Origin of the sequence: Leisingera sp. ANG-S5, from assembly GCF_000813925.1 — a bacterium.
Classification (GTDB): Bacteria; Pseudomonadota; Alphaproteobacteria; order Rhodobacterales; family Rhodobacteraceae; genus Leisingera.
In genome coordinates, this window is the sequence record NZ_JWLH01000019.1 from 1 (window position 1) to 56,788 (window position 56,788).

A 56,788-nucleotide genomic window follows, 5' to 3' on the forward strand; every position below is an offset into this window, starting at 1 on the left:
CTGAACTCCGGCAACGTCATCGATGCGCTGAGCGACCTGTTCATCCTGCGCGGCGTGCCTTCGTTTATTCGGTCTGACAATGGCCCGGAGTTCGTTGCGCAGGCCGTGCAGGACTGGATCAAAGCCGTCGGTGCAAGGACGGCTTACATCGAACCCGGCTCACCCTGGGAGAACGGATACTGTGAAAGCTTCAACGCCCGGTTCAGGGATGAGTTCTTGAATGGCGAAATCTTCTACAGCCTGCGAGAAGCTCAAACCCTGATCGAAGAATGGAGGAAACACTACAACACGAAACGCCCACATAGTGCTCTGGGCTACCGCCCTCCGGCCCCGGAAACCATCGTCCAGATGGACCAAAGGCCGGTCATGCACTAACAATCAAATTGGACCACTCAAGTGGGGCTGATCAACGTGACCTAGCGAGCCCTGCGTAAGCTAAGAAAAGGTGAGGGTCTGCTTCGTCCGGCGGTGTGCGAGTTCGTGATCCGCGTGGCAAGTGGCGGCTGAAGATCTTGATAGCTGCTTTCCTCCTGCCCCTCCTGTCAAATTTAGAATGTGATCGCGGACGAGACCGCGATCGCTTGCACAGAAGTCAGCCGCGCTTCCGCTCCGCTCTAGCGCGCCTGGCATTTTCTGTTTGATTGGTCCGCCTGCCATCCGGCCGGCAATCTGAACACGGGTTCTGATGCCGCTGCGCGTCAGCCTCCACGGAGAAATCCGGTTCCTCCCGCGCCAAGCGCGGCCCCTCCCAATTTCACCGCTCCGGCCCCGTCTGTCAGATCACCGTCCGGCCGCAGTCCGGGCTGCGCCCACCCTGCTTTGCCCTCCGGAAGACACGAGGTCTTCCGAAGTGAAAATCAAGGAAGGCTTCGCCACTGGCGGAACAGGAGGCGCGAGCGGGGAAGTTGGAGACACGAAAAAGGAAAGGTTCTGTCGCAAATGGCAAAACTATGTGTCGCCCGACAATTTGTGTCGGGCGACACATAGTTTTTCCTTTTTGGAGAACTTGGCAGATTGATTTCAAAGGGAAATATTTTCAGCCGACGCAGCAGAGTTACCTTTTGCGACTCATAGGTTTTCCACCGGCGGAAGCAGACATTCGTGCCGCGCGCGGCAAAACCGAGCTCCGAGCCCATTTTTAACCTAGCGAGCAGCTGCAGCACTTCGCAACTGCAGCGAGATTGCTCGCGAAAGACTGACTGACACCGGCCCGTACTATCTATACTGGATGCTGTACAGCTCGCGGCCGAAGGAGACATTGGTCAACTCCGTAAATTGAGACAGCGCCAAGGAGGGGGTAGCAGAGCGCAGACCACCGCAGGTGCAGCTCTGCTTTCCTTGCAGCAGCTGATTGCAAAGGGCCGGTTCAGTCTTGCCGCCTCTCTGGAGATGCGTCTGACAGGCTGCCCTTGCACAGTTGTGCGGCAAGGTATTGCTGGAAGTACCAAACCGTGCGCTCCTTCGGCGACAGCCTCCCGGGTGCCGCGGCCAGCGCCTTGGCGTTCTGTGCGATGCCGCCGATGATCGGCTTGTCCTCTTCGTTGATGCGGTCGAATCCTGTCTTCAGCTCTGCGGCATAGGCCGCGCGCTCCTCCGGATCTTCCGGCACCGCGCCGGGGTAGTAATCTGCCCCCCAGAATACCTTGACCCTATCGGTGCCATAGGGTTGCAGCGACAGCCAGAAGGTGCGCTCAGCCACAACCGACATCACATGGCAGGGGAATATCGCCGACAGTACCGCTTTTTCGCGCTCCTCACCGGTCAGCAGCGGATTGTCCACCTGCATATCCGAATTGCGTTCATAGGATTTGCCGGGCACCCTGCCCTGCTCATAAAGGCTGTAGGCCGCGCCGCCATGCATCGCATTGGCCAGCCGGGTCGGCATCGCCGGTTCGATGGTCTGGGCGTGGGCCACAAACAGGTGATAGCCCTCCGTGAAATTCTGCACCAGGATCTTCCAGTTGGTGTCCCAGATCTCCTCAGCCCGGAACAGGGTGCGGTACTTCGGCAGCTGGTAATTCTCCAGTCGCTTGGTCAGGCCAGCCAGCCGCGGCCCCAGAGGCGCGGCATCGGGATCAAGCGAGACATAGACCCAGCCTTGCCAGACCTCGACCTGGAACTGCGGCAGGCAGACCTCCTTCTTGTTGAAATTGTCGCGCATATGGGCGGCGCCGATCAACTGGCCATCAAGGTTGTAGGTCCAGGCGTGGTAAGGGCAGCTGATCCGGCCGCGTATATTGCCCGCACCCTCCAACAGCGTCGCCATCCGGTGGCGGCAGACATTGGACATCGCTCGCAGCACCCCGTCGCGGTCCCGCAGCACCACTACCGGATCGCGCCCGATGGTGGTGGCGCGGTAATCGCCGGGGTTTTCGTATTCGTCCACCCGGCCGACGCAGAACCATTCGTGATTGAAGATCTCGTCCAGTTCCAGTTCCAGGAACTCCGGCGAGGTATAGACCTGCGGCGGCGTCGCCTCGGCCAGCTCATCCGGCAGCGCGGCATTGCGCGCCACCGCATCCAACAGCTCATCAACAGACATGCGGGGGGTCATTCCAGCTCTCCTTCTGCAGGAATAAAGGGGGTTTCGCGCGTTTTCAGCCCGTATTGCAGGGCGCTGCCCTCCAGCAACTCCCGCAGCGAGGCGGCAAAGCTGCTCGGCAGTGCCAGGGTAAAGCCCGCATTGGTGCGCCACAGGGTGACGCCAACGTGGTGAAAGGCGGTGGAGGTGGCGCAGCCAGCAGGAAAGGCAGAGGGGCGCAGATCCAGCGGCAGAAAATGGTTGAGCAGCTTGCCCGCCTGCGGGCCGGACACCCGCACTAGGGTCCGGGCACTGGACAGATCCAGAACGGCGCAGGCGCGGCTGCCTTGCACTGGTGCATGTGTTTGGCCCGCGCGCTGCAGCAGCCACCATTTCAACGGCTCGGCCCGCAACAGCATGCCGCCCGTGCCCTGCTCCACACGGCCCGGCCCCGGCGCTGCGCCGCAACCTGCGGCGGCAGAAGCCAACGCACCGGCCTCTGCCAGCGTTTCCGGCCAGGCGGCGATCTGGGTCAGTCTGAAGCCCGTCAGCAGGCTCAGCGTGACACCCGCAGGCCCCGGCTTGCCGCCGCGCCCCGGCGCCAGCTGCGCCTGAAGTGTATTTATCTGGTCATCCATGCATCCGTTCTCCTTCCGGATCGAACATGTGAGGGGAAACAACCTCGACCTCGACCGGGCCGCCGCGCACCGGGTCGCTGGCCATCAGCGTCCGCCCGGTCCAGGCCTCGTGGCCGCCCGCGACATAGCCCAGCCCGATCCAGTGGCCGAGCGCCGGCGAATGCGTCACCGCAGTGACCCAGCCTTCACCGAACCCCTCGCCCTCATCTGGCCTGCACAGCAGCGCCCCGCCATTGAAGGTCTGGCTGCGATCCTTCGGGAAAATCCCCGCCAGCTGCGGCCGGTCCGCGCGCTGCAGCTCCGGGCGGTCCTGCAGCACCTTGCCGATATAAGGTTTCTTCGCAGACGCCATCTTGCCCAGCCCGGCATCGAGGATCGTGACCCGCCCGTCCAGCTCTGCGCCGGTGACATGGCCCTTCTCGATCCGTAGCGTCCCCAGCGCCTCCAGCCCGTACAGACAGCCGCCCAGGCGGGAGGTTTCCCCCCACAGCTGGTTCATCATCGCTTCGCCGTGACCGGCAGGAACATACAGCTCATAGGCCAATTCGCCCGAAAAGCTGATCCGCGCGATCAGCGCCTCAGTCCCGTCCTGCAGCTGCGTCCGGGCAACGCCCATGAACGGCAGCGCCTGTGCAGATACTGCCGCCGGATCCGCCAGGCAGGCAGCCAGCGCCTTGCGCGACTTCGGCCCGGCAATCGAAACACCCGCCCATTGATCGGAAACCGAGGTCAGATGCACCCGCAGCTCCGGCCAGCGGGTCTGCAGCAGCTCCTCCAGCCAGACCATGACCTTGCCAGCCCCGGTGGTGGTGGTGGTCATCAGAAAGTCATCTTCCGCCAGCCGCCAGGTGGTGCCGTCGTCCATCACCATGCCGTCGTCGCGCAGCATGATACCGTAACGCGCCTTGCCCACCGCCAGCTTGGCAAAGCCATTGGTATAGACGCGGTTCAGAAACTCCGCCGCATCCGGCCCCTGCACCGCGATCTTGCCCAGCGAACTGACGTCGCAGATACCAAGAGTTTCGCGCACCGTTGCGGCCTCGCGCACATAGACCTCAGCAATGGTTTCGCCGTCTTTGGCAAAATACCAGGGCCGGTGCCACAGGCCCGCGTCGGTCATGGTGGCGCCGTGGCGCAGGTTCCAATCATGCAGCGGTGTGCGGCGCAGGGCTTTGAAATGGCCATGCACGTTGCGCCCCGCCAGCGCGCCGATGGCAACCGGCGTGTAAGGCGGGCGGAAGCGGGTGGTGCCCACCGCCGGGATCTCCTTGCCCAGAGCCTCTGCCATAAGCGCCAGGCCAACGACATTGCCCATCTTGCCCTGATCGGTGGCCATGCCCAGCGTGGTGTAGCGTTTCAGATGCTCGACAGAGACAAACCCTTCCTGATGCGCCAGCCGCACGTCTTCGCCGGTGACATCATGCTGCGGATCGACAAATGCCTTGGGTTTGCTGCCCGACAGCCGTACTTCGTAAAGCGGCGCGATGGGCGCACCCCAGCCGCCCGGCGCAGGGCCGGCAGCCTCAATCCCCATGGCGCGTTTCGCCGCCGCTTCGCCGGAGGCTTCGCAGGCCCCGCGGTCCCAGATGCCGGCCGCCGCGCCTGCCATGAACAGCGGCTCTGCGCAGTCTCCGCCCAGAAAACAGGCCAGCTCCGCATTCCATTCGGGTTTGACGCCGCGGTGCGATGCCAGGTTCACCACCGGCGACCAGCCGCCCGAAACCAGCAGCAGATCGCAATACTCACTGCCCGCCGCCTGCCAGCCGGACTCGGTGCGCCGCGCAAATTGCACGGATTTGACGCCTGAACGGCCCTTTGCCTCCAGCGGCGCCAGTCCGCCGCGCAGCCTGACCCCGGAGGGGACGTCAAGGCTAGTCCGCTGGCGCGCATCCGCCAGCACCACTTCTGCCCCGGCAGCCGCCAGTTCACCAGCGGTCCGGTAAGCGCTGTCGTTGCAGGTCGCGACCACCACCCGCTGCCCCGGCAGGACGCCGAAACGGTTCAGATAAGCCCGCCCCGCTGCTGCCGTCATCACCCCCGGACGGTCATTGCCACCAAAGGCGATAGAGCGTTCCAGCGCGCCGGCTGCCAGCACCGTGGCGCCTGCCCGCACTGTCCAGAAGCGCTGCCGCGGCAGGTAGGGCGCAGGCTCCGCCAGGTGGTCCGCGACACGCTCCACCATCCCTGCAGTGCCGTTGTCATAAAGCCCGAAAACCGTGGTTCGCGGCATCACCCGCACACCCGCGCGGCCAACCGCCTCGATCAAGGCCAGACGGTCCGGTTCGGCGGAGGGATCATTCAGCAGATCCCCGCCCAATTCAAAATCCTGTTCCGCCAGGATCACGTCGCGGCCCACCTCCGCCGCGGTCAGCGCCGCGCGCAGGCCCGCAGGCCCCGCCCCAACAACCAGCACATCGCAATAGGCATGCACGTGGTCATAGCAATCCGGATCTGCCTCGCGAGAGGCAGCCCCCATGCCCGCCGCCTTGCGGATCAGCGCCTCGTATTTCATCCAGAGCCCGGTGCCCTGCCCCCATTCAAACGGCGGCAGCCCCATGAAGGTCTTGTAATAGAACCCGGCCGAGAAGAACCGGCCAGAGAGCCCGTTCACCGCGCCTGCATCAAAGCGCACATTGGGCCAGGCGTTCTGGCCCTGCGCCTCCAGCCCCTGAAACAGCTCCTGCATGGTAGCCTTGACGTTCGGCTCTGCTCTCGCACCGCTGCCAACGGTGACGATGGCCCCGGACTCCTCCACCCCCGCCGACATGATCCCGCGGGGGCGGTGATACTTGAAGGACCGCCCCAGGACCCGCTCACCATTGGCCATCAGCGCCGAGGCCAACGTATCTCCCGCATAACCCTGCAACGCTTTGCCGTCCCAATGGAACGACAGCGGCTTGCTCCGGTCGATCCGCCCGCCGCGGTCCAGCCGCCGCGCGGTCATTGCCCGCTCTCCAGCGCCGCCGCCAGTCCCGGATGGGCGGGCGCCACACTGCGGATTTCATGGGTCATCGTGTCCCGCTCCACCTTTATCCACATGCGGCAGCCATGCACATGCTGCCAGGTCTCCAACTGCAGGCCGCAGATGTTTTCGCGCAGGAAAACCGCGTCGTGCCAGTCCTGCACCGGCGCATCAAGCGCCGGGTATTCGATAGAGCCGTCACCGCCATAGCTGAATTCGGCATGGTCGCGAGGACCGCAAAAGGGACAGGATATCCGGATCATGGCTTACCTCCTTATCCGTGCAGCTTGGGATCGGGGCCGGCGCCGCGCTCGTCGATCTGCAGCCCGCGCTCAAAGCGTTTCAGGTCGAAATCGGCGATCATCGGCGCGGGGCGTTCATTGGCGATCAGATCGGCAAACCACCAGCCCGCGGCAGGTGTCGCCTTGAAGCCGCCGTAGTTCCAGCCGGTGTTCAGATAGAGATTGTCCAAGGGCGTCGGGCAAATGAAGTGGCTGCCGTCCATCGACATATCGACCACCCCGGCCCAATGGCGCAGCAGCTTGACCCGGCCCAGGCAGGGCATCACCGACATCGCCGCCTCTGCCACGTCCTGCACAATCGGCAGGTTGCCGCGCTGCGCATAGGATTTGTACCAGTCCAGATCACCGCCAAAGACCATGCCGCCCTTGTCCGACTGCGAGATATAGAAATGCGCGCCGCCCATGCCGAAGACCACAACCTGGTCCAGCAGGGGCTTCAGCGGCTCCGACACAAAGGCCTGCAGCTTGTGGGATTCAATCGGCAGCCGCCCCAGCCCCGCCATCGACCACAGCCGCGACGTATTGCCCGCCACCGCAAAGCCCACCTTGCCCGCGGTGATCCGGCCCCGAGTGGTCTCCAGCGCGGTGATCCGGGCGCCGTCGCGCTCCACGCCTGTCAGCGCGCAGTTCTGGATGATATCCACCCCCAGCATGTCAGCCGCCCGGGCATAGCCCCAGACCACCGCGTCATGGCGGGCGGTTCCCGCGCGTTTCTGCACCGCGGCGCCCATCACCGGGAAGCGGGCGCCCTCGGCATAGTTCAGATGCGGCACCGCCTGCTTCAGCTGCTCCAGGCCCCAGATCTCTGCATCAGGCGTGCCGGTGCGGCGCAGGGTGTTGTAGTTGCGCGCCGCTGCGTCGATGGCCCCGGGGCTGTGCAGCAGCGCGATATGCGAGCGCTGGCTGAACATCACGTTGTAGTTCAGCTCATGGCTCAGCTCCTCCCACAGCTTCAGCGAATGCGCATAGAACTGGCGGTTTCCCGGACGCGCATAGTTGGAGCGCACGATGGTGGTGTTGCGCCCGGCGTTGCCGCCTCCGATCCAGCCCTTCTCCAGCACCGCAACATTGCGCAGCCCGTGGTTCTTGGCCAGGTAATAGGCGGTGGCCAGCCCATGCAGGCCGCCGCCGACGATGATTACGTCGTAATGGCTCTTGAGTTCAGGGTCGCGCCACTGACGGCTCCACCCCTTCTGGCCGGTGATACCCTGCCAGAGCACATTCCATGCGGAAAAACGGGTCATTTTTTTGGTCTTTCAGGGGCCTTAGACGGTGGGTTTCAGCACCCGCCCCGGGTGTTTGAAGATCTGGCCGAAGCCTTCCAGTTCATCCATGATCCCGGCGCGGCGCAGGCAGGACCAGAATTGCGCCTGGTTCGAGGTGATGACTGGCTTGCCGGTGATCTGCTCGATTTCCTCGACCGCTGGAAGCGAACGCACGCCACCGCAGCTGAGGAAGATCGCATCAGCGTCGGGCCGGTCGATTTCCAGCGCGAATTTCTTCCAGTACTCCGGCGTCACCAGCCCCATGTCCCAGCCGCTGGCGATGTTGAGCCCCTGAATGTCCAGCACGTCAAAGCCGCGCTCGACCAGGAACTCCGCCTCGGCGGTGTTGATGTCATCCAGATAAGGGGTGCCGACCACCAGCTTCTTGGCACCCAGCTCGTTCAGCGCATCCAGAACGCCCTGGACCAGGCACATCGGCTGCGCCCAGGGTGCGCCTTTTTTAATCTCGGCCATCACCCGCTGTTCGCCGATCACGATAGACCCGGACGTGCAGCTGTAGCTGACCACATCGGGCTTCGCCTCCGGCTGAATGCGCGCCGCAGCATCGGCCATGTGCTCGATATGCTTGGCCAGCGTTTCGGTCGTGGTGTGGTCGTCGGTCTTCAGCCGGGTGACATAAACCGCCACGCCCTTTGGCGCCATGTCCCAAAAATCCCCCTCGGCAGAGGGGTCGGTGGACATCAGGATAAAGCCCAGCTTGGCGCGGTGGAAACGCCCGGCATCCATCTCCGGGGTGCGCGGCTTGGACTGGATGGTTTGGCCTGGCTGAAACATCAGAGGATGACCTCCTCAACAGATTTCGGATGCTGGGTCAGCTGTTCCCAGCCATCCTCGGTGATGATGAAACTGTCGCCGACCTGGGCGCGGAAGGTGTCGACAGAGACCGACCCGTCCACCGCCAGCACCATGCCGGGCTGGATGATGGTGGTGTCGCCGGTGACCAGCTGCGGCGCCTCCAGGAAGCTGAAACCGGTGGCCCGGCCGCAGCGGAAGGGGTATTCATACCCCGCTCCCTGGATCACCTCGGCATAGGCCGCATGCACGCTTTCCGCAGTGACGCCAGGGCGCAGCGCCTCCAGCGCCGCCTTCTGGCTGGCCACGGCAACTTCATAGACCTTTACCTGCGCCGGGTCTGGCTCACCGATCCAGAAGGTGCGGTCAAAGCCCAGCTTGAAGCGGTGAAAATTGGTCATCCCGCAGAAGCACAGGAACACAGGCTCGCCGCGCCGCATGATCCGGGTCGAGGCCCGGTGGTGGGTTTTAATGATATCCTTGCCCGAGGCCATGATCTGCAGAAAATGCGTATTGGGCGACATGTCGCCATCGTCGTAGTGCGCCGCCAACAGCTCTGCCGCCTTGCGGGTGCCTGCCTGGCTGGTGGCAATCGCCACCTCGAACTCTGCCACGCCGTCTCCGATCGCGGCCCGGCCCGCATTCATCATCGCAGTTGCGACCTCGCCAGCATGGCGGGCCAGCTGCAGCTCCTGCGGTGATTTGATCATCCGCATCTGGTTCAGGATCGGCGTTGCGCTGGTGATCTTCTCTGCGGCGACCAGGTCGTTCACATAGGCGCGCACCGGCGGCGGCATGTGGCCGGGCTCGATGCCCACCGCCCCGGCCTTGCGGACCGCCGCAGGCAGCTCCTCGCGCCACTCGTTGCCCATGCCGTCATTCCAGGCCGCGATCCGGTCCACCCGCGCGGCCGCTTCAGCGCTGTTGAGGTCGATGGTCGGGGTGATCAGCAGCGTCTCGCCGTCCTTGGGCACCACCAGAATGGTCGGCCGGCCAAACTCCATATGAAGGTAATCGTAATAGCCGGTCAGGTAATAGACGTTGTCGTCATCGGTGATCAGCGCCACATCAATGCCGGCATCGGCAAGTTTTTCCTGGAAACGGGACAGTCGCTCGGTGAACATCGGATTTCCCTGTAAGTTATGGAGAGCCGGGCGGCACAGCCCTGCCGCACCTTGGGCCTTGAACCAAATGCTATGGCTAAAACCCCGTTTTCCAAAGTGACATTCGGTCCGGAATTGTGATAACCGGTGGTTATGAAAAACTACCGCCGCGCGCTGCCACCCCTCGACTATCTCCTGTTCTTCGAAGCTGTTGCCAGACACGGCAATTTCACCCGTGCCGCGGAAGAGCTGAATGTCAGCCAAGCCGCTGTCAGCAAGCGAATCAAAGTGCTGGAGGACTGGCTGGGCATGACCCTGGTGAACCGCCGCGGCCGCAGCCTGTCGCTGACCCGCAACGGCAAGATCCTGGCGGCCAATTCCGGCGAGGCGCTGGATTACCTGCACTCATGCCTGCAGCAGCTGCGCCGCGCTAGCGCCAGCACAAGGCTGTCGCTGGCGGCCAATGTCGCCGTGTCGCAATACTGGCTGACGCCCAGGATCAATGAATACCTGCTCAGCAGCGATGCCGCACCGGTCACTCTCACCGCCTCGGACAAGGACGCCGACCTGTTCGCGCTGGAGGCGGATGCGATGATCTACTATGGCCAGGACATCCCGGCCGGCTGGGACGGCGCGCTCCTGTTCGAGGAGCGCTGGATGCCGGTCACCTCCCCCGCCAAGGCGCAGCGTGAAGGCGGCCTGGCCGCGGCGACCCTGCTCGATTTTGACAAGCTGACACCGAAGTGGGTGAACTGGGGCGATTTCGCCGAACTGACCGGCAACCCGGACATTGCCCGGGCCACCAAGGTCAACCTGGGCTCATACGGCAGCACCCTGGATACCGCGGTGCGCGGCCGCGGGGTAGCGCTCGGCTGCCCCGATGTGCTGCGGTTCGAAATCGACGCCGGCCGACTGGTGCCGCTGGAGAAGTACCAGCTGCTGACCGGGCGCAGCTACTTCGTGATCTGGCGCACGGGCCTGCTCACCGGGCAGACCCGCAGCCTTCTGAATGATGTGGGCATCCCGCTCTGAGGCGGTTACACCGCCTCCCGGACCGCGCTCAGGAACTGCTGCGTCCGCTCCCGCTGCGGGTTGCCGAACAGCTCGGCCGGCGGGCCCTGCTCCTCGATCCTGCCGCCATAGAAGAAACACACCCGGTCCGAGATATCGCGGGCAAAGCCCATCTGATGGGTCACCATCAGCATGGTCAGGTTATGCTCTGACACCAGCTTGCGGATCACGTTGGTCACCTCACCGATCACCTCCGGGTCCAGGGCGGATGTCACCTCGTCAAACAGCATCACCTTGGGCCGCATCGCCAGCGCCCGGGCAATCGCCACCCGCTGCTGCTGGCCGCCGGACAGGCGCGACGGGTGCTGGTCCTTCTTGGAGATCATGCCAACCATCTCCAAAAGCTCCTCCGAGCGGTCGCGCGCCTCCGCCTTCGACAGGCCCAGCACCTGCACCGGCCCCTCCATGCAGTTTTCCAGCGCGGTCATATGCGGGAACAGGTTGAAGTGCTGGAAACACATGCCGATGTCAGCCCGGCGGCTGCGCAGGTGCCGTTCGTTGGCGGGCACCAGATGGCCGCCCTTGGGCATATGGGTCAGCGGTTTGCCATCCACATAGATCACCCCGCCATTGATCCGCTCCAGCGTCATCAGCATCCGCAGCACGGTGGTCTTGCCCGACCCGGACGGGCCGATGATCGACACCATCTCACCGGCGGCGACATCCAGATCCAGATCATCCAGCACGGTCAGCGCGCCATAGGATTTGTTCACCTTGCGGAAGCTCACCATCGGCGTGTCTTCACCGGTCATCTCAAGCGGAAAGCCAGTCTTGTCCAGCATCGTTACAGTCCCAGTTTGCGGCGCACATACCCTTCGAACAGGCGGATCAGACCCGCTGCCGGCAGGGAGATTGCCAGAAAGATTATGCCCACCATCGTATAGGGTTCCAGGAACCGGTAGTTCTCAGACCCGATGGCATTGGCGGTATGGATAAGCTCGGCCACCCCGATCACCGACAGCATCGGCGTATCCTTGAAGATGCCGACCAGATAGTTGCCCATGCCGGCCAGCGCCGGCGGGATCGCCTGCGGGATGATCACCCGGCGGTATTTCTGCGCGGTGGTCATGTTGAGCGCAATAGCGGCCTCCCACTGGCCTTTCGGCACGCTCTCGATGCCGCCGCGGTAGACTTCTGACAGGTAGCAGGCATAGTGCAGGCCGATCGCGATCATCCCGGACATCCAGGGGCTGAGCCGGACGCCGAACTGCGGCCCCACATAGAAAACAAAGAAGATCTGCAGGATCAGCGGAGTGGAGCGAATGAACTCCACGAATTCGCGCACGGTGAAGGTCAGGGCCCTTGACGGCGTACGCTGCGCCAGCGCCAGCATCAGCCCTAATACCACAGCTATGACGTACCCTGCGCCGGCTGCAATCAGTGTGTTGCCAGTGGCGTAGACCAGCCGCGGCAGGATTTCCCAGGTAAACTCCCATTTCCAGTCAAACATGGCTCAGGCCCTCCCCAGCTTGCGCGCCATATGGCGTTCCAGCCAGCGCATGAACGGCGTCACCAGAAAGCGGGCCAGCAAATAATAGATCACCAGCGCCGCGCCGAAGACCTGCGCCGACAGGAAGGTGGAGGAATTGATCTGCCGTGACTCGAACATCAGGTCGGCGACTGAGATCAGCGACACCAGCGCGGTGCCTTTCAGCAGCTCGATCATCAGGTTGCCCCAAGGCGGCAGCATGTTGACCAGCGCCTGCGGCAGTATGATCCGCCGCATCCGCTGCGCCGGGCTCATATTGATGGCCAGCGCCGCCTCCCACTGCCCCTTGGGCACCGACAGGATGCCGCCGCGCACCAGTTCGGCCCCGTAGGCGCCGATGTTCATGCCAACCGCCAGATAGCCGGCGGTGAATTTCTCGATGGTCAGCCCGAACAGCGGCAGCACAAAGAAGATCCAGTAGAGCTGCACCACCAGCGAAGTGCCGCGGAAAATCTCGATATAGGTCACGGCGGTGCCGCGCAGCAGCGCGTTCTGCGACAGCTTCATCAGCCCCATGCAAAGGGAAATGGCGACACCCAAGGCGGCGGCGAGCAGGAATTGAGCAACAGTTATCCCGGCGCCGGACAACAGCCGCGGCCAGTACTGTGCCAGAAAGTCGTAAAGCCCCATCCGTCATTCGTCTTTCAAACAGAATTACATGCGGCGGAGCGCAGGGCTCCGCCGCACTGTCAGATCAGCGGTTGGCGCAGACCCACTCCGCGGATTTGTCGCCGGGCAGGTTGCTTGCGGTGTAGCCGTAAGCTTCAACGGACTGCATCATCGCGTCGGTTCCGACATATTCCGCCAGCGCCGCATTGAATTTGGCCATGAAATCACTGTCCGCCTCGCGGAAGCCGACCCCCACCCAGTTCTGCGTCCAATCCGGCAGCGCAGCGGGATCGGTCACATCTACGGCCTCGTCGCTTTCCGCCAGATGCGCAGCCTCGAAATAGGTCATGCCGCCGGCATCCGCCCGGCCCGCCTTCACTGCGGCCAGCATCTCGGTCGGCCCCGGCACTTGCATGATCATCGCATCGGTCAGGCCTTCCTTCTTGGCCGCCTCCACGGTGTTGTAGCCGGCGCCGGTGACCAGCAGCGCCTCAGCCGCCAGGATGTCCTGATAGTTCTGGATGCCCTTGGGGTTGCCCGCCGGCACGATAAAGGCATCGCCGGCCTGGGCGATCGGCTCGGAGAAGGCGATGTTCTGGCAGCGGCTGTTCAGGATATACAGGCCGCCGGTGATCATGTCATAGCGGTTGGCCTGCAGGCCGGGGATCAGCCCGCCCCAGTCGGTCACGGTGGTTTCCACGTTCTCGTGGCCCATTTCCTTCAGAATGCCGAGCGCGATTTCATTCACGAAGCCCTTGGCGTCGCCGTTTTCATCCGGGTAGCCCCAGATCGGAATGTTGGAGAAGCCGATGCGGATCGGCTCGCCCGCGGCGATCCGGTCCTCGATCGGGCCGGCCAGCGCCGCAACGCCGCTGACCACAACCGCCAGCGCTGCCGCGCCAATGGTTTTCAGTGTTTTACCAGTCATGATATCCTCCCAGTTTATTCATGGATCCGTTGCTGTTTTGATGCCGCTGCCCCTTCAGGGATCTTCCGGCAGGTTATGCTTCCGGCGCTGCCCGCCTGCCGTCATCCGCGGCCTGTTCCGGTGCGCCCCTTTGAACCTGGCTCGTCCGGAGGCCTGTGCCCCCTTGGAAACAAGACAATTTCGCCCAAGGTCAGCCCAGCCTAAGGTCATAAAGACACATTTCAAAATGACCATTCCTGTTGCCTAGTGATAACTAATGGTTATGATTGTCCATCTTTCTCCTTTTCTCCCGCTGCAGCCCGTTATGCCCCTGCCAGCATCCTCTTGCTGTCCGGGTCATAAAATGGCGTCAGGCTGACATCCGCCGCGATGCGCTTGCCTTCGACCAGCACCGTAAAATCGCCCGCCGCCGCCGCGGCCCTGTCCGTTTCCCCTTCCGGCAGGGTCAGAAAGCACAGGCCCACGGACGCCCCGACCGTTTGCCCCCAAGCGCCGGCGGTCACATAACCCGCCACCTTGCCGTCCCGCAGCACTGGCTCGTTGTGGTGCAGCAGCGGCCCGGGATCGCGCAGCTTGATGGAACACAAAAACGGCCCCTTGTTCTCTGCCTTGCGCGCCAGATAGGCCTCGCGCCCGATGAAGGTGACCGGCTTCTCCGTCTTGCAGACAAACTCCAGCCCGATCTGATGCGGCGCCTCGGTATAGGCCATGTCGTGACCCCAGTGCAGGAACCCCTTTTCCAGCCGCAGCGCATTCAGCGCCTCGCCGCCGATCAGCCGGATGCCAAAACCTTCGCCCGCCTGCATCAGCACCTCGAACACATGCTCGGCGAAATCCGGGGTGACGAAGATCTCCCAGCCCAGTTCGCCCGAGTAGGACAGCCGCTGTGCAAACACCTGGGCGTGGCCGATGTGGAAATGCCGCAGGCTGTTAAACGGAAACGCGGCGTTCGACAGATCCGCATCGCTGACCGCCTCAAGCAGCGCCCGGCTCTGCGGCCCCATGACGCCCAGCACCCCATATGCGGAGGTCGCATCGCGCAGCCGCACGTCCTCATCCTCGCAGATCAGATCGCGCAGATGCAGATAGTCGCGCCTAGTGTGCGAGATTGAGCTCATCACCATGAAGCTCTCATGCCCGTGGCGTGCCACCGTGACGTCGCTCTCGATACCGCCACGCTCGTTCAGCATCAGCGTATAGGCAACCCGGCCATTGGCCATCGCCATGTTGTTGGTGCAGGCCCGTTGCAGGAAGCTTTCGGCATCCCTGCCCTCGACCATCAGCTTACCCAGCATGGAATAGTCGATCATAGCAACCGCTTCGCGGGCGGCCTTCTGCTCTTCCTGCACATGGGGGAACCAGTTCTGGCGGCCAAAGCTGTATTCATACTTCGGCTCTACCCCTTCCGGCGCAAACCAGCCGGGGCGCTCCCAGCCCTGTGTCTCGGTGAAACAGGCGCCGCGTGCCTTCATCGGATGATAGAACGGAGTGCGGCGCAGGTTGCGGGCAGTCTCGCGCTGGCGGTTCGGCCAGTGCATCGCATAGGTCAGCACCAGCGTCTCCGGGCAGCGCGCCTGCAGATAGGCATCGCGCGCCTGGAACTCCTCGCAGCGCTTGGGGTCCATCTCGCTCAGGTCAATCGGCGGATGGCCATCGATGATCCATTGCGCCAGCGCCCTCCCCGCACCGCTGCCGGACTGGATGCCGGTGGAATTCACCCCGCCAAGGACAAAGTAATTGGCAATATCCGGCGCCTGGCCCAGGATGAAGCGTCCGTCATAGGAATAGCTCTCCGGCCCGTTAAAGAAGGTGCGGATGCCGGTTTCCTGCAGCAGCGGCACCCGGTTCATTGCCAGCTCCAGCACCTCCATCACGTCGTCTTCGACAAACGGCAGGCTGTCGAATTCGAAATCTTCGGAGATCCCCTTCATGCCCCAAGGCTTGGCCTGGAAATGGGCAAAGCCGAACAGCAGCTTGCCGGCATCCTCCTTCCAGTAGGTGCCGTCGCAATAGGACCGCAGCACCGGCAGGTCGCTGGGCAGGTTTTCGATGGCCTCAGTCACCAGATAGTAATGCTCGCAGGCGTGCAGCGGCACGCCGACGCCGTTCTGGCGGCCCAGCTCGCGCGCCCACATGCCGCCGCAGTTCACCACATAATCGGCGCTGATGCTGCCCTGGTCCGTGCGCACACCCACAGCCTTATTGCCGCGGGTCAGCACCTCTTCGACCTTGATGTTTTCAAATATCTTCGCGCCGCGCATCCGCGCGCCCTTAGCCAGCGCCGTGGTCAGATCCACCGGGTTGGCCGATCCGTCGCTGGGCATATAGATGCCGCCCAGAACCCCCTCCGGGTTCATCAGCGGCCAGCGCTCCCGGATTTCATCGGTTTCCAGATACTGGGCTTCGACTCCAAACAGCGCCGCAAAATCCGCCTTGCGCTTCAGCTCCGCCATCCGCTCATCGTTGACGGCAATGGAGATCGACCCAGACCGCCGGTATCCCGGGTTCTGGCCGGTCTCCGCCTCGATCTCCTGCAGCAGCTCGATGCCGTATTTGGCGAATGCAGTGGTGGCATGGCTGCCCTGTAGCTGCCCGACCAGCCCGGCCGCGTGCCAGGTGGTGCCGCTGGTCAGCTGTTTGCGCTCCAGCAGCACCACATCCGACAGCCCCTGCTTGGCCAGGTGATAGGCAACGGAACAGCCGTGAATGCCGCCGCCGATAATGACAACCTGGGCATGGGACGGGAGGTCTTTTTTCATGTGAGCGGATCCCATGTGTTAGATGATGATTGGCAGCTCGCGCGGTGCGCGGCGGGACAGAAGTTCGGCGCCATCCGCGCGGATGACGATGTTTTCCTCGTGCAGCATCATCTTGCTGCCGCCAAAGGCGAAACCGGGCTCAAGCGTCAGCACCATGCCTTCCTCGATCACTGTATTGTCGCCCGGCATCAGAGACGGCCATTCGGTGACCTGCATGCCCAGCCCGTGGCCCATGCGCCCGATCTGATGGCCGCTGCAGCCGCCCTCCTCCAGCACCTTGGCCATAACCCCCCACAGGTCCGTGGTGGTGATGCCGGGGCGCGCCGCCTGCAATCCGGCTTCGGTTGCGCGCCAGGCCAGATCATAGGCGAATTTGGCTTCATCCGCGGCACGGCCAAAGGCATAGTTGCGGTCGAAGTCGCAGCTGTAGCCGCCCCATAGCGACCCGGTGTCCAAGAGCAGCATGTCGCCGTCTTCAATCACCCGGTCGGTGGGCCGGTTGATCACATCCGCAAACCCGCCGGGGCCGGAGCTGCCCACCAGGTACGGCACATCATCGGCACCGTGCTGCAGCAGGCTGATCTTGAACTTGGCAAAGGCTTCGCGCTCGGTGTCGCCCGCCCGGATATGGTTCGGCAGATCCTCGAATGTTGAGGACGCGATGCTGCAGATCCGCGCGATCTTGGCAATCTCCGACTCGGATTTCACCATCCGCAACCGGCGCACCACTTCGGTCCCATCGCCAACAGAGATGCCGCCCAAGGCCTCCTGCAGCCGTTGAAAATCTGCCGCCGGCATACGCACATGAGTTTCATGTCCCATCGGCACGCCCAGGGTGCCGCCACCGGGCATCAGTTCCCGCAAGGTGTCCGCCAGCAGCGAGATACCATCATCCTTCGGCTGCGGCGCCAGCCAGGTGCGGATATCAGAAATCCAGGTCAGCGCCATGCTGGGCGCCCCGATCTCCGGGATCACCGCCACCGGCGCACCGCTGGCTGGGATCACCACGAACCAGGGCCGCGTCGGGCTCAACCAGAAAATGGTGTCAAAGCCGGTGAAATAACGCACTTCTGGTTCGGTGGTCAGCAGCAGCGCATCCAGCCCTAGGCCCGCCATGATCCTTTGGGCGGCTTGCGTGCGCTGCTCAAACTCCTGTGTGGTAAACCCGCGCTCTGCAGCGGGGTGCATCTCTGCCGTCATCTCAGTAATCCATCTTCATTTGGGTGTGAAACAGCATGCCTGCCCCGGCGATGCTGTCTCCGATGCCGGCCAGCCTGGCCAGATGCCAGGCCGTGACCTGATTGCTGGACAGGACCGGCTTGCAAATGGCCTTCTCGGCCTCCGCCAGGATTTCCATGACCCGCAGGCTGGTGCAGGACACAAATACGCCGTCGCAATCCGCACGGCGGCCGATCTCCTTGATCGCCTCCAGAATGCTCTGCGAGGAAATCCGCGCCACTTTGAAATCGTCGCTCTGGTTAAAGCTGCCGACTGCGTTCACCTGGAACCCAGCCGCAGCCAAATTGTCCCGCATGCCTTCAGTCACCTCGACGGCATAAGGGGTAATCAGCGCGATCCGCTTCAGCTTCAGCGCACTCAGCGCCGCCTTGCAGGCGGTCAGCGGATTGGTGGTCTTTGCCGCCGGATGAACGCTGCGCAGGATCGCATCCACCCGCGCCTCGCCGATCATCGTTGCCCCCGACGTGCAGCAATAGCCGATGGCGTCCAGTTCGAACGAAGCAGGCAGCAGCGCCGCCGCCGTAGGCAGGTCCGCCTCCATCTTCCGCAACGTATCGCCGGAGACTTCCATCTCATTGGGGATCCGCGCGTGATACAGCACCACTCCGGGCCGCCGCAGCACACCCGACAGCTCATGCTCCAGAGTCTGATCCGATTGCAGAACGATCAGGCCAATCCGGGCCACGCTGCCCAGCCCCCCGTCACTGGTGAATTGCAGTGCTTGAATATCCGGCACCAAATTCATGGGCCTGCCTCCAAAACCCGCGGGATTTCTGCCCCGCTCCCCCAGCCCCTCCCTTGCAAACCATGGCCACGCCATGCACTCAGGATACAGAGCCCCTGGAGCTGGTATATACCACCAATCTGGTATATACCAAAGAAAATTTGCGGAACTGCTGCATCATGATGAAAAACGATCTGGAACAGAGAAAAAAAACACCAGTTTTTCAAATGGTTATTGACCATCTGAGAGAGCAAATCCGCAGCGGTGCCCTGCCCGTTCACGCGGCTCTACCCTCGGAAAGAGCCATCGCAGAGCAGTTTGGCATCAGCAGAATGACCGCACGCCGCGCGCTGCTTGCGGTTGAAATGGAAGGCCTCGCCTACAGTTCCGGGCGCCGCGGCCGATTCGTGTCGCCGCAGCGGGTGGCTTATGACATCAGCCAAACTGTCAGCCTCTCGGCCCTGCTCGGCCAGGACGGGCCCGGCCTGACGATCAAGGTGGTCTCCCAACAGATGGCCGCAGCAGATGCGGTCTTGTCCGCAAAGCTGGCCGTGCCCGAAGGAGAGTCGCTGTACAAATACACCCGGGTGTTCCTGCTTCAGGACCACCCCGCCTTTGTCGAAGAAGAATACGCCATTGCCAGCCTGTTCCCCGGCCTGTTCGACCACAATCTGCAGCAGTCGACCACGGTGCTGATGGAGCGGGAATACAACGTGCCGCCACATTCCGGTGACATCACGATCCGGATGCGCGCATTGAATGAACAGGAGGCGGGATTACTAAACTTGCCGACCTACAATGCCGGCATCGAGCTTGAGCAGGTGATTTACAGTAAGGACGGCAAGCCATTCTGCTTCGGCCGCCAGATCTGGCGCGGCGAACTCGCGGAATTCACCGCGCATGCCATCGTCAGGAGGTAGTTTTCAATCTGGAAAGTGCTTCTGATTGGCAGCTCTTTGAGCTGTATGCGTCCCTCACGGCGCGCTTCCATCTAATTGAAGCCTGCGTGCAGATGGTGTTCGCTGCAAGCAGCATGACGGTCAATGACCGCTTTCACGGACCTCGGGGAAGGTTTCGGGTTAGCGAAGAAAGACCGGCCCCCACACGGCCTGGAAAAATCCTCGCAAGTGCAGAAAGAACTGCGCATGAGCAGCGAAGGGCAGGATTGTCCGCGGTGTGTGAGTCCGTGACTGGCGTGGCGAATGGCAGCTGAACGGACGCGAGATCTGACGGGTAGCATCGCGTTCCGATCCTTGCGGCCCCTGGACTGTTCGATGCGGATGATGTTCCAGGCGCAGTCAATATCGCTAACCCGCAGCCCTGCAAGCCGACACTCGCCATGACCCTTGCTTTATCGGAATGGTTCCGGTAAGCAAATCGGCTGCATTTTGGGGCCCGCTGACCGGACCCAGCCTGAAACAGTCAAATGAATGGAGAGCGCCATGTAGCACGGAAACTACATGAAAGGCCTTAGATATGGCCCACTACAAACGCAAAAAGGCGTGCGCTGCGGTAAGTGCTCGCTATTCGGCGCACGGCCTAGAACACCGGCTTTCGAAGGAGCCCGGCAGCATCCGCTGGCTGGAAAACTGGCCACGTTGGCATGACAAAATCTTTCATACGCGCCCTGCAAGGCACAGGACGAAACTTCTGGAGGCGCTCGTAGTCAAAGGCGCGGACCCGGAGATTTTGAGCTGGCCGGATGGACGCAAGCCGCATAGGTACTTTTGGTGAAAGTGACAGGAAGCCCGGATGCGCCACCCGGCTTCGGATAGCGCCAGGCATCCTGACCCCGACCTTCACAGCGGTGCAATACTTCAGGCTTGATCTGACGGACACCTGAGCTTTCTGCGCTGAGAACGGCTGGCTGTCCGATCTCTCGGAAGCTCCGATCGTCTTGTCTCTGGCAATGTGTCCGTTTCCCGCATCATTGCGGGAAAACTGTGAAACTAACCCGCAGGCCCAAAGGTAAGATAACCGCTCCAGCTGGTCTGCGTGAGATGAACAAACGTGAGGCCAGCGCATTCCCAGATCGGAACAGAATTCCCGTGGTATCGTCTGGTTGCGACGCGACAGTCTGGACACATAGGAAGCCGGAGTTTCGTATTCATTGAGTGGAAGCGTCAGTGCTAGCCTGGTCATTGGTCCTCTCCCACGTCACGCACGCGGGTCACGTCGATACGCAGGAAATCTTGCGCAAGAAACGGATTGAATGCGGGCAGACAAGCTGCCTTTTTTCGAAACGCCTCAGCAAAATGGCTGACCTCCAAGACTGTATCCGTCGCCAACAAGCACTCTTCGATACCACACAGGATCATATCGATGATCTGGCCAAATTCGTTCACTGCAGAGTGGATTAGCCGTTTTAAAAAATCATCCTCCTCCAGAGCTGACGCGACAGAAAGCGCGCTTTCCTGCGCATATTTGCCTAGCAACTCAAAAACATCTCTACCGTGTGTCGCAAAGGAAACGGAACTCAGTTGAATCACCCGAACACGGCGCTGCAACTGCCGATCTGCATTGACCATATGCAGTAGGTCGGGCGTACCGGAAAGTATCAGCCCTACCGGCCAATCCTTGTTGTTCATGACGGATTTGAGGGTGTTCACCACCTCACTCCGTGTGCGATCTGCCTTAGAAACGTATATGTCCTGCAGCTCATCCAAATGGACAAACAGAGTTTTGCGTTCTTTCAAAATCCTGCGAACATGCTGCCAGATCAAGGCCGCTGATTTATCACGCCGTAAGTCATAGCCAAGCGCCACGGACAATGCCCCGCCAACGGTTTTCAGTGTTACTGGGGAAGGCATCTTGAACTGGATGACTTCGCATACATCCTGCTCGTGTGAGGCCAGAATGAGATCCTTGTGCTTGCTTATAGTGTAATCAACTGCAGTGGTTTTGCCGCTGCCAGGCGCCCCCGTCAAAGCGATTGCCTCAACTTCAAAGGCTAGCCCTAACTGCAGCGCAGCACGGCGTCTTCCTAGCTGAACATCAAACTGCTCGCTCAACTCTCTATAGGCGCGATGCCGGATGAACTTGGCCCGCAATTTTGCCATATGGATGTGTATTTCATTAGTCATCGTCAAAACTCCAGTCACCGCTTCTGCCACCTTTCTGGCGGTTGTTCTCAAGCAGGTCCTCAAACGTTTGTATTCCCTGGCGGTCCTGTGCTTCATCGGCGGGAATGATGTGTCCAAAGAGATCCGGCTCAGGCGGGAGATTGAGATCCATGCCTCGGTCAGGAACAATCGTCAGGCCGACAAACAGTTCATCCCGTGCCCTCATCAGGCCGGCAGGCGTCTGTGCGGCTAAAGCCGTTCCAAAGCGCGATTGTTCTTTGGCATTGATTTCAATGATCTTGGACAGAGCCTCGGCGACCACATGTTCATGAAGCTGCCCCTCGGCCTTATATTTCAGGCGCAACGCCCGAGCAGTCTCACTCCAGTCTTCGTAGGACACGCCGTCGAAGCAGCTCTGGAGCGCATGCGCAGGGTGCCATTTTCCTTCAATGTGGACCAGGATCCACCCTAAATCCTCCAAACTGAAACGGATTTCGACTTCGCTCTCATGACTATGGAGAAAAAACTCCTGAAGGGCTGGGCAGGCGTAATCGATGCCAAAATTTTCCACGCCACAACCTGTGACCTTACGACGGCGCCTCTGCCCAAAAGCACGACGGCGGGTGGTTTCTGCCAGCTTTGGCACAACGCCTTTCTCCTTGACTAGACGGTTCCAGCAGTTGTTCGGGGTCTCCCCGCCCAGCCCTCGATGCGGCGTGTTGTGGTAAACGTCGACCACATAGAGCGTCAGGATTTGCATCAGTGCATCATCCGTCAACGATGCGAGTTTCTCAGACGGGTAGTCGCCGCGCTCCATTGTGTTGGAGAATGTTCGGCCTGCCAGATGCGGCATTAGTGTCGTGCCAAAAGTTCCGAATATGCGCTCAACCCGCGCCCTCAGATGTGGCAACCCGCCAGGTGGCGTTTCCGGGTGCCCGTGCGCCTCAAGAATGGACGTACTGAACAGATCGTCGACGAAGGCAGCACCATTGTCGGTACAAACGGCCCCCAGCCCACCAAAATGGTGCCAGGTCGATTGGCACCCGGCGGCCGTTGCGAGATCAGTTTTGTCGCGAGTAATGTCGCTCAACAATGCATACGCATCTTCGCAATTTGGCACGGCTGCTAACCGCATTCCGACGACGCATCGGGTCGCGCAGTCGATTGCCAGGTAAAGCCATCGCCGTCCCCGCTCAAGCTTTGCCAGTTCCTCATCGGAAAGATGATCCAGTGCACCGCGTGCGGCCAAAACGGAGATAATGTCGACTTTCCATTCGTCGACTTCTACCCGTTCCATTGGGTAGCTGGCGGAAAGACCTGTTTCGTACAGCGCAAATTTGCGGTTGGCCGCCTCCACACCATGACGCTGCACATAAGTGAAGTACGGGTCCAGCCGCTGGATCGCACGCTCAACGGCACGCCGGGATGGAACACGCAAAGCAGGTTTACCTTCTGCCTCGCGTGCTGAATTCACCTCCTCAAAGCGCGATTTGCAATGTTTTGCGACTTGCATTTTGGACAATCTTTGCCGTGTCAGGTACGCCGATACGCAATCCCCAAGCAGGCGAACCGACGATAGGCAAAATCGATCATTCCTGTTGCCTGACCGGTGTGTGTGAGGCACCAGCGCGAGGTAGGAATAATCACCTTGCTCATACCGCTTTAACCAGGTGCGCAATGTCTTTGAACACGGCGGGTCGCGTAACACATTTGTTCGACCTGCTCGCGGAGCTTTCCATTTCCGCCGCGCTGCCCGAGCCAGCTCATTCACATACGCTTCCATTTTCGGCATAAATTCCGCAATGGATCTGTCTGTTTTGTTCATCCCCGCATTTGTTAAAAGGTGCATCGCAACAGTGACCCACAGGTAGCGCCATGCAATCCGCTCGCGGAGTTCAGGTTTCATAGAACCTATAGTCTCAAGGCCCGCATTTATCCGGGCGTTAGTTTGACCCACGAGAAAGTATCCCGGTTCGAACACAACATCTGGCTTCGAGAGCAGGGCTTCAAACTCCTCAAAACTGTAGTGCACCTGCTTTGTTGAACGGCCTACGGATTCAAATACGTATCCAGTCTCTGTTTCCCGATGTCCCCGGAAATCCTCCGAACCAACAGTCAGTTTGTCATTCCTGGTAACAAGCATGCGTTTGTTCATGAGTCCCCCCCTAGGCGGACAACTGTCTTCAGGCCGATCTCCTTCGTTTTGTCGGCGCTCAGGACACCGTCGAAAATCGCTAGAAAAATGGCCCGGAACCCGTCCGCTCCTGCGCCTAGCCGTTTCTGCATTGCCTCCACTGTCTGCGGGAAGGTGACCGAGCACGCTAGATCTTCCAGCCGCTTCTGCAGGCTCTCGTTCCGACACCGGGCGAAAGCATGGAAGCGTTCTGCGTTTAGAGCCGCTGCTTTTGTGAAGTCCTGGTCGGTAATCAAGACCACATCATCCGCAAACTCACGGGTCATGGCCGAGCGAATATCTTCAAGATCCAGCAGAAAGCGGTGCCTCACCACAAGCTTCATGGGTTTCACTGCAACCGCGACAATGCGGCCGCTGGTAAGTGTCACCAGGAAGTCGAAGAAATGGTGCTTCCGGCGGCCATCCCGCCCGTGATACTTGAACGGCTCAGGCTGTTCCCGAATGTCCCAAACGCTTTTCCGGGCTAACAGAAGATACAGAACCCGCTGCTCCAGCTTGCTTTCAAATTGGATGATGATCGGGTTCCTGCGTCCTGGCAAGTGCGCGACGATCCCGCCCCGGGAGCTTGCCTTGGAGCGCTTGGCTGCTCGGCGGGTGCTCCGGCTTGGACGCGGCGATGACTGCCATTTCGGATGCCAAAAGTCGTCTTTCATACATGTTTCAGAGGTCATGCACGCCTTCTGGCGCGCACGAGCGCTCAGCCTTCTTTCAGAGGTCTCGATTGACAAAGCCAAGCCTCTCCGGTGCCGGGAACGGCAACGAAACAGTTGACTTTGAGCCTGTGCTGGGGGAAGAAGGTGTATCGGTTTCAGATCGATACTATTTCAAAGGCCTTGGCAGGTGCGAACTGCCAGGGCCTTACTCTTTTTCCATTTCGTGAAATTTCTACTTCATCCGTATTTCTCCCCCTGTTTCATACCGTTCTGGCCAAAGGTTTTCCGGGGAGTGCCCAAGTTTCTCGGCAATTGCTTTCTGGATGCGATGGGACCGCCGGTACCCTTGTGACACCGTGGAAACAGAACTGATCGACACCCCAAGTTCCCAGCTCAACTGTGCCAGGGAACTGCCGGAAATCCTCAGTTCGCACTTGATCCGCTCATGTTTCTTCAGATCTACAACTAACGGAAGTGCCAAGCTAAGAACTCCGACCTAATCCAGTTGCTTTTTGAATATCAGGGCACCCAACCCGAGTCTCAATTTTTCCTGATGTTTTTCAATTATTTACACTTCACCCTCTCAAAAAATTGGAATCCGACGTTTGACGGCTTAAAAGTTTCTTGATGACATGAGACCGCGATGAGCGCCGAAGCGGCGACTGAGCCGACAGGTAAACCGGAGCGTTCTGTAGAAATGTCAAAGAGAGTCTTTCTAGCAAACCTCGGCGGCAAGCAGCGCATCTATGTCTGCAACGGGTGCGGAGGATGGGTTCCATATTCCCGCAGCCAAATCGCTGCGGCATTTGAGGAATGTGCCAGCATCAAAGATCTTGCAGGTATCTTTGGCATCAGCCCGTTGCTGGCGAGAAGAATGCTGTCAATCGCTCGCGTCGATTATGTCCAGCGGCTGTACAAAGATTACTTGAAGGGCATGACTTGCGTAGAAATCGCAAAAAAGAACGGAATGAAACCAGAAACTTTGTCAAAAGTGTTTAACGGCAAGGGGTTAGATGTGTGGCCCGGGCGGCGGAGGCCTCGTATTCCTACCAAGAAACTGTCCAATCTCTGGCAACAAACCAGAACGATCAACAGATTTGCAAAGGCTCTGAAAGTCCACTGGGAAACTGCGGCGAAGTTGCAGCAACAAGTTCATCACCTGAAAACTGTCCAGCTGTTTTCCCACGGCGGATCAATACCTAGTGGTGCGAAACCTCCTTAGCACAGACTGCTAGGCAGGCTAGCTCGAGGTCAGCATAGCTGGTTGTTGCCCAAAGCCTGGTCGAATGCCGCAATGCAGCTTTCGCTTTGCCGCTGTTCGTGTATCGCGCAGCGTTTCTGAAGGCCGAAGAACCGTACAACGGAACGTTTCTGCCGTTCGCTGCGCGCGCAGCCTAAGCAAGCGCAGGCGTCCGCTTTGCGCAGGAAGCGCCCTTTGCAAACTCGGCCGTTTGACGCAACCGACCGAGGATTTTTGCTGCGGCGCAGCCCGCCGTTTCTGCCGTTCGCTGCGACAGCGAGCTTCTGAACCCGGTGAATTCACACAGTGCGGGACCTTCCCGACATTCGCTGCAGGTGCAGTGGGAGCGCGCCTAAATTGAGTTTGGAACCTAGGTCGAATGACACGAACTCTCGGAGAGCCCCCTTCCGAGCGATATGCGTACAAGTCGGCAGTGAACAAGGTCAAGATGTAGGGAATAGACCTTCACCCCTTGCGATTGATCGAATGCTGCGCTTATCTTGCTGAAAAAAGAGAGTATCATGAAACTTACCTCACTCGCCGTGGAGAACCTTTATGGCTCTCTCAAGTTCGACATTAACTTCAATGAGCGATTGAATCTTCTAGTTGGCATCAATGGCAGCGGCAAAACTAGTGCGCTAAATGTGATTGACTGGTTGTTGGCGCCGAATTTTGGAAAAATCGCATTAACGCCCTTCGACTGTATTCGTCTCGCCCTCCAGAAAGAAGGGCAAGAGGTAAAGATAGAGGCAAGAGAAACAAAAAGTGATGAAGAGGATTTGTTTCGGAGAATCATTATCTCTGTCGAGGCTGGAGAAAGGAAACTTGAGCCAATTGACATAAAAATTTCAGGCGATCACATTGAGCGTAGTTTCGATGAGGATTACTCACTTAGGCTGAAGCCTGAAAAGAACGAGGAGGAAACGGTTTCCTTCTTGAAAGGTTTGAGAAAGCCAACAGCCGTTTCTCTGGAGCGCACTATAACCGCTGAGGTTGAGGAGAATATATATTACGAGGGAAGTAAGGCTTCTGCGCGCCCTGGGAAAAAGAAAATCACACCACTTGAGCACATTCAAGATATATTCACACAAAAGTACGCCACTTATCGGCAAAAGGCTCGCCTAAATGACTCTGAGTTGAAGTCGAAAATATTTCTAACAGCTCTCCACAGTCCAGGCACCAAGGGGATTGAAAGGCCTGAAGTGCAGCTCGCTCCGGAGAGCGTTGAAGTTTTGGAAGAGAAGGTAACACGCTATCTTTCAGCGTCGATTAAATCTGAAGACGTCGAGAAACAAGTAAAAATGTTTTTCTCGTACTTTAAAAACCTAAAGGAAGAAATAGAGAGAAACTCTCCGGGCTCAGATGATTTTGCAAGCCTGGTTCAATCGCAATTCGAGCGAGTTGATCAGCTTGCGCGCGCATTCAATGAATTCGAGAATAAGAATGCGACCGCCTTTAAGGAAATCGACACTTATCTCAAATCCGTCAACAAGTTTTTGAAGGATAGCGGGAAGTTTGTCTTTGCTGATGACAGCAGGGGGCAACTTGTTTTTGATGGCATTGGCAGCATAGACAAATCCCGGACCGAGCGGCCAATAAGGATGCTCTCATCTGGGGAGACGCAGATACTTATCCTTTTTGCCTTAATAGCATTTGAGGCACCCGAGAATTCTGTTTTCATCGTTGATGAACCGGAGTTATCGCTGCACCCAAAGTGGCAGATGGATTTCATGGATTCATTTCTCGATCTGTGCCCAGCAGGGTCCCAGATATTGATTGCAACACACTCCCCTGAAATTGTTGCGGGCAAGAAAGATTCTTGCATCGTGCTATAAGAAAGTACTTTCAATGACTTCTGAGACACAGGGGATTCCCGAGCGCAGTGCGGGTGGCTTAGCCGCGGCCGATCTGTTCTTTTCAAGATTCAATGATTGCAATTTTTATGTCGAGGACGCTGATCAAGAAAATCTATACTTCGAAATTTTAAGGAAAATATTTCCTGGAATTGAGTTGGCAAAGATCTTTCCGCTTGGAGGGAAGGCTAATGTGATTGACCATGCCAGGGATGCAGCGAACAACTCAATTGAGAATAGGATTTATATTCTCGACAAGGATTTTGATGACCTCCTGGAGAAGAAAGAGGACCTTCAAAGTGTCTTCTATCTTGACCGGTTCTGTATAGAAAACTACCTTTTGGACGAGAGCGCGCTAATTGAACTTGTTGTAGAGACTCACCCCAAGAAAAAGCGCGAAAGCATTCGCGAAGAGTTGTCCCTGCAGGCAATGATACCGCAAATTGGTGAGGCGCTTCGGGAGTTATTTGCGGCTTTCTTTTTTGTACAAAAGGAAGGCCTTGGCCTGAGTAATTGTAAAGAAAAGCCAGAAGCTTTTTGCCAAAAGGGCCAACTGTGGAAGGTTTGCCCAGCCCTCATGCAAGGTTACATGAATGACATCACATCCTCATGTGAGGAACAGGGAGTAGAATTGCCCAAAGATATTTTGTTCGATGACTTGAGACTGGAGGCATTTCAAGCCTCAAGTACCCCAGAAGTTATTAGCGGAAAGTTTTGGTTGTCGATGGTTTTTCACTATATCAAATCTAAGTACAAATTGGGGGCCATTACTTTTGACTCGTTTGTTTTTAGAATCGCTAAGAACTGCTCTTTCGTTGAACTAGAGAGCTTGGCCGCAGAAGTTCGAGCAACTCACCCTATCACATAGCCATCTGCGTGTCGCTCGACCCAAAGGGGGCAGGCGTGTAAGCGTTAGTTTTTCGACGATGAACCACAACGCTTGATTGAGTTCCTTGGCCTCCGACACTTAGTGACAATGGCAGCTAAGGGCTCGCTGCCGCCATGCGGCGGCACAGCACCGAGAAACCAGCACCAGCCTGCCCCAGGCCGACTGTGATCGGCTCAAGCAGCCCAAAGCGGCCGCCTGCCTGGTGATCAGTCAGGCGGGCCAGCGCAAGCAGGTCGGGCGGGAAGCAGACCTTCGCTGCGCATCGCAAGATATCGAGCGATCCTCAGTGTAAGCTGACATTGGCGTCGAGCATGTATCCACGCGCAAGGACGCTATGCGCCTTTAACAATTTCAATTGCTAGACGAGTAATATGCTTCCGTCATTGGCTAGGCAGTATCTACGCTTACTCGACAGTTCCCGGGGATCGGCAAGGGGCTGTGGCCGGCCAGGCATCAGGAAACAATGGTAGACCCGCTCAAGCTCAGAGCGGGTCTTTCGTTGCTCTCTTTAGCCGCGACTGGCCAGGTGGATGCCGGCAATGGTGCAGCGCACTGACCCGCCCGCCATTTCGATGGTCGGGATCTGCAGCGGCACCAGAATGGCATGGGCTTCGATGCGGTGGCGCTGTTCGGGGGTCAGCGCATCATATGCCGCTTGGGACAGCGCCAGTACCGGGCCGTCCCAGCCCATCAGCTCAATGGCGTTACCGGCAAATCCGGCGATTTGAGCTTCGCTGAGTTCGATCACATCCCGGCCTGTTTCTCCCAAACGTGCGACGATTTCGGCCCGTCGGGCGGGATCGGTGATCATGCCGGTGCCGGTCAGGGCAAAGCCGGTGCCGATGCACATCAGGACGTTGGTGTGATAGACCGGTGTGCCCTGGCCATCCTGGGCGTCAAACACCATCGGTTCAAAGTTGAAATGGGTGCAAAACCGTTCCAGCGCCACCGGGTTGGTGCGGTCGCTGGCCACCGCGTAAGCCACCCGGTTGATATGGTCGAGCACCATGGCGCCGGTGCCTTCCAGAAACAGCCCGTCCGGCTCCAGCCCGGAATAGTCGATGATGTCCTGCACTCGGTACTCGGATTTGAGCATCTCCAGGATGTCCTGGCGCCGCTCAAGCCGCCGGTTTCTGGCCTTCATCGGATAGACCGCCACATGGCCGCCTGCATGGGTCGAGAACCAATTGTTGGGAAAGACGCAATCGGGCGTGGTCGGGTCTTCGCCTTCGAACACATGCACCCGAACGCCATGCTCACGCAGCACCTCCACCGCGCGGGAGTGTTCGTCATAGGCGCACCGGGCAGAATTCGCTTCATCCTGGCCATTGGCATTCACAACCGCCTGGAACGCGTTGTCAGCCGCAGTTTCAGTGTTCACGGTAAAATGGTGCGGGCGAACCATCACCACCGCGCCGGGGGCCTGCACCGAAGAGCGGATCATGCCGCGCCCTCTGCAACTGGAGCCGCGCGCAGCACCATGCCAAAGAGATCGCGTGGGTCATCCGGGTCAGCCAGCATGTCGAGATCCTGATAGAGGCCGGTGCCCTCCAACTGGTCGCGGACATAGCGCAGCGCCGAGAAGTCCTCGGTCGCAAAGCCCACCCCGTCAAACAGGGTGATCTGGCGCGCATCCGTGCGCCCTTTGGCCTGGCCGGTGATGACCTTCCACATTTCGGTCACTGGAAAGTCCCCGGGCATCTGTTGGATCTCGCCTTCAATCCGGGTTTGCGGCGGGTATTCGACAAAGACGTCTGCGCGGGACAGGATTGCGCCGGCCAGCTCGGTCTTGCCGGGGCAGTCGCCGCCAATTGCGTTGATGTGCATGCCGGCACCGACCATATTGTCATTCAGGACGGTGGCGTTCTGCTTGTCCGCGGTGCAGGTGGTGATGATTTCGGCGCCCTGGACTGCTTCTTCAGCGCTGGAGCAGGCCACCATGTTGACGCCGCGCCCTTCAAGATTGCGTATCAGTTTTTCGGTCGCCTTCGGGTCGATGTCGTAGAGGCGCAGGCGGTCGATGCCGCAGATTTCTTTCATCGCCATCGCCTGGAATTCGGATTGCGCGCCATTGCCGATCATAGCCATGGTGCGGGCGCCCTTGGGGGCAAGATGTTTGGCCACAACGGCCGAGGTGGCGGCGGTGCGCAGGGCGGTTAGCACGGTCATTTCGGTCAGCAGCACCGGATAGCCGGTATAGACATCTGCTAGCAGCCCGAAAGCGGTGACGGTCTGCAGGCCCTCCTTGGTGTTCTTGGGGTGGCCATTCACGTATTTGAACCCGTAGGTGGTGCCGTCCGAGGTCGGCATCAATTCGATCACGCCCTCCTTTGAGTGCGCGGCCACGCGGGGAGTTTTGTCAAACAGCTCCCAGCGGCGGAAATCCTCTTCGATATAGCCGGCAATGCCAGCCAGCATCGGCGCGATGCCGATCCGGTGGATCAGCTGCATCATGTTGCCGACGCTGACAAAGGGAACGTAGGCACGTTCTGACGGGGCGGGTGCGGACATGGCGTCATCCTGTTCTTCGTTTCATGCGTTGTTGCCAGCATCCTCCATGCAGATTGCTTTAGAAACCTAAACTATGCCAGGTTTACAGCTCTTTGCTTGCACAATATGTTGGTACTTATTGAGCAAATTGCAGAACAGAGATGAAGCAGCGAAGCAGCGCCAAGCATATCTTCGACGATCACGACCGGCTGCTGATCAGCCTGTTGCGCAAGGATGGCCGGGCACCGGTGTCGAAACTGGCCGAGATCATGGGGGTGTCGCGCGGCACGGTGCAGACCCGGCTCGACCGGTTGCTCGAGAGCGGTGCGCTGCTTGGGTTCACCGCGCGGGTGCGCGATGATTATGAAAGCGATCAGATCCGCGCCATCATGATGATTGAGGTGATGGGCAAGAACACCTCGCAGGTGATCCGCAGGATGCGCGGGCTTCCGGAGCTGACGATGATGCACACCACCAGCGGCAAATGGGATCTGATCGCTGAAATCACGGTTGCCAGCTTGCAGGATTTTGACCGCGTCCTGCGCGAAGTGCGGCTGATCGATGGTGTGATGAATAGCGAGACCAGCATTCTCCTTTCAAGTGTTTGACTTTTACATCGGCAGCGAGGAGCATTTAACTCCGATTCATCCGGAATGTACGATGTATGCCCAGCTTAAGATCACGCCCGATTCCAAACCTTCAGGACATTGACCTCCGGCTATTACGGGTGTTTGTGAGCGTTGCACGAAACCGCGGATTTTCAGCGGCACAGACCGAATTGAATATCGGGCAATCCACGATCAGCGGGTACATCACCAAGCTCGAAGATCGCCTCGGGGTTAAGCTCTGCCTGCGCGGCCGGTCGGGGTTCCGCCTCACCGACGCGGGTGAAAAGCTCTATGATGCGGCGATCGAGCTGTTCGAGGATCTCGACCGGTTCCGTCTGAAAGTCGGAGAGGTGCGCGATGATCTGAACGGCAACTTCTATGCCGGGACGGTGGACAGCGTTGTGCAGGTCAAGGACAGCGTCATTCCGAAACTGCTTGGCGCTTTTGCGGAGAAAGCCCCAAACCTGCACCTCGATTTGCGGTTGGCCTCCCCGCAAGCGCTGGTGCGGGAGCTGACCGCCAAACGCTTCAGCGTGATCATTCTGCCTGTTTTCAGACCTTTGGCGGGTCTGAAGGTGCTGGAGCTGGAAGCCAGGAACCCTCAGATCCTGTTCTGCGCGCGCAATCACCCTCTCTACGGCAAGTCACCAGCCGAGGAGGAGCTGCGCGCTGCCCCGTTCGCCGACAGGGCGCATATGGAGGGCTGGGCCCCCTATTCCTCGCGGGCGCTGAACGTGGCGGCGACAACCGTGGATGTCGAATGCCAGCTCCTGTTGATCCTGTCGGGCAAGTTTATCGGCTACCTGCCTGCACGCCATGTCAGCAGCTATGTGGCATCAGGCGAGCTGTGGCCGCTGTCACACCCGGAAATGGACTATGATTCCCGCATGTGCCTGGCGGTGCGGGCGGATGACGAAAGCACGGCGACGCAGATATTCACCAGCCTCGCCTCGGGTTTGACGGGGAACGTGCTGCAGAGCGAGAGCTAGAAATTCGCCTTGCGGTGGGTGACCTGCCGGGCGTGATCGATGAGCGATATGAAATCATAGACCGGAACGCCTACCGCCTGCTGCAGCCGGGCGGCATAGGGGGTGAAGACCGCGCATTCCAGAAGCAGAGCTCCGATATCGTCCGGGCCGTTGCACAGGGCACGCGCGGCCTGCTCCAAACGGTGTCCGAAAGCCTCCGTATCCAGGTCCTGTTGTTGCATGCTGCGGAACTCGGGCGTAGTTTCGATGCTCGACACAACCACTTCAGCGCTATCGGGTAGGCCCGCCAGGCGCAGCACGTCCGGCGTCAGCCGATCCGCAAAGGCCGTCAGGATCGCGATTTTCTGCCATGCCCCGATCGACCTGGCAATGAGCGGCAATTGCAGAAGGCTGGATAGGAAAACCGGTACGTTGACGGCTTCCCTGACCGCATCCTGATAGTGCAGCATGAATCCGCAATTGCTGGAAATCGCCTTCACACCCATGCGCTCAAGCTCAACCGCGATGGCAATAACATCCTGTTCTATGGACTTGTCGCCGCCGCTCACCCGCCCCACATCGGCCGTCTCCACCACCTTCATCAGCACCGGGTAGTCGTAGGTTCCCGCATGTGCGGTGTCGCCGGGAACATGCGTTTCGACAAGGTTCAGCAGCAGCAGGCCGAGCTCGTAGCCATAGCCCTGCGCCTGGGGAAGCAATCTATAGACAGTCATATCTCACCTGTTGCGTTGACAGGAGAAGGCTGACATTCGCGCCGCCCCTCTGAAACTGCAAAGCCGCGAAGTGAACTTCGCCGCCCGGCTATTGTTTGGCAGGCCGACCTCTCTACCGTCCGGCGGGCCTCCCTGCGGGCGGGGCGTAATTGGCCCTTTGGAGAAAGTTATGCGGATTCAAGAGGGTAAGCTAAAATCACTCTATACGGGCTTTGCCCGCAAACTGGGGGCGGACGGCCGGGAGGCGGCGACCTTTGCCACCTGCCTTCTGCGCGCGGACATCCGCGGACACACGACGCAAGGGATGGGGTTGCTGCCCTATCTGGTCGAGCTGTTCGACGCAGGGGTCATGGCCTTCGGCAGTGCGCCGGAAATCATCCGGGATAATCCGGCCTCGGCGCTTGTTGATGGCAAACGGGGCATGGGGCAGATCAGCGGCACATTCGCGATGGATCTGGCGATTGAAAAGGCCCGCACTTGCGGCATCGGCTTTGTCAGCCTGCGCGGCGGCGCCGATTACGGCATGGCCTCCAACTACGCGATCCAGGCGATTGAGCAGGGGTTGATCGGCATGTCGATGAGCACCGGGCCTGTATTGGTTGCGCCATGGGGCGGCCGGGATGCCTGGTTCAGCACCAACCCGATCTCGCTTGCGGTGCCTGCCGGCGACCGGGACCCTATCGTGATCGACATGGCCACCAGCGCCAATTCGATGGGCCGGACCGTTCTGGCGGCCCGCGATGGCCAGAAGCTGCCCGGGCGGCAGCTGGTCGACGCGCAAGGGAATTACACGGACGACCCCGCGCAGGTCATCCTGAACCCGATGGACCGGGAATCCGGCATGGCCGGGGCGCTTCTCCCCGACGGGCCCAAGGGGTTCGGCATGGTGCTGATCGTCGAACTGCTCGCAGCGCTCTTGAGCGGCGAGCGCAGCTGGCAGGATGAGCACCCTTCGGACGGGGTGAACCGGCAGGCGTTCTATGGCCAGACCTTCATCGCCATTGATATCGCCAAGTTCCAGGATCCGGCTGATTTTGCAGGAGCCGTAGAGAGGATGGTCGAGACCCTCTCTTCGTCGCGCGCGGCCAACGGGTTCGACCGCGTGCGCTTGCACGGCGCAAAGGCGGCCGAAGCAATGCGCGATAACCAAGCCAACGGCATCTTCGTGCGCGACGAAGAATGGCAGCTGATGGCATCCGCCGCCTGCAAGCTCGGTATCCACCTGCCCGCAGTGTAGCATTCACCCACGGGCGCGGCCGTTAGGCCGTGCCGCCCCAGCGGCCGCTCAAGGGTGAGTGACCAGCACAGAACATTTCGCGAGGCTGGTGACTTTGTGCGAAACGCTGCCGAGCAGGTAGTTTTCCGCATCTCCGGAGCCGCGTCCACCCAGAACGATCAGGTCGGCGCGGTTCTGTTCTGCAAACCCGAGGATCGTGCGCGCAGGCGGACCGCGTTTCACCACTGCGCGGATATGGCTTGCGCCCATTTGCAAAGCCGCAGATTTTGCCTCTTCACAGATGCCTACTGCATGGGCCCGCAGCACATCCTCCACTGTGTCCGGGTCATCCACATCGACCATGGACAGCGACGCATCGAGCAGGCTGTGATGGCGGAACACGGTTAGTATCAGCAGCCGGGCCTGTGTCAGCCCTGCCAGCTTCACCGACTCGCTTAGGGCCCTGCGGCCCCCCTCAGAACCGTCCACGGGGCATAGGATTTTCTGGTACATAGCTCTGCTCCCTGCCTACCGGAACGCCATGTCGCGCAGGAGCAATGCGATCTGCGGAAAGAAGATCAGTGCCGCCGCCACGCTCAGCAGGATGAAGGTGAACGGGAAGATCCCGCGGATGACGTCCGCGTAGGGCTGTTTGAAAATCGCAATCGCCGTAAAGATATCGCAGCCGAACGGCGGCGTGGCGGAACCGATAGCCACCTGCAGGGTGATGATGGTTCCGACCAGCACCGGATCCAGCGCATTGGCTTCGACGACCGGTGCAAAGATCGGCACAAGGATCAGGATCACCACGATCGGGTCGACAAACATGCAGCCTACAAAGAACGACACTGAGATCACCGCCAGCACCATTTTCGGGCCCATCCCGTCGATGCCGATCGACCCGAGAATGGCCTGCGGCACCTGGGCGAATGAGATTACCCAGGAAAAGGCAGCGCCTGCGGCAATGAGGACAAACACCACCGATGTGATCAGGCCGGTGGACTTTGCGATCTTGTAGAGATCCGCTAGCCCGAGCGTCCTGAAAATGATGAATTCCAGAATGATGGCGTAGAGCACGCAGGCCCCGGCCGCTTCGGTCGGGCTGAACACCCCGCCATAGATGCCGCCGACGATGATGACGGGAAACCCCAGGGGCCAGAATGCCGCCCGCATCGCGGCCAACCTCGCGCGCCAGCTGCTCCTGGGCTCTTTCGGCACGTTGTTTCTGCTGGCATGGATGACACAGTAGACCGAGAACAGCACCATGATCAGAAGTCCGGGCCCGATGCCGGCAATGAACAGTTCGGCAATCGAGGTGCCCGAGATCACGCCGTAGATGATCATGCCGATACTCGGCGGGATCAAAAAAGCGATGTCGCTGGCGTTGATGATCAGCGCCAGAGTGAAGGAATCCTTGTAGCCGGATTGCAGCATCCGTGGTCGCAGCGGCGAACCGACAGCGACAACGGTGGCCTGCGTCGAACCAGATACCGCGCCGAACAGAGTGCAGGCAACGGCGGTGGATACGGCCAGGCCGCCACGGATGTGACCGATGAAGGTCATTACCAAGTCGATCAGCCGCGAGGCCGACTGCCCGCGCGTCATGATCTCCGCTGCGAGAATGAAGATCGGCACCGCCACCAGCGAGGCAGGGCGGATCCCGGCCAGCATCTGCTGCACCATAAAATCCATTTTGCCGAAGCCTCCGAAAGTCTCGTAAAACCCGTAGCCCGAGCCCAGCAGCAAAGGGATCATCATCGGAAAACCTGCTAGGAGCAGGACGATCATAATAGTGGTAATCTTGAGTGCCATCGGCAGGTCCTACAGCTCGATTTCGTCTTGGCCGTACCCCTCGCGCACATGGGTCGACAGATAGGTTCCGGTGCCGGACAGGTTCTTCAGCGCGGTGAGCGCGTATTGCGTTCCGGCGATGAAAAACCCTAGCGGGACAAGGAGATAGGACCAATAAACAGGGATGCCCAAGGCGGGCAGCACCCGGCCCTTGGGGGCGACGTTGAAAAACACGTAATCGATGGAGAACCAGAACAGCGCATACATCACTGCCGCGGTGACCAGCGCGATCACGATCATCATCTTCTTTCGCAGTGCGGCGGGCAGCGCATCAAACACCGCCGACATTCGGATGTGGCGGCCATGGCGCGCCGCATAGCCGATCCCGGAAAAGGTGACGAGGATGATCAGGACTCGGTTCAGCTCTTCCGAAAAGAACAGGCTCTGCTGAAAGAAGTAGCGGCCCACCACATTGGACATGGTGTTCATGGCCATCAGCATGACCGCCGCGGCCAGCAGAAAGGCCTCAATCCGGCTGACCCATGTGTCGATCATGCCGGCAATGCCCGGCAGGGCAGAGCCGTATGCCGAAGTTTCGGGTGTGTTCTGGGCCATTGGAGGCCTCCCCTGCATTTGGCGGGGCTGACCGCAGACCCGCGGCCAGCTACTGTTCCTGAATGCCGGTCCGCGTTATTGCATCGCGGCGGCGATATCCGCCTTCATCTGTTCCAGGATTGCAGCCCCCCGTTCGCCGGTCATCTCGACGAACTTGGCTTCCACTGCCTTGGCGGCTGCTCGGAAAGGCGCCCGTTCCTTTTCGTTCAGCACCACTACTTGCATCTCCGGCTTGGCTTCGAGGATCTTTTTCAGGGAGTCCTCTTCCAGGCCCTTCTGGTAGGCGACGATGTATTCAAAGGCCGCCGACACCGCATTGCGCACCACCTCCTTGTCCGCTTCGCTGAGCCCGTCAAAGAACTCCTTGTTGGCCATGAAGGCAGTGGTGAAGTTGCTGTGACCGGTAAATGTTATTACGTCGGTCACCTCGTACAGCTTGGTGGACCAGACAAAGGAAGTCGGATTTTCCTGCCCCTGGACGATATTGGTCTGGAGCCCTCCATAGACCTCGCCCCAGGGCAGCGGAGTCGGTACCGCGCCGAACGCCTTGTAGGCCTCCACCAGCAGCGGGTTGGTCATCACGCGGAACTTGACCTCGTTGAGGTCGGCCGGGCTGTGAACCGCACTTTTGGTGGTCATCACGACTTCGCCTGTCGGGAACATCTGCAGCAGCTCCAGGCCCTGTTCCGCATAGATATCCTTGAATGTTTCGTTGATAGCCACGCTGTCGCGGAAGAAATTGGCCAGATGCTCCGGGCTGTTGGGCAGAAGATAAGGAACAAAGAAGACTTGAGCCTCGGGGATCAGAGCGCCGGTGAAGCCGGGGGACTGAATGACAAATTCCAGAATGCCAGCCTGGCCCTGTTCCATCACATCGTCGGATTCACCCAGGGTGCCATAGGGGAACAGTTGCAGCGTGTGGTTCGAATTCTGTTCGATCTCCGCCTTGAGGCGCTGCGCAAATTTGCCCTGGACCTCATCAATCGCCTCCTCGAAAGCAAATTTCCATGTATCCGCGCGCGCGCCGGAGGCGGTCAGGCCGATGGTTGCTGCCACCGCGGCTGCAATGACGCCTGCCGCCAGCTTCCGGGGTTCTGGTTTCCACCACTTCATGTGTTCACTCCCTACTTTGCAGTGATCGGTGCGGTAGGTCGGACCCGCACCATTCTAGCTGTGTTTTCCCATCTGCCCGGCAGGCTCATGTAGGCCGACTCGCCGGGCGAAGGGATCGGCCAAAGGTCCTGTTCCGGAGCGGCAAGTTAAATTCCTGGCGTGCGATGTTCACTTTGCCGAAAGGCGACACATCCGGCCATCGGCGCTGCTAAGCGCCCGTCGCAGCCCCAACCCGGCAAGTACACTTTGCCGATCCCAGATGTTTCGAGCCGGCTTCATTGCCTAGATTGATCTGGAAACGAGCAGTCCAGGGCGTCACCGTCTCCTGGCCCTGTTGCTTTGCGGCATGGGCCGCGCAATTGCGACGCGGAGGGGCAGTCCTGGAACTGGAGGAAGCCAAGGGACATAGGCACATGACAGATAAACCCGATCTCGCAGCACTGTTTGGAGCAACTTCCGCAGAGACATTCCTCGGCCTGGAGGCCTGCAGCGATCTGGCCCAGATCGACGCTTCCTCCGCTTTCATCGGCGCGCCCTGCGCGACTCCCTACGGCTCGGTCGGCGCCTACTGCCGCAACGGGCCCGACTCGCTGCGCCGCGCCATTGCCTCCCTGACTGCAAACATTGAACGCCACAATTTCGATCTGGATGGCCCCACATTCCCCCCCGGCACGAAGGCAGCAGTGGATTGTGGGGATCTGCCCTGGAGTGAAACCAATTTTGCCGCCAACCGTGCCGCAATTCGTGAGGCGATTTCGGTGGTTACCGGCCGCGGTGTGGTCCCGATCCTAGTAGGTGGAGACGATTCCGTTCCAGTCCCCATGCTGGAAGCGCTCGGGGAGACGGGCAAGACCTACACCGTTTTACAGATCGATGCACATATCGACTGGCGGAATGAGCATATGGGCGAAACCAAAGGCCTGTCGTCAACTATGCGCCGCGCCTCCGAAATGGATCACATCGGCAAGATCATCCAGGTAGGCGCGCGCAGTATTGGCTCAGCCCATACGGATGATTACAAAGATGCGCTGGCTTGGGGAGTGAAATTCTTTTCTGGCCCTGATGTACACCGCAATGGGATCGAACCCGCACTGGGAGAGATTGAGCCCGGCGCAAATGTAGTCGTCTGTGTTGACATCGATGCCATGGACCCCAGCATTGCCCCCAACACTATCGGGCGGGCACCAGGGGGATTGAGCTACTATCATGTGCTGGATCTCATCCAGGGGGTGTCAGACCGCGGATCCATCGCTGCAATCGATTTCGTCGAAATCATGCCCGAGGTCGATGTGGATGGCATAGGCGGCATCACAGTATCGCGTCTCGTCGCGGCAACGATGGGGATTATCGCACGCCAGCAGATGGCATAATCTTTCCATTTGGCAATTGTCGCTTTCTGCGAGCGGACCGGAGTCCGCCTCGGGAAGTCGGTATGGCCTGATAAGGGCCATTAATTAGTCTGAAGCACCGAGGTTAAGGGGATCTGGGCTGTGGTTAGCTGCCAAGCGGCACAGTCCAGGCCGCTTCTGCAACAATGACTGGATTTTCCTGTCCACAAGGCACTAGCCAGTTTGAAATGCCGTAGCCGAGTGCGAAGGGCCGCTTTGGGGAAGCTGCACCGCGGCGACGGCCCCCTTGATCCGCGGCAGCTAAGGGCCGGGACACGCCTTGATCGCAAACGGCGGAGAAGCAAGCCTGAATTCCGCGTCGGCGGCGAACAGAGTGGACGTCGGTCCTGTTGCCCCGCTACCTCCACTTGCTAAGATCGCCCAGAACACCGGAGTACCGAAGTATGTACGATGAAAGCCCAATACCGCGCGGGGATCTTCTAGCGATGATCTCTGACCAGATTCCGGAGGTCTATCCGGACTATGGAATAAAAAAATCTGAAGCGCTGGCCGTGCGTGTCTTAGAGGATCTCTACATACTGGCGAGATGTGCGATCAGCAAATGCCGTGTGACCTACACCGATGCGATAACACTTCGTGGCTACGGCAACAGGCAAAACGGCAGATGGTTGGATGACGTCTATAGCTTCGCCATCTCTCCCTTGGGCTTCCCGGACCTCACCATGCTGGTCGTGAACGCCGCGACCGGGCAGCCGAGTGAGGATGCCTTCCAGACACGCCGGAGCAAGTTCAGCGAGATCCAGATATCAGAAGTCCCTCGGGAGCAGAACCGGTGCGTTTGGTTCGAGGGCTATGAAGCAGTGCTCGGGCCGCTGGAGCCTATTCCGGCGGAATATCACTACGCGCGATCAGTGATGCCGGAGCCGGCCCAGGAGGCCGAGATCCGTCGGGCAGTCTCGAACGCGATCCAGCGTGTGAATGGGGTCGGCAAGGTGACCATGAAGGTCGGTAAGGAGTACGTGGGTTCTGGAAACTACTCCGAGCTCTGTCTTCTGACGAGCCAGCTGTTGAAAATGCAGAAAGGTCGCTGTGCCCTGACCGGACAGCCTTTCGAGATGCGCTCGACCGAAGAGGGCGGCATTCAGGATGATCGGATGTCACTAGACCGGATCGACAACTCCCGCGGCTACTACGATGGGAACGTCCAGCTCGTGACGCAGTTCGCAAACCGCGCGCGCGGGCAGATGTCGACCCAAGAAGCCCGGTGCCGGCTCACTCAGTATGAGGAGCCTTGATCGCTTACATATCTGAACCGTCACTAACGGCCGGTTCGGGGAAGCTGCAACGCAGCGAGGCCCATCCCGGCGAATGGCAGCTTAGGGCCGGTCACGTCTTGAAGGGCGATCACAGGTCACAACTTTGCTCCGGCAGCTTCCTGCAGCTTCGCTGCCCCTGGTTCACCCCGCAGCATCACATGAGGTAGCTGGGCCCTGCCGAAGGTCCGTTTTCGGGAAAATCACAATGGAATTTTGCACGGACAGCATCTATGGCACTCGCCACCATGTCTATGTCTGCTCCGGGCTGCCTGGCGTCGTCTGGCAGAAGCGTCCTGGTGAAGTTTCGCTGCAACGCTGCCGCCGCATCGCCGCAAGTCGGCAGCGAGCCCAACTTGTACCTTGGATTTTCGTGCTGCGTGCGCTCGCAGCACGAAAATCGCCGCAAGCGCTCAGTTTCCACCGCCGCAGGGCAGCGGCAAAATCTGCCATTCGTCGAATGCGCAGAAATTCCAATACGGCAGATTCACAGGTTGCCGGACGTTGCTGCCGTTCGCCCCTTGTCTACGGACGGCAGCAGCCAGCCCTGAAGCAGCAGTTCGAACCTGATGCGGTCACCGAGATTCTGCGACGGCGAAGCGTCTGGACCGCCATTCTGAAAGCTGCCGTTCCGCCAGTGGTTACGCGCATGGATGCGAACCGGGATGGAAAATGACCCCGTAGAAAGGGCAGCTGCAACGGACTCTGCAGGGCAGCTCACCTGAAGAAATCTCCATTTCGAAAAACCCAGTAGTTATTGCGCAACCAGAATATGATCGGGCAACAAACGGCAGTCGGCGCCTGTTCCTCGACGTGTTGAACAGGTCTCTTAATCTGTAGGACTTAGTGGCCCAACTCCAAAATCAGTTTTCTAGCAGGGCGAAGTCAGAACGCCAGTGTAGGGACGTCGACAATTGTCGCGCCGCCATCGACCGTCAGAACCGCCCCGGTAATCATGGCAGCCTCGGCGGAGCATAAGAACGCAACTGCAGCTGCCACTTCTTCACCTGTGGCGGCGCGGCCTAGCGGTACGTCGCGTGTAACTAGGCTGTAGGCCTCCTCGACGGACTCCAGGCCCCTGCGCTCTACCAGCTCTGCCATCTCCGCATCGGCCATTTCGGTGCGGACCCAGCCGGGGCAGACCGCGTTGCAGCGCACCCCGTGTCGGCCGTAGTCGCGGGCGATGGAGCGGGTCAGCCCCAGCAGCCCGTGTTTCATGGTGACATAGCCGCAGGCCTCCGGCCCGGCCGCAAGCGCTGCGATCGACGCCATCATCAGGATGTTTCCGCGGCGCTCCTTCAGCGCCGGCATGGCGGCACGGGCAGAGACCATGGCGGTGTTCAGATTGGCCTGAACTGCGGCGCTCCAATCCGCGTCGCTGATTCCTGTGAGGGTGCCAAACCCGAAACCGCCGGCATTGCAGACCACCACGTCCAGGCCGCCGAAGCGGCTGCGGGCCATTTCCACCAAAGCTTTCATATGCTCCGCACTGGCAGCATCCCCCGCCAGGGCAATGCCGCCGCAGCTTTCTGCTACTTTTTCGATCGGTTCCAGGCGGCGGCCGGTCAGGATCACATTGCCGCCTTCGGCTGCTATCCGGCGGACGGTGGCGGCGCCGATCCCGGTTCCGGCACCGGTGACAATCGCGGTTTTGCCTGCGAAGCGGGTCATGGCTGCAAACCTTTTCCAGAGAGAAAATTTTGGGCCAGTACACGGGTCGTTCCGATGAACCTCTGATTGCGCGCCTTGGATCCGGGTTCATCCATCCGGGTGATGATCCAGCCCGCATAGGTTGCCGACCGCAGCAGGATGAACAGGTCGAGCGCGCTCAAGTCGATCACCCGCACCGACAGGTAGCCGGCAATCACCGCATCGCGCAGCGCCGGATAATCGGTCTCCCGCATATTCTTGAGCAGAGTGGTGGCCAGGTCGAACAGCCGGAAACCAAAACCGCTGTCGTCAAAATCGATCAGCTGCAATTTGTTGCCGTCGGCCATTACGTTCTCGCGCACAAGATCGGCATGGATAAGGCCATAGTCCAGTTTGCCCTCCAGCCCTTGCAGTTCCGCATCCGCTTCGTTGCGCAAGGCAAGGAACAGTGCGCGGTCCTCTTTGGTCAGGCTGGGGTTCTCCCAGAAACAGCCCCAGACCGGAGTCTCGCCGAGCAGACCCTCCCGGTCCCAGGACCAGCGGCTGAAGCCCGCGGGCGGGGTCCAGCGGTCGGAAACCGCGTGCAGCCGCGCCATTTCGCGGCCGATGCCGTAGAACAGGCCAATGCGGTCGGCGGCGGCCAGATCCTCGCCCGTTTTGCCGACCGGGGCACCGGAGAGCCAGGTCAGCACATCCGCCTGGATGCCGTCAGCCACATGCAGAAACTCGCCCGAAGCCGAGGGGACCGGGGCCGGCACATGCAGGCCGCCCTCCGCCGCGGCGTTCATCCATTGCAGCTCCGACCACAGTTCGGCATCGGTGCGGTAGCCGGGACGGTGCAGGCGCAGGGCATAGGCGCGGCCTTGGTGGTCAACCCGGTAGACCTGGTTCTCACGGGTGGCAACAAGGCGGGTCTCCGCCCCCTGCATCCCCCAGAGCCTGAGGGATTTTTCCACCGCGGCGTTCATGGCTGCACCGGGGTTGCGGCCAGAACCTCATCCAGCGTGTCGAACAGCAGGTCGGCATTGTCCCTGGAGAACGGCATCGGCGGGCGGATTTTCAGGGTGTTCTTGTGGCGGCCCAGCTTGGAATGGATGATGCCGCGGCGGCGCATGGCGTTGATCACCCGGTCGGTGAAGGCAATGGCCGGCTCCTTGGTGGTGCGGTCCAGCACCATTTCGGCGCCAAACACCATGCCGGAGCCGCGCACATCGCCGATGACATCATACTTCTCCTGCAACATCTTCAGCCGGGCGCGGGCATGGGCGCCGACCGCCTCGGCATGGGCCAGCAGGTTCTGGTCCCCGATCTCCTCCAGCACCGCCATGGCGGCGGCGCAGGACACCGGGTTGCCGCCGAAAGTGTTGAAATAGCGGTAGCCGGAGCGGAAGGTGCTCAGGATTTCCCCGCGGGTGACAACGCCGCCGACCGGGTGGCCGTTGGCCATCGGCTTGCCCAGTGTCATCACATCCGGCACCACGCCCATCTTCTGATGCGCCCACATGTGGGTGCCGGTGCGGCCGAAGCCGGACTGCACCTCGTCGCAAATCAACAAGCCGCCGGCTTTGCGCACCACCTCTGCCGCGGGCTTCAGCCAGCCATCGGGGTGGTTCGGGAAGCCCTCATTCAGGAAAAACGGGCAGACAACCAGCGCGGCAAAGCCGGTGCCGGCCTCTTCATGCGCGGCGATCTGCTCCGCCACCGAAGCAGCAAATTTGGTGCCGTCCGGATCCGGGTTGCGGTAGCTGTCGGGGGCCTCGGCAAAGCGGAAATATTGCTCCAGCCCAAAGCCAACCATTGGGGTGTTCGAGCAGCTGAGCTGGCTGACCAGCGCGGTATTGCCGTGATAGGTGGCGTCCGTCGCCACGATGCCGCGCCTGCCTGTCATGCCTTCGGCCATGCGCAGAGCAATGTCGTTGGCCTCTGACCCCGTGCAGGTCAGGATGGCGGTGTCGAGCGAGGCGTCCATGGTGCCGGTCAGCTTCTCGGTATAATCCAGAATGCTGTCGTGCAGGTAGCGGGTGTGGGTGTTGAGGGTTGCCGCCTGGCGGCAGATCGCCTCCACCACCCGCGGGTTGCAATGGCCCACATGCGGCACGTTGTTGTAACAATCCAGATACTTGCGCCCGTCGGCATCCCACAGCCAGACGCCCTCGCCCCTGACAATATGCAGCGGCTCATCATAGAAGGTGGAGACATTCGGCCCCAAGAGCCGGGCGCGCCGGTCGATGAGGTCCTGGGATCTAGCAGGCAGGGTCATAGCGTTTCCTCGGATCAAAGCTGAATCCAGGCGGATTTCAGGTCGGAGTATTTTTCCAGAGCGTGCAGGGACTTGTCATGGCCGTTGCCGGACTGTTTGACGCCGCCCAAAGGCACGGTCAGGTCGGAGCCGCCGTAGGTGTTCACATGCACAATGCCGGAGCGGATGCCTGCCACCATGCGGTGCGCCCGGCTGAGATTGGCGGTCCAGACACCGGCGGAAAGCCCGTAGGTGGTGGCATTGGCTAGGCGGATTGCCTCCTCTTCGTCCTTGAAGGTGGTGACGGCCAGCACCGGACCGAAGACCTCGTTCTGGAACAGGTGGTCCTGCGGTTTCACCCCTGCCAGGATAGTGGGCTGCATGTAGAATCCGCCGGTTTCCTGGAGGATGCGCCGGCCGCCGGCCCGCAGCTCGGCGCCCTCGGCCTCGGCGCGGGTGGCAAACTCCAGATTGGCTTCCAGCTCTGCCAGCGAATGCACCGCGCCGATCTGGCTGGCGAGGTCGAGCGGGTCGCCGACCCGGAAAGCCCCGGCGTGACGGGCCATTTCAGCGATGAAATCCTCGGCGATGTCCTCCTGCACCAGCAGCCGCGAGCCTGCGACGCAGACCTGGCCCGAGTTGCGGAAGATGCCCGCGGCAGAGACCTTGGCTGCCTCGGCCAGGTCGGGCGCATCGGCGAAGATGATGTTGGGGGATTTGCCGCCCAGTTCCAGGTAGCAGCGCTTGAGGTTGGAGCGGGCCGAATATTCCAGCAGCCGCCGCCCGGTGGCGCCGGAGCCGGTGAAAACCATGATGTCCACATCCATGCTGAGCGCCAGGGTCTCGCCAACGACGCTGCCCTTGCCGGTCACCACGTTGAACACCCCCGGCGGAACACCGGCCTCAATCGCCAGTTCGGCGATCTTCAAAAGGCTGAGTGAGGCGCTCTCGGCCGGCTTCAGAACAATCGAGTTGCCTGCCGCCAGCGCCGGGGCGATTTTCCAGGAGCCGATCATCAGCGGGAAGTTCCAGGGCACGATAGCCCCCACCACCCCGACCGGTGCGTGATGCACCAGGGCCAGCACATTCTCTGCCGTGGGGGCGACCTGGCCATAGATCTTGTCGACGGCCTCGCCGTAGTAGCGGAAGGTTGCGGCGGCCGACAGTGCCTCCGCCTTGATTGCCATGGTGATTTCGGTGCCGTTGTCGCGCACCCCCAGCACGGCGATTTCCAGCGCCCGCTCCTCGATCAGATCGCCTAGCTTCATCAGCACCTTCTTGCGGGCGGCGGGGGCCATGCGGGACCAGTGCCCGGCTTCGAAGGAGGCCCGTGCTGAGGCAATGGCACGCTCCATGTCGGCAGGCGTTCCTTCGGCCAGACGGGCCAGCGGCCGGCCGTCGATGGGGGAAATCACCTCCAGCATGCCGCCGATCAGGGAAGCCTGCGCCGCCCCATCGATGAAATGGCCTTGGGCCGGCACTTCCTGCTGGCGGAAGGCGTCGATGTCTCTCTGGTTCAGCATAGTCCTACCCCTGCTGGCTGGAATGTTCGTAGTCAGGCCCAACCGGATCCGGCTTGCGCTTAGCTTTCTGCTCGCGGATCAGGGTGCGGATGTGCAGCACCAGGATCCCGATGATCATCACGAAGATGATTGCAGCGATGGGGCGGCTGATGAAGTCTATGGGGGTTTTCACTGCTGCCATTGCGGCGCGCAGTTTGACTTCCATGATGCCGCCCAGGACCATGCCCAGAATGATCGGCACAATCGGCAGGTTCAGCCGCTTGAGGATCAGGCCGAATACGCCGAAACCCGCGGCGATGGCGCAGTCGGTGATCGAATTGCGAAGCGAATAGACGCCGATGAAGGACAGGGTCAGGATCATCATGCCCAGAAACCGGGTCGGGATCTGAATGATCTTCAGCAGCAGGTTGGTGGAGAACAGCAGGAACACCAGCACAATCACGTTGAGCAGGATCAGGGACAGATAAAGCGCCATTACAAAATCCAACTGGGTTTCAAACAGCTTTGGACCCGGGATCACGTTATGCACATAGAACACCGACAGCATCATCGCGGTCAGCGCCTCGCCGGGGATGCCCAGGGCCAGCAGCGGGATCATTGCCGCACCTGGGACAGCATTGTTTGCTGCCTCAGATGCGACAAGGCCTTCGGGAGAGCCGTTGCCGAAGGCGTCCGGGGTTTTCGAGGTTTTCTGGGCGTAGGTGTAGGACAGGAACTGCGCGGTGAACTCACCGACGCCGGGGATCATGCCCATCAGCACGCCAAGGGAGGACGAGACGGTGGCGATGCGCTTGATCCCCAGCAGCTCTTTCATGCCGGCAAGCATGTTTCCCTGCACATGGGTTTCACCGGGGGCGTGGTCCTTTTCGATCAGCAGCAGGAAGGCCTGGCTGAGCGCGAACAGCCCCAGCACCACAACAATCAGGTCGAACCCGGAGGACAGCCAGCCCTGATCGAAGGTGAAGCGCTTGGTCAGTTTGACCGGCTCCAGCCCGACGGTGTTCAGGAAGATGCCGAAACAGGCCAGCATCCCGGCGGCAAAGGTCTGGCCGCGGTGTGCTACCACCACCAGCAGGATGCCCATGAAGGCGGCGAGAAAGATCTCGCGGCTGCCGAAATGCGGGGCGATCAGCGCCAGAACCGGCGACAGCACGATCAGGCAGACAACCGAGAAGATGCCGCCGAAGAAGGACGCCGAATAGGCCAGCGACAGCGCCCTGTGGCCTTCCTTGCGCTTGGTCATCGGATAGCCGTCATAGGTGGTCAGCGCATTGACCGGCGTGCCGGGGGTGTTGATCAGGATGGCCGGAATGGCGCCGCCGTACATGGAACTGCCGTAGATCCCCAAGAGCAGGGTCAGCCCGATGATGGGTTCAAAGGCAAATGTCGCGGGCAGCAGAATGGCGATGGCAACCGCGGGCCCGACCCCCGGCAGCGCGCCGATGATGACGCCGCCGATGGAGCCGATGGCAAGGGCCGCGAAGACGTCCCATTGGGCAAGGATCTGAAGACCGGAAAGGAACGTGTCCATGGGAGCCTCACAAATAGGACAGCGCAAAGGCGCGCAGCGCATCGGGCAGATGCTGGTAGAGTTCGCCTGCGGGGATTTTCACCTGCAAAAAGCCGCGGAAGACCAGCGCAACGCAGGTGGCAAACACCGCGGCAAGCACCATGTGCTGCGGGCGGCGGAAGCCTGCGCGCAGGGTCAGGAACAGGGCGAACAGGATTGTCGACGGCAGGTAGCCGCAAAGCGGGACAACGGCGACATAGGCCAGGAAATAGAGCACATATTCCAGCGAGCGCAGCCAGAACGCCACTTCCTTCAGGCGGCCGGGAATACGGGGGGAGACCACCGAGCCGAGCAGGTGGAAGGCACCGAAAATCACCATCCCCCAGACCGCAACGCTGGGCCACAGCGACGGCTGGCCGTACCATTTGGTGCGTTTCACCCATTTGGTCTGTTCGCCCAGCTGGCTCAGCAGGAACAGCGCAAACAGCAGGAACACCGCGGCAAAAACCAGATCTCCCGGCCGCCGGTAGCGCTGAAACAATTCCTGAAAGTATTTGATACGCGTCATCGCAGCTCCTCCTCCTGCCGCGGCGTGTGCCGGGGCGCCATGAAGCGCCCCTGGCTGTGTTATTCGCCGACCAGCGCGTTGATCTCTGCCAGATCGGTGATGTCCTTCGCGATCTGGCCGGCAGAGGCCTCGGCGTCCTTCCAGTAAAGCAGCACGCCGGTTTCCTTCATCAGGTTCTGCGCGGCCTCTGTCTCCAGCGCGGCCTGGGCAGCGGTGGCGATCTTCTCGCGCGCATCCACTGGGGTGTCCTTATGAACGAAAAGCCCGTTCCACAGCGACAGCTCCAGGCCCGGAACCACCTCGGCCATGGTCGGGACATCCGGGGTCAGCGCGGTGCGCTCGGAACCGATGCTGGCCAGGATCTTGATACTGTCCATGCAGGGCAGAAGGGTTTGCAGGGTGCCGTTCACCACATCCACGTCGCCCGAAGCCAGCACGTTGCAATCCAGCAGGTCGTAGGCCGCTTCGCTGGCAAAATCGAAGCCGGATTTTAAAGCAGCGGCAAAGGTCACCTTGGTCGGGGCCAGGAAAGTGCCGTAGTGACCGAGCGAAACGTCATTTTCCGCACCATACGCCGCCAGCTCTTCCCAGGTCCCGTAGGGCTTGTCCGCCAGGGTTGCGACAACAAACGGATAGGTCAGGAAAATGCCGACCGGGTCGAAGGGGTTGGGGTTCAGCTCTGGAATGCCGATTCCAGGGCCAACCACGGGAACCCCGATCACGAAGGAGCCGACCGTATAGCCGTCGGCCGGGGCGCCAGCCACTTCGACGGCGCCAGGGAACGGCCCGCCGCCGCCGCCCGGCTTGTTCACCACTGCCGCGGGAACGCCGTACATTTCCTGGAACTTGTCGGCAATCATCCGGGTCAGCACGTCCTCCAGGTCGCCCGGAGGCCAGGGCACCACGAAGGAGACCGGTTTCTCCGGATACTCCGCCATGGCAGCGGTTGCGCTGAGAAGCGCCGCAGCGGCTGCGAGTTTGAGTTTCATGTAATCCTCCCTTGATGTGTTCCGTTGCTTCAGTTGCTAGCCTTGCCCGGCGGCACGGTCCCCTCCGCCACCCAGCGGTCGAGGATTTCCAGCGCCGTTTGCGCGAAGGCAGGGTCGTTGATATGCACTTCCAGCTCCGTCGCCTGGACGGCAGGGGCAACTGTTGCGCTCAGTTCGGTGATGAAGGCTTCCAGCCCCTCCGGATCGTGGCAGTCGCCGCCGGGGCGGTCCCATTCCTCGATCCCGCCTTTGGGGATAATCAAATGAGTAGGGGCCTTGCTTTCGCCAATCCGCCGGTTCAGTTCGCGGGCGATGCCGCGGCGTTCTTCGGCGTTGTAGAATGTGTTCTTCACGAGCTTGTTGTGGGTGTGGATCGGGCGGCCCCGGAACCGCTCCGGAATTTCCTGCCAGCCGGCAAAGTCGATCAGGTCCATGCAGCCGGGCGCGATGATCTGCGGAATGCCCGCGCGGCCTGCCGACAGGTGCCGCTCGCGGCCTGCATTGACCACCGAACCGGCCATCAGGTTGCCCAGCTCGCAGCCCGCAAAATCCATCACGCAGACAAAGCCGTTCTGCGCCGCGATCTGCTCAAACGCCATGCCACCCATGCCCATGGCATGGAATACCGCCACCTCATAGCCGCGCTGTTCCAGCTCTGGCTTCAGGATCTTGATGTATTTGAGGCAGGAGGTGCCAAGCGATGTAACGCCGATCACCGGCCGCCCGCTAACCGCGGGCTCAGCCGCCCGCGCAGCCCCCAGGACAGCCCCCGCCGCCTGGGCCAGCGAGGACCGGCAAATGCTGTTCAGCCCGTAAAGCCCGCCGGCCCAGAGGATCATCTGGATGTCCGGCGACAGACGTTCAGAAGGGATCAGCGCCGAGAAGGAAACGGTGGAAACCACATATTTCGGCACCCCCACCGGCAGCGCCTGGCAAACATCCAGCGCCAGATCGGTGCCCATGGTGCCGCCCAGGATGATCACCCCGTCGATACCGCCGTCGCGGTGCAGCTCCCGGACCAGCGCGCAGGCGCCCGCCGACATGATATTCATCGCCACATGCTCGCTGCCGCTGCCGATCGCCGCCTGGATCGAGCTGCCGCCGGCCTTGGCAACATCGTGCTTGGAGAAATCCGTCGGCTGCTCCGGGTCGCCCAGCACACTGACATCCAGGGTCAGCACGCCGCCGCCCAGACCGCTGATATTCTGCGCCAGAAAGTCCAGCTCGGCGTTCTTGGTGTCGTATGTGCCGATGACCAGTATGACCTTGTCAGCCATGGTGTTTTCCCTCCCGCTGATGGCTTCAGCCACGCATGATTTCGCCCTTGGGGTCATAAAACGGGGCCAGCTGCACCTTCAGCGGATACATCCGGCCCGCTATCTGCACCTCAAATCCACCCTCATCGATCCAGGCCTTGCTTACGCCGCCATCGCGGTGCAAACTGGTGAGCCCGACCATCGCCTGCAGCCGGAAGCCCCAGTCGCCGGAGGTCACATGGCCCACGATCTCCCCGTCTTTCCAAACCGGTTCGTTGTGGATCAGGTAGGGGCCGTCTTTGGCGCCGACGCCTTCGGCGATACAGGAAACCGTCCTGTACTGCGTCGCGGGGCCGCCCGCCTTCTGCGTAGCAAGCGTGGTCTTGCCGAGGAAATCATCCGTTTTGCCAAGCGCAACCGCGAAGCCGAGCCCAGTTTCATAAGGGGTATCGTCCTCGCCGATGTCGTGGCCGAAGTGGCGGAAGCCTTTCTCCAGACGGCAAGCATTCATACCGTACATGCCCATATGGCGCAGGCCCAGCGGTTCCCCTGCTTCCATCAGCGCCTCATAGACACCGGCCGTGAATTCCGTCGGCATCATCAGCTCATAGCCGAGCTCGCCTAGGAACGACCGGCGAATGGCCCAGCCGCGGGCATAGCCCATGTCGATCTCCTGCGCCGCGCCAAAGGGGAAGGCTTCGTTCGACAGGTCATCGCCCGAGATTGCAGACAGGATTTCGCGCGACTTCGGCCCGTGGATGGAAATCAGGCCGTAGGCTGAGGTCGCATCGAAGATCTCGAACCGCCACTCCGGGTCCGCATGGTCGCGGATCCAGGCTTGGTCGCGGATCTGGCTGGGGTGGCCGGTGATCACCATGAAGCAGTCCGGCGCGGTGCGGGTGATGGTGACATCCGCCTCAATGCCGCCGCGGGAGTTCAGGAACTGGGTATAGACCGAGGTGCCGGTTTGCACATCCATTTCCGCACCGCTGACCCGGTTCAGCGCACTCACCGCATCGGGGCCTTGCACCTGGATCTTGGCATACATCGACTGATCGATCAGCACCGCCGCGTCCCGCGCCGCCAGGCATTCCGCCTCGACATGCGGCGACCAGTCCTTCCACCACAGGTTCGGCTCCTCGTTCCAGCCCTTGCAATCCGGGTCGAAATACATGGGAACCTCCCAGCCGATCCGTTCGGCAAAGGCGGCGCCCGCCGCCGTGAGGCGATAATGCAGCGGCACCCGCCGCACGCCGCGGGCGCTGTGGATCTGGCGGCCCGCCCAGGAGACGCCATAGTGGAAGCCCACCGATTCCGCGCTGCGGTCGTGGTTGTATTTGGTATTGCGTTGGAACGGGTGCGCCCGGCGCGCCAGCATTGGCCCCATCCCGCGCGAGGGGGAGCCGTCGGTCATCCATTCCGCCATCGTCAGCCCGACGCCGCCGGAGTTGAGGATGCCGTTGGAGTTCATCCCGGTGGCGATAAACAGGCCCTTGATCTCACTGGTTGGCCCCAGGTAGGGGCGGCCGTCGGGGGTGAAGCTCTCAGGGCCGTTGAAGAAGGTCTGGATGCCCATCTCGCCCAGGGGTGGCATCCGCTCGAACATCTTCTCCAAGTTCGGCTCTACGTGCTCCATGTCGAAGGGCAGCTCGTCGAACTCGAAATCCTCAGGGATGCCATCGGCGCCATAGGGCTTGCCCAGCTTCTCGAAAGAGCCGATCAGCAGCTTGCCGGTGTCTTCCTTCCAATAGGTGCGCTCCTCGGCGATGTTCAGGATCGGCTGATCCTTCGGCAACCCCTCGACCGGCTCGGTCACGATATAGAAATGCTCGGTCGCGTGCAGCGGCACGGTGACACCATGCGCCTTGGCAAACAGATGGCTCCACATGCCGCCGGCCAGCAGCACCTTGTCCGTGACGATCACACCCCTGTCGGTTTCCACCCCGGCAATCTTGCCGCCGCGGACAACCAGCCGTGTCACCTTGGTCTCCTCGAACAGCTGCGCGCCCTGCGCCTTGGCGCCCTTGACCATGGCAACGGTCACGTCGAGAGGGTTCACCTGGCCGTTGGACGGCACGAAGAAGGCGGATTTTACATCTTCAGTTTCGATCCACGGCCATTTCTCCTGCAATTCCGCGCGGGACAGCAGAAAGCTCTCGATCCCCATGCGGTGAGCGTGGTCATGGCTGCGCAGCAGCTGCTCGTGCCGCGCATCGCCAATCGCCAGGTTGATGGTGCCATTGGGCTTGTAGCCGGTTGCCTGGCCGGTTTCCTCCTCCAGCTCGCGGAACAGGCGGGCAGTATATTTGCCCAGCTCGGTCTGGGCGGTGCTGTCGCGCAGCTGGCCGACGATGCCGGCAGCGTGCCAGGTGGTGCCGCTGGCGACCTTGCGCCGCTCGATCAGGACAGCAGGCACACCCCGCTTCGCCAAGTGGTACAGCGTCGAGACACCGATAATGCCGCCGCCGATAATCACCACAGGGGCTTGTTCCGGGAGATTGTAAGCCATCAAATCGTTCCTTCAGCCCGCTGGTGCAGGCAATCCGCAGGTTTCAAACCGGGAGCGGTGAGGCGCCGCGGGGCGCAGGCATCAGCCGCTCTGCTGCAAACCTTGTGGCAGAGAGAATCGATTTTCTGAAATTTTTCGCACCAAAGGTGCTATTATCGCACCTTGCTAAATACCCGCCCGGAGGGCGCACCGGTCAGCGCAGTCTCCAGTTTACCGATGGCGGTCCGCAGCAGCGCCGCCAGTTCCTCCTGCCGGGCTTCGTCCAGGTTCAGGTCGGGAACAGCGATAGCAATGGTGCCTGCCGGGTCTTTGCCATCAGTAAAAAATGGCATCGCGACGCTGGCGACCCCTTCCTCCACCGTGTTGCGGCAGCAGGCATAACCGCGGCTGCGGGTTTCCTCGATAATCTGCAGCAGTTCGTCATCTCCGGTCACCGTGAAACGGGTCAGCTTCCCCCGTTTCAGCTTCAACAGCCGGTCCCGGGTTTTCGCTGAACAGAAAGCCAGAAACGCCAGCCCGGAAGAGGAGGAATGATACGGGTAGGTTTCCGCGGGTCTGAGGTTGATCACATTGCCCCGCGCAGGCAGGGTGAAAGAGGCAGTCGCCAGCCCGGATTCGGCGGGGATGCCAACGTGAACTGTTTCATTTGCTTGCGCTGACAGCCACTGCGTCACCACCTGGGTGGCCTTGACCATCGGCACAGTGGCCTCGCGCAGCCTGGCCAGCGACAGGAAGCCATGACCCAGCCGGTACTTCCGCGTCTCCGGGTTCTGCTCAATGAAGCCATGCTTGCTGAGCGACTGCAGCAGCCTGCGGGTAACAGCCTTGTCCTGGCCGGTGGCGCGGGCCAATTCGTTCAAGCCGATTTCTAGGTTCTCCAGCGAAAACTGGCGCAGCAGAAACATCGCCTTGTCTACGGTTTTCATGGTACGGCTCCCCGCCTGATTTCGGTGGCGGATGCTGTACGTGTGCCCGTCACCCGTCCGGGAGTAGCATATCACCGCCGCAGCTGCGCAATTTTCTGTACTTTAAAAGCAGATTGCGCATCCTTCATCAGTAGTATTTGCAGACCAAAACGCAGGTTTCAGCCCTTTGGGCCTTCACCGCCGGGCATCTGTTCGTCCGAAACTAATACTCGAGGAACCCGCCGCGAAAGATCACTTCGCCCTGCAACTTGGTCACACGATGCCAGTTTCATGCTGCACCCACGACGTAGGGCAGCTTCTGGTCGCGGAAGCGCGGCGAAAATCGTGGCCTGATCTGGCGACAGGACTGGATTTGCAAGGGCTGCTTTCTGCGCTTCGCTGCCCCTGGTTCACCCCGCAGCATCACATGAGGTAGCTGGGCCCTGCCGAAGGTCCGTTTTCGGGAAAATCACCATGGAATTTTGCACCGACAGCATCTTTGGCACTCGCCACCATGTCTATGTCTGCTCCGGGCTGCCTGCCGTCATTCACACCTGGTGCGGCGAATGCCCAGTCAGAGCCCTTACGGTGAATTTGATTTTTTCGCAGCGCGCGCTTGCGGCACGCCGGATACCGCAGATGCAGAAAAGTACGCGCTGCCTCGCCGAATTCAAAGCCGCCATTGGTTGAAGTTTCAGCAAAACTTGACCAGGGAAGGATCGAGGCGCCGGACTTTGCTGCCATTGAGCCTTTGAATTCAGCACGCCACTATCCCACGATGATCTATGTTTTGGCATACCCAGAGTTTGATCCATCCTGCACAGACCGAAATAGCGATTTTTGAACAAAACATGAACCCCAAAGGGCCAAACTCGTTCCACCACACGTTACGCTGGTGTTTGGAGTACAGAGCGAGCGCTTACAGACCATCACAGAGTTGGTCGAGGCAGCTTCAAGCCAATTGCAGGACCCTTCGTTCCCTGGATCAGAGATTGCAGGCGCAATTGCGCCCTTCCAGCAAGCAGACATGAAAAATTACCAGATAGTTGAGCGCAGGCCGTTACCCTGGTTTTGAAATCGAGTGCAGACAGGTTTAATTCTCCGGCGTTCCTGGCACGTCTCGTACACAAGAAGCGGGAGCATACCGAAGGCAGCTCCCTACATTGCCACCACACCTTGCTCTTCACGCCTTTTCAGCGGGAAATTGCACCTGACCCGGGTTCAACAGCAGCTTCCGCCCGCGGGCGGGAAGCTGCGCGCCAGTAGCCCCAGCCCATAATCACCGCGCCGGCAAAAGTATTGCCCAGGGTGACAAAGGCAAGGTTATAGGCGGCACCGACCAGGGAGATACTGTCCGGGTGGTCCGACATCAGCGCCACCGAGAACACCGTCATATTAGCCACGCTGTGCTCGAAACCGGCCGCAATAAAGGCGTAGAGGCACCAGAAAATGATGATGCATTTGGCCACGTCGTCCCTGGCGCGTGCCGAGCACCACAAGGCCAGGCACACCAGCCAGTTGCACAGCACAGCCTTGGCGAACAGCTGCAGCGCAGAACCATGCATTTTCTTCGCTGCCACCTTGTACAGCAGCGCATCCTCGCCTGCGCCCAGGATCAGCCCGCCGCCGCCCGCAGTGAACACGGCCGCCAGCAGCAGCGCCCCGGCCAGGTTGCCGCCCCAGCTGGCCGCCCAGCAGCGCAGCAGGTCGCCGAGGCAAGTGTGGCCGGTCAGAAGGCCCTGCGTCATGTACATGGTGTGGCCGGTGAACAGCTCAGCACCGGCGAAAACCACCAGCGTCAACGCGACACCGAAACTTGCGCCCATGACAATCGGGCGGAAAGCCCCCTCCACGCCCTGCCCCACCGAAAAGATCAGGAGAATTCCGGCCCCGACAAAAGCACCTGCCTTCAGCGCCAGGATCAGGAAGGCCAGCGGATCCGTGCGCAGTTGGAGGCTTTTCTGCCGGGCCAGATATGCAAAGTTCAGGACCGTCTCGGCATAGGTCATGTCACGTCATGCTCCGCATTTGGAACATCCGGCGCTGCCTGACGGCAGCCAGCGCGGATGTCCGAACAAAACCGGGACAGCCCAAATGCAGGCCAGCACCACGGCAAGCTGAAGAAAGGCAAATCCCAGATCCTGCTGGGCAGACACCAGGTAGGAATTGCAGATCCGCAAGGGGGCATGGGTATAAAGGAACCCCAAAACCCCCAGCATCGACAGCGCATTGGCCTTGAGGAAGCCGCGCAGAACGGGGGCCAGCCATGGCCAGCTCAGCCGCAGCGGCACGCCAAGCAGCAAAGGCAGGCTCAGGTATTTGGCGGTCTCCCCGGCTGGCGTCAGCGCCCAGTCCACACTGCGCGGCAGCATCCAGAACAGAAAGGCCGTCAGTGCGGTCAGCAGCAGCGGAACCGCCCAAACACGCCGCCCGCGCATATCCCAGCTGATGAGCACGCCCGCCAGCACCAGCAAGGGCATCTGCACCAGCACATGCTGGACCGGGCTGGCCTCTACTGCCTGACGCAGGGCAATGGCCTCAGCTGCGGCAAGCAGGGCCAGGACGGTCATCTTCATGGCTGCGCCTCCCCAAGATAGGCAACCACTGCCTCCACAGCATCCGTGTCATAGACCGCTGAAAACCGGCCATCGCCGCTGATCACGTGAATCGCTGCGTTATGCTGAAACCCGCCCCATTCGTCCGGAATGACCGTCACATCAAACAGCTTCAACAAGCCTGGAAGATCTTTCTGCGTCGGCCGTGCGATGGTCCACATGATCCCATCAGCCTCATGGGCATCTCCATAGATCGACATCTGCTCCGGCGTGTCCCGCTCCGGGTCGAAGCTGACTGACAGCAGCCGGGCCTGCACCCCTTGCGCCTGCAGGTGGTCGCGGATCCCGGCAAAATCCGCCGCCGAGGTCTGACAAATATCGCCGCAAACGGTGTAGATGAACTCAACCAGCACAACTTCACCCGCTTGCGGCAGCAGTGGCACCTGCCGGCTGGCCATATCCTCCAGAAGCACTTCGGGCACTTTGCGGGGCGACTGCACCACATCCAGCCGCCGCGCCGCTTCGCTGGTGAAGGCCCGGGCCCCGTCCGTGGCCAGCCACAGGATCCCGCCG

Annotated in this window: 51 protein-coding genes (1 of these 51 cut by a window edge); 12 read left to right on the forward strand and 39 right to left on the reverse strand. The window is 60.5% G+C overall.

The window, feature by feature from the left end; genetic code table 11:
* Positions 1–375 (forward strand): IS3 family transposase (locus RA25_RS19675; protein ID WP_039174604.1); only part of this gene is annotated, 375 nt, incomplete at its 5' end.
* A 991-nt stretch (positions 376–1,366) separates the two neighbouring features.
* Here the strand turns inward: RA25_RS19675 and RA25_RS19680 are convergent.
* Genes RA25_RS19680 through RA25_RS19710 form a run of 7 tightly spaced genes read right to left on the reverse strand, consistent with a single transcriptional unit; the run spans position 1,367 to position 9,625 of the window.
* Positions 1,367–2,554, reverse strand: a complete 1,188-nt coding sequence (locus tag RA25_RS19680) for an aromatic ring-hydroxylating oxygenase subunit alpha (RefSeq protein ID WP_019294992.1) — start codon at positions 2,552–2,554, stop codon at positions 1,367–1,369.
* Positions 2,551–3,159, reverse strand: a complete 609-nt coding sequence (locus RA25_RS19685; protein ID WP_019294993.1) for a sarcosine oxidase subunit gamma — start codon at positions 3,157–3,159, stop codon at positions 2,551–2,553. The genes RA25_RS19680 and RA25_RS19685 overlap by 4 nt, the downstream gene beginning before the upstream one ends.
* Positions 3,152–6,103, reverse strand: a complete 2,952-nt coding sequence (locus RA25_RS19690; protein ID WP_039174605.1) for a sarcosine oxidase subunit alpha family protein — start codon at positions 6,101–6,103, stop codon at positions 3,152–3,154. The genes RA25_RS19685 and RA25_RS19690 overlap by 8 nt, the downstream gene beginning before the upstream one ends.
* A complete protein-coding gene (locus RA25_RS19695; RefSeq protein WP_019294995.1) occupies positions 6,100–6,384 on the reverse strand; it encodes a sarcosine oxidase subunit delta in 285 nt (94 codons plus the stop codon). The genes RA25_RS19690 and RA25_RS19695 overlap by 4 nt, the downstream gene beginning before the upstream one ends.
* A gap of 11 nt (positions 6,385–6,395) precedes the next feature.
* Positions 6,396–7,667, reverse strand: coding sequence for a sarcosine oxidase subunit beta family protein (locus RA25_RS19700; RefSeq protein WP_039174607.1), 1,272 nt, complete (start codon positions 7,665–7,667; stop codon positions 6,396–6,398).
* Positions 7,668–7,688: 21 nt separating this feature from the next.
* A complete protein-coding gene (locus RA25_RS19705) occupies positions 7,689–8,483 on the reverse strand; it encodes a maleate cis-trans isomerase family protein (RefSeq protein ID WP_019294997.1) in 795 nt (264 codons plus the stop codon).
* Positions 8,483–9,625, reverse strand: a complete 1,143-nt coding sequence (locus tag RA25_RS19710; protein WP_019294998.1) for a M24 family metallopeptidase — start codon at positions 9,623–9,625, stop codon at positions 8,483–8,485. Before RA25_RS19710 ends, RA25_RS19705 begins: the two co-directional genes overlap by 1 nt.
* Positions 9,626–9,757: 132 nt before the next feature.
* Between RA25_RS19710 and RA25_RS19715 the strand changes: the two genes are divergently transcribed.
* Positions 9,758–10,636, forward strand: coding sequence for a LysR family transcriptional regulator (locus RA25_RS19715; protein ID WP_019294999.1), 879 nt, complete (start codon positions 9,758–9,760; stop codon positions 10,634–10,636).
* Between the two features lie 5 nt (positions 10,637–10,641).
* On the opposite strand, the gene ehuA is transcribed toward RA25_RS19715, so the two are convergent.
* From ehuA to RA25_RS19750, 7 genes are all read right to left on the reverse strand, one after another.
* Complete coding sequence (ehuA, locus tag RA25_RS19720) at positions 10,642–11,457, reverse strand: ectoine/hydroxyectoine ABC transporter ATP-binding protein EhuA (protein WP_019295000.1); 816 nt, start codon at positions 11,455–11,457, stop codon at positions 10,642–10,644.
* 2 nt (positions 11,458–11,459) lie between these two features.
* A complete protein-coding gene (gene ehuD / locus RA25_RS19725; RefSeq protein WP_039148135.1) occupies positions 11,460–12,125 on the reverse strand; it encodes an ectoine/hydroxyectoine ABC transporter permease subunit EhuD in 666 nt (221 codons plus the stop codon).
* Positions 12,126–12,128: 3 nt separating this feature from the next.
* The gene (gene ehuC / locus RA25_RS19730) at positions 12,129–12,794 is read right to left on the reverse strand and encodes an ectoine/hydroxyectoine ABC transporter permease subunit EhuC (RefSeq protein ID WP_019295002.1); all 666 of its coding nucleotides are present in this window, start codon (positions 12,792–12,794) and stop codon (positions 12,129–12,131) included.
* A 64-nt stretch (positions 12,795–12,858) separates the two neighbouring features.
* On the reverse strand, positions 12,859–13,701 hold the full coding sequence (locus RA25_RS19735; RefSeq protein ID WP_019295003.1) for a transporter substrate-binding domain-containing protein: 843 nt from the start codon (positions 13,699–13,701) through the stop codon (positions 12,859–12,861).
* Positions 13,702–14,003: 302 nt separating this feature from the next.
* On the reverse strand, positions 14,004–16,460 hold the full coding sequence (locus RA25_RS19740) for a GcvT family protein (protein WP_019295004.1): 2,457 nt from the start codon (positions 16,458–16,460) through the stop codon (positions 14,004–14,006).
* An 18-nt stretch (positions 16,461–16,478) separates the two neighbouring features.
* Positions 16,479–17,660 carry a M24 family metallopeptidase gene (locus RA25_RS19745; RefSeq protein WP_019295005.1) on the reverse strand — a complete coding sequence of 394 codons (1,182 nt, stop codon included), beginning with the start codon at positions 17,658–17,660 and terminating at the stop codon, positions 16,479–16,481.
* Between the two features lies 1 nt (position 17,661).
* Positions 17,662–18,444 (reverse strand): maleate cis-trans isomerase family protein, encoded by a 783-nt coding sequence (locus RA25_RS19750; protein WP_019295006.1) that lies wholly within the window; start codon positions 18,442–18,444, stop codon positions 17,662–17,664.
* A gap of 161 nt (positions 18,445–18,605) precedes the next feature.
* Here RA25_RS19750 and RA25_RS19755 point away from each other — a divergent pair, with 161 nt between their 5' ends.
* A complete protein-coding gene (locus RA25_RS19755) occupies positions 18,606–19,343 on the forward strand; it encodes a GntR family transcriptional regulator (protein WP_241477451.1) in 738 nt (245 codons plus the stop codon).
* A 1,218-nt stretch (positions 19,344–20,561) separates the two neighbouring features.
* Here the strand turns inward: RA25_RS19755 and RA25_RS19760 are convergent.
* The 4 genes from RA25_RS19760 to RA25_RS23505 form a co-directional block, all read right to left on the reverse strand.
* Positions 20,562–21,536, reverse strand: a complete 975-nt coding sequence (locus tag RA25_RS19760; protein ID WP_206539711.1) for an ATP-binding protein — start codon at positions 21,534–21,536, stop codon at positions 20,562–20,564.
* Positions 21,499–23,640, reverse strand: a complete 2,142-nt coding sequence (locus RA25_RS19765) for a Mu transposase C-terminal domain-containing protein (RefSeq protein ID WP_082023114.1) — start codon at positions 23,638–23,640, stop codon at positions 21,499–21,501. The genes RA25_RS19760 and RA25_RS19765 overlap by 38 nt, the downstream gene beginning before the upstream one ends.
* Positions 23,637–24,332: a TnsA endonuclease N-terminal domain-containing protein gene (locus tag RA25_RS22825; protein WP_052254311.1), complete on the reverse strand. Its 696-nt coding sequence runs from the start codon at positions 24,330–24,332 to the stop codon at positions 23,637–23,639. The genes RA25_RS19765 and RA25_RS22825 overlap by 4 nt, the downstream gene beginning before the upstream one ends.
* A gap of 232 nt (positions 24,333–24,564) precedes the next feature.
* The gene (locus RA25_RS23505; RefSeq protein ID WP_082023115.1) at positions 24,565–24,813 is read right to left on the reverse strand and encodes a helix-turn-helix domain-containing protein; all 249 of its coding nucleotides are present in this window, start codon (positions 24,811–24,813) and stop codon (positions 24,565–24,567) included.
* Positions 24,814–24,975: 162 nt separating this feature from the next.
* Here RA25_RS23505 and RA25_RS22830 point away from each other — a divergent pair, with 162 nt between their 5' ends.
* From RA25_RS22830 to RA25_RS19780, 3 genes are all read left to right on the forward strand, one after another.
* Positions 24,976–25,554 (forward strand): helix-turn-helix domain-containing protein, encoded by a 579-nt coding sequence (locus RA25_RS22830; RefSeq protein ID WP_152612249.1) that lies wholly within the window; start codon positions 24,976–24,978, stop codon positions 25,552–25,554.
* A gap of 539 nt (positions 25,555–26,093) precedes the next feature.
* The gene (locus tag RA25_RS19775) at positions 26,094–27,407 is read left to right on the forward strand and encodes an AAA family ATPase (RefSeq protein WP_039174611.1); all 1,314 of its coding nucleotides are present in this window, start codon (positions 26,094–26,096) and stop codon (positions 27,405–27,407) included.
* 13 nt (positions 27,408–27,420) lie between these two features.
* Entirely contained in the window at positions 27,421–28,293 is an 873-nt protein-coding gene (locus tag RA25_RS19780) for a DUF4435 domain-containing protein (protein ID WP_039174613.1), read from the forward strand.
* Between the two features lie 529 nt (positions 28,294–28,822).
* Here RA25_RS19780 and ctlX read toward each other — a convergent pair.
* Positions 28,823–29,758: a citrulline utilization hydrolase CtlX gene (gene ctlX / locus RA25_RS19785; protein WP_039174615.1), complete on the reverse strand. Its 936-nt coding sequence runs from the start codon at positions 29,756–29,758 to the stop codon at positions 28,823–28,825.
* Positions 29,755–30,825 (reverse strand): ornithine cyclodeaminase, encoded by a 1,071-nt coding sequence (locus RA25_RS19790; protein WP_039174617.1) that lies wholly within the window; start codon positions 30,823–30,825, stop codon positions 29,755–29,757. The genes ctlX and RA25_RS19790 overlap by 4 nt, the downstream gene beginning before the upstream one ends.
* A 140-nt stretch (positions 30,826–30,965) precedes the next feature.
* Between RA25_RS19790 and RA25_RS19795 the strand changes: the two genes are divergently transcribed.
* Positions 30,966–31,412, forward strand: coding sequence for an Lrp/AsnC family transcriptional regulator (locus RA25_RS19795; RefSeq protein ID WP_039174618.1), 447 nt, complete (start codon positions 30,966–30,968; stop codon positions 31,410–31,412).
* Positions 31,413–31,468: 56 nt separating this feature from the next.
* A complete protein-coding gene (locus RA25_RS19800; RefSeq protein WP_082020364.1) occupies positions 31,469–32,401 on the forward strand; it encodes a LysR family transcriptional regulator in 933 nt (310 codons plus the stop codon).
* On the opposite strand, the gene RA25_RS19805 is transcribed toward RA25_RS19800, so the two are convergent.
* Positions 32,398–33,114, reverse strand: coding sequence for an aspartate/glutamate racemase family protein (locus RA25_RS19805; RefSeq protein WP_052254312.1), 717 nt, complete (start codon positions 33,112–33,114; stop codon positions 32,398–32,400). The two genes, RA25_RS19800 and RA25_RS19805, sit on opposite strands and share 4 nt — an antisense overlap.
* A 169-nt stretch (positions 33,115–33,283) precedes the next feature.
* Here RA25_RS19805 and RA25_RS19810 point away from each other — a divergent pair, with 169 nt between their 5' ends.
* On the forward strand, positions 33,284–34,351 hold the full coding sequence (locus tag RA25_RS19810; protein WP_039174621.1) for an Ldh family oxidoreductase: 1,068 nt from the start codon (positions 33,284–33,286) through the stop codon (positions 34,349–34,351).
* Between the two features lie 48 nt (positions 34,352–34,399).
* Here the strand turns inward: RA25_RS19810 and RA25_RS19815 are convergent, their stop codons facing one another.
* From RA25_RS19815 to dctP, 4 genes are all read right to left on the reverse strand, one after another.
* Positions 34,400–34,843, reverse strand: coding sequence for a universal stress protein (locus RA25_RS19815; RefSeq protein WP_039174622.1), 444 nt, complete (start codon positions 34,841–34,843; stop codon positions 34,400–34,402).
* A 15-nt stretch (positions 34,844–34,858) separates the two neighbouring features.
* A complete protein-coding gene (locus RA25_RS19820) occupies positions 34,859–36,142 on the reverse strand; it encodes a TRAP transporter large permease (RefSeq protein ID WP_039174624.1) in 1,284 nt (427 codons plus the stop codon).
* A gap of 9 nt (positions 36,143–36,151) precedes the next feature.
* The gene (locus tag RA25_RS19825; protein WP_039174626.1) at positions 36,152–36,736 is read right to left on the reverse strand and encodes a TRAP transporter small permease; all 585 of its coding nucleotides are present in this window, start codon (positions 36,734–36,736) and stop codon (positions 36,152–36,154) included.
* A 75-nt stretch (positions 36,737–36,811) separates the two neighbouring features.
* On the reverse strand, positions 36,812–37,849 hold the full coding sequence (gene dctP / locus RA25_RS19830) for a TRAP transporter substrate-binding protein DctP (RefSeq protein ID WP_052254313.1): 1,038 nt from the start codon (positions 37,847–37,849) through the stop codon (positions 36,812–36,814).
* 413 nt (positions 37,850–38,262) lie between these two features.
* On the opposite strand from dctP, the gene RA25_RS19835 reads away from it, so the two are divergent.
* The 3 genes from RA25_RS19835 (at position 38,263) to RA25_RS22835 (ending at position 41,187) form a co-directional block, all read left to right on the forward strand.
* Entirely contained in the window at positions 38,263–39,219 is a 957-nt protein-coding gene (locus tag RA25_RS19835; RefSeq protein ID WP_052254314.1) for an arginase family protein, read from the forward strand.
* 422 nt (positions 39,220–39,641) lie between these two features.
* Entirely contained in the window at positions 39,642–40,493 is an 852-nt protein-coding gene (locus RA25_RS19840; RefSeq protein WP_152612250.1) for a hypothetical protein, read from the forward strand.
* A gap of 226 nt (positions 40,494–40,719) precedes the next feature.
* Positions 40,720–41,187: a hypothetical protein gene (locus RA25_RS22835; protein WP_152612251.1), complete on the forward strand. Its 468-nt coding sequence runs from the start codon at positions 40,720–40,722 to the stop codon at positions 41,185–41,187.
* 209 nt (positions 41,188–41,396) lie between these two features.
* Here RA25_RS22835 and RA25_RS19845 read toward each other — a convergent pair whose 3' ends face one another.
* From RA25_RS19845 to RA25_RS19910, 14 genes are all read right to left on the reverse strand, one after another.
* Positions 41,397–42,182, reverse strand: coding sequence for an SDR family NAD(P)-dependent oxidoreductase (locus RA25_RS19845; RefSeq protein ID WP_039174629.1), 786 nt, complete (start codon positions 42,180–42,182; stop codon positions 41,397–41,399).
* Entirely contained in the window at positions 42,179–43,129 is a 951-nt protein-coding gene (locus RA25_RS19850; protein ID WP_039174630.1) for a phosphotransferase enzyme family protein, read from the reverse strand. Before RA25_RS19850 ends, RA25_RS19845 begins: the two co-directional genes overlap by 4 nt.
* Positions 43,126–44,421 (reverse strand): aspartate aminotransferase family protein, encoded by a 1,296-nt coding sequence (locus tag RA25_RS19855; RefSeq protein ID WP_039174632.1) that lies wholly within the window; start codon positions 44,419–44,421, stop codon positions 43,126–43,128. Before RA25_RS19855 ends, RA25_RS19850 begins: the two co-directional genes overlap by 4 nt.
* 14 nt (positions 44,422–44,435) lie before the next feature.
* Complete coding sequence (locus tag RA25_RS19860; RefSeq protein ID WP_039150640.1) at positions 44,436–45,923, reverse strand: aldehyde dehydrogenase; 1,488 nt, start codon at positions 45,921–45,923, stop codon at positions 44,436–44,438.
* A gap of 4 nt (positions 45,924–45,927) precedes the next feature.
* On the reverse strand, positions 45,928–47,454 hold the full coding sequence (locus tag RA25_RS19865) for a tripartite tricarboxylate transporter permease (RefSeq protein WP_039174635.1): 1,527 nt from the start codon (positions 47,452–47,454) through the stop codon (positions 45,928–45,930).
* Between the two features lie 7 nt (positions 47,455–47,461).
* Entirely contained in the window at positions 47,462–48,001 is a 540-nt protein-coding gene (locus RA25_RS19870; protein ID WP_039174637.1) for a tripartite tricarboxylate transporter TctB family protein, read from the reverse strand.
* 59 nt (positions 48,002–48,060) lie between these two features.
* Positions 48,061–48,990, reverse strand: a complete 930-nt coding sequence (locus RA25_RS19875; RefSeq protein WP_039174639.1) for a tripartite tricarboxylate transporter substrate binding protein — start codon at positions 48,988–48,990, stop codon at positions 48,061–48,063.
* Between the two features lie 29 nt (positions 48,991–49,019).
* Positions 49,020–50,267, reverse strand: a complete 1,248-nt coding sequence (locus RA25_RS19880; protein ID WP_039174640.1) for a Tm-1-like ATP-binding domain-containing protein — start codon at positions 50,265–50,267, stop codon at positions 49,020–49,022.
* 25 nt (positions 50,268–50,292) lie between these two features.
* Entirely contained in the window at positions 50,293–52,755 is a 2,463-nt protein-coding gene (locus RA25_RS19885; RefSeq protein WP_039174642.1) for an FAD-dependent oxidoreductase, read from the reverse strand.
* Positions 52,756–52,907: 152 nt separating this feature from the next.
* Positions 52,908–53,681, reverse strand: a complete 774-nt coding sequence (locus RA25_RS22235; protein WP_052254315.1) for an IclR family transcriptional regulator — start codon at positions 53,679–53,681, stop codon at positions 52,908–52,910.
* Positions 53,682–54,083: 402 nt separating this feature from the next.
* Entirely contained in the window at positions 54,084–54,404 is a 321-nt protein-coding gene (locus RA25_RS19895; RefSeq protein ID WP_039174644.1) for a hypothetical protein, read from the reverse strand.
* A 449-nt stretch (positions 54,405–54,853) separates the two neighbouring features.
* Positions 54,854–55,669: a formate/nitrite transporter family protein gene (locus RA25_RS19900; RefSeq protein ID WP_039174646.1), complete on the reverse strand. Its 816-nt coding sequence runs from the start codon at positions 55,667–55,669 to the stop codon at positions 54,854–54,856.
* A 6-nt stretch (positions 55,670–55,675) separates the two neighbouring features.
* Positions 55,676–56,236 (reverse strand): hypothetical protein, encoded by a 561-nt coding sequence (locus RA25_RS19905; RefSeq protein ID WP_039174648.1) that lies wholly within the window; start codon positions 56,234–56,236, stop codon positions 55,676–55,678.
* On the reverse strand, positions 56,233–56,788 hold the 3' portion of the coding sequence (locus tag RA25_RS19910; RefSeq protein ID WP_039174649.1) for an SCO family protein. Its footprint extends 44 nt past the window's final position; 556 of the gene's 600 nt are visible here — the last part of the coding sequence; the start codon falls outside the window, past its right edge — the gene reads right to left on this strand; the stop codon is at positions 56,233–56,235. The genes RA25_RS19905 and RA25_RS19910 overlap by 4 nt, the downstream gene beginning before the upstream one ends.

What these genes read in the sequence shown, in the direction of transcription:
- RA25_RS19680 (WP_019294992.1), bottom strand. Translation starts at nt 2,554, where the DNA reads ATGACCCCCCGCATGTCTGTTGATGAGCTGTTGGATGCGGTGGCGCGC.
- RA25_RS19685 (WP_019294993.1), bottom strand. Translation starts at nt 3,159, where the DNA reads ATGGATGACCAGATAAATACACTTCAGGCGCAGCTGGCGCCGGGGCGC.
- RA25_RS19690 (WP_039174605.1), bottom strand. Translation starts at nt 6,103, where the DNA reads ATGACCGCGCGGCGGCTGGACCGCGGCGGGCGGATCGACCGGAGCAAG.
- RA25_RS19695 (WP_019294995.1), bottom strand. Translation starts at nt 6,384, where the DNA reads ATGATCCGGATATCCTGTCCCTTTTGCGGTCCTCGCGACCATGCCGAA.
- RA25_RS19700 (WP_039174607.1), bottom strand. Translation starts at nt 7,667, where the DNA reads ATGACCCGTTTTTCCGCATGGAATGTGCTCTGGCAGGGTATCACCGGC.
- RA25_RS19705 (WP_019294997.1), bottom strand. Translation starts at nt 8,483, where the DNA reads ATGTTTCAGCCAGGCCAAACCATCCAGTCCAAGCCGCGCACCCCGGAG.
- RA25_RS19710 (WP_019294998.1), bottom strand. Translation starts at nt 9,625, where the DNA reads ATGTTCACCGAGCGACTGTCCCGTTTCCAGGAAAAACTTGCCGATGCC.
- RA25_RS19715 (WP_019294999.1), top strand. Translation starts at nt 9,758, where the DNA reads ATGAAAAACTACCGCCGCGCGCTGCCACCCCTCGACTATCTCCTGTTC.
- ehuA (WP_019295000.1), bottom strand. Translation starts at nt 11,457, where the DNA reads ATGCTGGACAAGACTGGCTTTCCGCTTGAGATGACCGGTGAAGACACG.
- ehuD (WP_039148135.1), bottom strand. Translation starts at nt 12,125, where the DNA reads ATGTTTGACTGGAAATGGGAGTTTACCTGGGAAATCCTGCCGCGGCTG.
- ehuC (WP_019295002.1), bottom strand. Translation starts at nt 12,794, where the DNA reads ATGGGGCTTTACGACTTTCTGGCACAGTACTGGCCGCGGCTGTTGTCC.
- RA25_RS19735 (WP_019295003.1), bottom strand. Translation starts at nt 13,701, where the DNA reads ATGACTGGTAAAACACTGAAAACCATTGGCGCGGCAGCGCTGGCGGTT.
- RA25_RS19740 (WP_019295004.1), bottom strand. Translation starts at nt 16,460, where the DNA reads ATGAAAAAAGACCTCCCGTCCCATGCCCAGGTTGTCATTATCGGCGGC.
- RA25_RS19745 (WP_019295005.1), bottom strand. Translation starts at nt 17,660, where the DNA reads ATGACGGCAGAGATGCACCCCGCTGCAGAGCGCGGGTTTACCACACAG.
- RA25_RS19750 (WP_019295006.1), bottom strand. Translation starts at nt 18,444, where the DNA reads ATGAATTTGGTGCCGGATATTCAAGCACTGCAATTCACCAGTGACGGG.
- RA25_RS19755 (WP_241477451.1), top strand. Translation starts at nt 18,606, where the DNA reads ATGAAAAACGATCTGGAACAGAGAAAAAAAACACCAGTTTTTCAAATG.
- RA25_RS19765 (WP_082023114.1), bottom strand. Translation starts at nt 23,640, where the DNA reads ATGAACAAACGCATGCTTGTTACCAGGAATGACAAACTGACTGTTGGT.
- RA25_RS22825 (WP_052254311.1), bottom strand. Translation starts at nt 24,332, where the DNA reads ATGAAAGACGACTTTTGGCATCCGAAATGGCAGTCATCGCCGCGTCCA.
- RA25_RS22830 (WP_152612249.1), top strand. Translation starts at nt 24,976, where the DNA reads ATGAGCGCCGAAGCGGCGACTGAGCCGACAGGTAAACCGGAGCGTTCT.
- RA25_RS19775 (WP_039174611.1), top strand. Translation starts at nt 26,094, where the DNA reads ATGAAACTTACCTCACTCGCCGTGGAGAACCTTTATGGCTCTCTCAAG.
- RA25_RS19780 (WP_039174613.1), top strand. Translation starts at nt 27,421, where the DNA reads ATGACTTCTGAGACACAGGGGATTCCCGAGCGCAGTGCGGGTGGCTTA.
- ctlX (WP_039174615.1), bottom strand. Translation starts at nt 29,758, where the DNA reads ATGATCCGCTCTTCGGTGCAGGCCCCCGGCGCGGTGGTGATGGTTCGC.
- RA25_RS19790 (WP_039174617.1), bottom strand. Translation starts at nt 30,825, where the DNA reads ATGTCCGCACCCGCCCCGTCAGAACGTGCCTACGTTCCCTTTGTCAGC.
- RA25_RS19795 (WP_039174618.1), top strand. Translation starts at nt 30,966, where the DNA reads ATGAAGCAGCGAAGCAGCGCCAAGCATATCTTCGACGATCACGACCGG.
- RA25_RS19800 (WP_082020364.1), top strand. Translation starts at nt 31,469, where the DNA reads ATGCCCAGCTTAAGATCACGCCCGATTCCAAACCTTCAGGACATTGAC.
- RA25_RS19805 (WP_052254312.1), bottom strand. Translation starts at nt 33,114, where the DNA reads ATGACTGTCTATAGATTGCTTCCCCAGGCGCAGGGCTATGGCTACGAG.
- RA25_RS19810 (WP_039174621.1), top strand. Translation starts at nt 33,284, where the DNA reads ATGCGGATTCAAGAGGGTAAGCTAAAATCACTCTATACGGGCTTTGCC.
- RA25_RS19815 (WP_039174622.1), bottom strand. Translation starts at nt 34,843, where the DNA reads ATGTACCAGAAAATCCTATGCCCCGTGGACGGTTCTGAGGGGGGCCGC.
- RA25_RS19820 (WP_039174624.1), bottom strand. Translation starts at nt 36,142, where the DNA reads ATGGCACTCAAGATTACCACTATTATGATCGTCCTGCTCCTAGCAGGT.
- RA25_RS19825 (WP_039174626.1), bottom strand. Translation starts at nt 36,736, where the DNA reads ATGGCCCAGAACACACCCGAAACTTCGGCATACGGCTCTGCCCTGCCG.
- dctP (WP_052254313.1), bottom strand. Translation starts at nt 37,849, where the DNA reads ATGAAGTGGTGGAAACCAGAACCCCGGAAGCTGGCGGCAGGCGTCATT.
- RA25_RS19835 (WP_052254314.1), top strand. Translation starts at nt 38,263, where the DNA reads ATGACAGATAAACCCGATCTCGCAGCACTGTTTGGAGCAACTTCCGCA.
- RA25_RS19840 (WP_152612250.1), top strand. Translation starts at nt 39,642, where the DNA reads ATGTACGATGAAAGCCCAATACCGCGCGGGGATCTTCTAGCGATGATC.
- RA25_RS22835 (WP_152612251.1), top strand. Translation starts at nt 40,720, where the DNA reads ATGGAATTTTGCACGGACAGCATCTATGGCACTCGCCACCATGTCTAT.
- RA25_RS19845 (WP_039174629.1), bottom strand. Translation starts at nt 42,182, where the DNA reads ATGACCCGCTTCGCAGGCAAAACCGCGATTGTCACCGGTGCCGGAACC.
- RA25_RS19850 (WP_039174630.1), bottom strand. Translation starts at nt 43,129, where the DNA reads ATGAACGCCGCGGTGGAAAAATCCCTCAGGCTCTGGGGGATGCAGGGG.
- RA25_RS19855 (WP_039174632.1), bottom strand. Translation starts at nt 44,421, where the DNA reads ATGACCCTGCCTGCTAGATCCCAGGACCTCATCGACCGGCGCGCCCGG.
- RA25_RS19860 (WP_039150640.1), bottom strand. Translation starts at nt 45,923, where the DNA reads ATGCTGAACCAGAGAGACATCGACGCCTTCCGCCAGCAGGAAGTGCCG.
- RA25_RS19865 (WP_039174635.1), bottom strand. Translation starts at nt 47,454, where the DNA reads ATGGACACGTTCCTTTCCGGTCTTCAGATCCTTGCCCAATGGGACGTC.
- RA25_RS19870 (WP_039174637.1), bottom strand. Translation starts at nt 48,001, where the DNA reads ATGACGCGTATCAAATACTTTCAGGAATTGTTTCAGCGCTACCGGCGG.
- RA25_RS19875 (WP_039174639.1), bottom strand. Translation starts at nt 48,990, where the DNA reads ATGAAACTCAAACTCGCAGCCGCTGCGGCGCTTCTCAGCGCAACCGCT.
- RA25_RS19880 (WP_039174640.1), bottom strand. Translation starts at nt 50,267, where the DNA reads ATGGCTGACAAGGTCATACTGGTCATCGGCACATACGACACCAAGAAC.
- RA25_RS19885 (WP_039174642.1), bottom strand. Translation starts at nt 52,755, where the DNA reads ATGGCTTACAATCTCCCGGAACAAGCCCCTGTGGTGATTATCGGCGGC.
- RA25_RS22235 (WP_052254315.1), bottom strand. Translation starts at nt 53,681, where the DNA reads ATGAAAACCGTAGACAAGGCGATGTTTCTGCTGCGCCAGTTTTCGCTG.
- RA25_RS19895 (WP_039174644.1), bottom strand. Translation starts at nt 54,404, where the DNA reads ATGGCAGCAAAGTCCGGCGCCTCGATCCTTCCCTGGTCAAGTTTTGCT.
- RA25_RS19900 (WP_039174646.1), bottom strand. Translation starts at nt 55,669, where the DNA reads ATGACCTATGCCGAGACGGTCCTGAACTTTGCATATCTGGCCCGGCAG.
- RA25_RS19905 (WP_039174648.1), bottom strand. Translation starts at nt 56,236, where the DNA reads ATGAAGATGACCGTCCTGGCCCTGCTTGCCGCAGCTGAGGCCATTGCC.